At 68.3% G+C, this 55,882-nt stretch carries 51 protein-coding genes and 8 pseudogenes; 32 read left to right on the forward strand and 27 right to left on the reverse strand.

Annotated features, from left to right (window positions below; genetic code table 11):
* On the reverse strand, nt 1-195 hold a 195-nt coding region (locus DI272_RS44865; protein WP_219933831.1), incomplete at its 3' end, for a cellulose-binding domain-containing protein.
* Nucleotides 196-611: 416 nt separating this feature from the next.
* Here DI272_RS44865 and DI272_RS44320 point away from each other — a divergent pair.
* Both DI272_RS44320 and DI272_RS00010 read left to right on the forward strand, forming a co-directional pair.
* Complete coding sequence (locus DI272_RS44320; RefSeq protein ID WP_181387030.1) at nt 612-752, forward strand: hypothetical protein; 141 nt, start codon at nt 612-614, stop codon at nt 750-752.
* Between the two features lie 262 nt (nt 753-1,014).
* Nucleotides 1,015-2,757 (forward strand): glycoside hydrolase family 6 protein, encoded by a 1,743-nt coding sequence (locus tag DI272_RS00010; protein WP_109493087.1) that lies wholly within the window; start codon nt 1,015-1,017, stop codon nt 2,755-2,757.
* 215 nt (nt 2,758-2,972) lie between these two features.
* Here the strand turns inward: DI272_RS00010 and DI272_RS00015 are convergent, their stop codons facing one another.
* Nucleotides 2,973-3,356, reverse strand: a complete 384-nt coding sequence (locus DI272_RS00015; protein ID WP_258314395.1) for a VOC family protein — start codon at nt 3,354-3,356, stop codon at nt 2,973-2,975.
* A gap of 123 nt (nt 3,357-3,479) precedes the next feature.
* On the opposite strand from DI272_RS00015, the gene DI272_RS00020 reads away from it, so the two are divergent.
* Nucleotides 3,480-3,746 carry a hypothetical protein gene (locus tag DI272_RS00020; RefSeq protein ID WP_109493089.1) on the forward strand — a complete coding sequence of 89 codons (267 nt, stop codon included), beginning with the start codon at nt 3,480-3,482 and terminating at the stop codon, nt 3,744-3,746.
* Between the two features lie 48 nt (nt 3,747-3,794).
* Nucleotides 3,795-4,247 (forward strand): annotated as a pseudogene (locus DI272_RS45920) (transposase); the annotation flags it as partial.
* Here DI272_RS45920 and DI272_RS44995 read toward each other — a convergent pair.
* From DI272_RS44995 to DI272_RS00065, 8 genes and pseudogenes are all read right to left on the reverse strand, one after another.
* Nucleotides 4,245-4,508 (reverse strand): annotated as a pseudogene (locus DI272_RS44995) (sugar phosphate isomerase/epimerase); the annotation flags it as partial. The pseudogenes DI272_RS45920 and DI272_RS44995 overlap by 3 nt on opposite strands.
* Before the next feature lie 434 nt (nt 4,509-4,942).
* Nucleotides 4,943-5,329, reverse strand: a complete 387-nt coding sequence (locus DI272_RS45000) for a UbiA family prenyltransferase (RefSeq protein ID WP_258314396.1) — start codon at nt 5,327-5,329, stop codon at nt 4,943-4,945.
* Nucleotides 5,330-5,551: 222 nt separating this feature from the next.
* The gene (locus DI272_RS00040; protein WP_109493090.1) at nt 5,552-5,947 is read right to left on the reverse strand and encodes a hypothetical protein; all 396 of its coding nucleotides are present in this window, start codon (nt 5,945-5,947) and stop codon (nt 5,552-5,554) included.
* Nucleotides 5,948-6,101: 154 nt separating this feature from the next.
* Nucleotides 6,102-7,427 carry an amidohydrolase family protein gene (locus DI272_RS00045; protein WP_109493091.1) on the reverse strand — a complete coding sequence of 442 codons (1,326 nt, stop codon included), beginning with the start codon at nt 7,425-7,427 and terminating at the stop codon, nt 6,102-6,104.
* A gap of 58 nt (nt 7,428-7,485) precedes the next feature.
* Nucleotides 7,486-9,033: an FAD-dependent oxidoreductase gene (locus DI272_RS00050; protein WP_109493092.1), complete on the reverse strand. Its 1,548-nt coding sequence runs from the start codon at nt 9,031-9,033 to the stop codon at nt 7,486-7,488.
* On the reverse strand, nt 9,030-9,935 hold the full coding sequence (locus tag DI272_RS00055; RefSeq protein ID WP_109493093.1) for an alpha/beta fold hydrolase: 906 nt from the start codon (nt 9,933-9,935) through the stop codon (nt 9,030-9,032). The genes DI272_RS00050 and DI272_RS00055 overlap by 4 nt, the downstream gene beginning before the upstream one ends.
* 18 nt (nt 9,936-9,953) lie before the next feature.
* Nucleotides 9,954-10,787 carry an alpha/beta fold hydrolase gene (locus tag DI272_RS00060; RefSeq protein WP_109493094.1) on the reverse strand — a complete coding sequence of 278 codons (834 nt, stop codon included), beginning with the start codon at nt 10,785-10,787 and terminating at the stop codon, nt 9,954-9,956.
* 351 nt (nt 10,788-11,138) lie between these two features.
* Nucleotides 11,139-11,819, reverse strand: a complete 681-nt coding sequence (locus DI272_RS00065; protein WP_109493095.1) for a TetR/AcrR family transcriptional regulator — start codon at nt 11,817-11,819, stop codon at nt 11,139-11,141.
* A 135-nt stretch (nt 11,820-11,954) separates the two neighbouring features.
* Between DI272_RS00065 and DI272_RS00070 the strand changes: the two are divergent.
* The 7 genes and pseudogenes from DI272_RS00070 to DI272_RS00100 all read left to right on the forward strand — a co-directional run.
* A pseudogene (locus DI272_RS00070) lies at nt 11,955-12,269 on the forward strand (2,3-dihydroxybiphenyl 1,2-dioxygenase); the annotation flags it as partial.
* A gap of 209 nt (nt 12,270-12,478) precedes the next feature.
* Nucleotides 12,479-12,703, forward strand: coding sequence for a hypothetical protein (locus tag DI272_RS00075; protein ID WP_109493096.1), 225 nt, complete (start codon nt 12,479-12,481; stop codon nt 12,701-12,703).
* Nucleotides 12,700-14,667: an acetoacetate--CoA ligase gene (locus DI272_RS00080; RefSeq protein ID WP_109493097.1), complete on the forward strand. Its 1,968-nt coding sequence runs from the start codon at nt 12,700-12,702 to the stop codon at nt 14,665-14,667. Before DI272_RS00075 ends, DI272_RS00080 begins: the two co-directional genes overlap by 4 nt.
* A complete protein-coding gene (locus tag DI272_RS00085; protein ID WP_109493098.1) occupies nt 14,664-15,017 on the forward strand; it encodes a DoxX family protein in 354 nt (117 codons plus the stop codon). The genes DI272_RS00080 and DI272_RS00085 overlap by 4 nt, the downstream gene beginning before the upstream one ends.
* A 307-nt stretch (nt 15,018-15,324) precedes the next feature.
* A complete protein-coding gene (locus DI272_RS00090; protein ID WP_109493099.1) occupies nt 15,325-16,509 on the forward strand; it encodes a cytochrome P450 in 1,185 nt (394 codons plus the stop codon).
* Nucleotides 16,510-16,551: 42 nt separating this feature from the next.
* Nucleotides 16,552-16,749 (forward strand): ferredoxin, encoded by a 198-nt coding sequence (locus tag DI272_RS00095; protein ID WP_109493100.1) that lies wholly within the window; start codon nt 16,552-16,554, stop codon nt 16,747-16,749.
* Nucleotides 16,750-16,763: 14 nt separating this feature from the next.
* A pseudogene (locus tag DI272_RS00100) lies at nt 16,764-17,902 on the forward strand (NAD(P)/FAD-dependent oxidoreductase).
* 302 nt (nt 17,903-18,204) lie between these two features.
* Here DI272_RS00100 and DI272_RS00105 read toward each other — a convergent pair.
* The 4 genes from DI272_RS00105 to DI272_RS00125 form a co-directional block, all read right to left on the reverse strand.
* The gene (locus DI272_RS00105; protein ID WP_109493101.1) at nt 18,205-18,954 is read right to left on the reverse strand and encodes a bifunctional 2-polyprenyl-6-hydroxyphenol methylase/3-demethylubiquinol 3-O-methyltransferase UbiG; all 750 of its coding nucleotides are present in this window, start codon (nt 18,952-18,954) and stop codon (nt 18,205-18,207) included.
* Nucleotides 18,955-19,138: 184 nt separating this feature from the next.
* A protein-coding gene (locus DI272_RS00110) for an IS3 family transposase (protein WP_109500591.1) occupies nt 19,139-20,424 on the reverse strand; the annotation gives its coding sequence in 2 pieces (ribosomal slippage) (nt 19,139-20,145 and nt 20,145-20,424; 1,287 coding nt in all).
* A 330-nt stretch (nt 20,425-20,754) separates the two neighbouring features.
* On the reverse strand, nt 20,755-21,294 hold the full coding sequence (locus tag DI272_RS00115; RefSeq protein WP_181387031.1) for a PIG-L family deacetylase: 540 nt from the start codon (nt 21,292-21,294) through the stop codon (nt 20,755-20,757).
* A gap of 439 nt (nt 21,295-21,733) precedes the next feature.
* Nucleotides 21,734-22,711 carry a LysR family transcriptional regulator gene (locus tag DI272_RS00125; protein WP_109493103.1) on the reverse strand — a complete coding sequence of 326 codons (978 nt, stop codon included), beginning with the start codon at nt 22,709-22,711 and terminating at the stop codon, nt 21,734-21,736.
* Between the two features lie 223 nt (nt 22,712-22,934).
* Here DI272_RS00125 and DI272_RS00130 point away from each other — a divergent pair, with 223 nt between their 5' ends.
* From DI272_RS00130 to DI272_RS00145, 4 genes are all read left to right on the forward strand, one after another.
* Nucleotides 22,935-23,609: a CatB-related O-acetyltransferase gene (locus DI272_RS00130; protein WP_109493104.1), complete on the forward strand. Its 675-nt coding sequence runs from the start codon at nt 22,935-22,937 to the stop codon at nt 23,607-23,609.
* Nucleotides 23,606-24,547 carry a virginiamycin B lyase gene (locus tag DI272_RS00135; protein WP_109493105.1) on the forward strand — a complete coding sequence of 314 codons (942 nt, stop codon included), beginning with the start codon at nt 23,606-23,608 and terminating at the stop codon, nt 24,545-24,547. Before DI272_RS00130 ends, DI272_RS00135 begins: the two co-directional genes overlap by 4 nt.
* A complete protein-coding gene (locus DI272_RS00140; RefSeq protein ID WP_109493106.1) occupies nt 24,544-24,891 on the forward strand; it encodes a YciI family protein in 348 nt (115 codons plus the stop codon). Before DI272_RS00135 ends, DI272_RS00140 begins: the two co-directional genes overlap by 4 nt.
* 155 nt (nt 24,892-25,046) lie before the next feature.
* On the forward strand, nt 25,047-25,436 hold the full coding sequence (locus DI272_RS00145) for a VOC family protein (protein WP_109493107.1): 390 nt from the start codon (nt 25,047-25,049) through the stop codon (nt 25,434-25,436).
* Nucleotides 25,437-25,934: 498 nt separating this feature from the next.
* Here DI272_RS00145 and DI272_RS44325 read toward each other — a convergent pair whose 3' ends face one another.
* Nucleotides 25,935-26,234, reverse strand: a complete 300-nt coding sequence (locus DI272_RS44325) for a hypothetical protein (RefSeq protein WP_181387032.1) — start codon at nt 26,232-26,234, stop codon at nt 25,935-25,937.
* A complete protein-coding gene (locus DI272_RS44330) occupies nt 26,197-26,358 on the reverse strand; it encodes a hypothetical protein (RefSeq protein ID WP_181387033.1) in 162 nt (53 codons plus the stop codon). The genes DI272_RS44325 and DI272_RS44330 overlap by 38 nt, the downstream gene beginning before the upstream one ends.
* A gap of 160 nt (nt 26,359-26,518) precedes the next feature.
* Between DI272_RS44330 and DI272_RS00155 the strand changes: the two genes are divergently transcribed.
* Complete coding sequence (locus tag DI272_RS00155) at nt 26,519-27,172, forward strand: hypothetical protein (protein ID WP_109493108.1); 654 nt, start codon at nt 26,519-26,521, stop codon at nt 27,170-27,172.
* 27 nt (nt 27,173-27,199) lie between these two features.
* Here the strand turns inward: DI272_RS00155 and DI272_RS00160 are convergent, their stop codons facing one another.
* Together DI272_RS00160 and DI272_RS00165 are read right to left on the reverse strand one after the other, a co-directional pair.
* A complete protein-coding gene (locus DI272_RS00160; RefSeq protein WP_109493109.1) occupies nt 27,200-28,348 on the reverse strand; it encodes a serine hydrolase in 1,149 nt (382 codons plus the stop codon).
* 283 nt (nt 28,349-28,631) lie between these two features.
* Nucleotides 28,632-29,191: pseudogene (locus tag DI272_RS00165) on the reverse strand (hypothetical protein); the annotation flags it as partial.
* 874 nt (nt 29,192-30,065) lie between these two features.
* On the opposite strand from DI272_RS00165, the gene DI272_RS00170 reads away from it, so the two are divergent.
* The 4 genes from DI272_RS00170 to DI272_RS00180 all read left to right on the forward strand — a co-directional run bounded on the left by DI272_RS00170 (nt 30,066) and on the right by DI272_RS00180 (nt 31,761).
* Nucleotides 30,066-30,626, forward strand: a complete 561-nt coding sequence (locus DI272_RS00170; RefSeq protein ID WP_109493110.1) for an NIPSNAP family protein — start codon at nt 30,066-30,068, stop codon at nt 30,624-30,626.
* Between the two features lie 123 nt (nt 30,627-30,749).
* The gene (locus DI272_RS45925) at nt 30,750-31,013 is read left to right on the forward strand and encodes a helix-turn-helix domain-containing protein (RefSeq protein ID WP_375138101.1); all 264 of its coding nucleotides are present in this window, start codon (nt 30,750-30,752) and stop codon (nt 31,011-31,013) included.
* A complete protein-coding gene (locus tag DI272_RS45930) occupies nt 30,932-31,312 on the forward strand; it encodes a winged helix-turn-helix domain-containing protein (protein WP_309221645.1) in 381 nt (126 codons plus the stop codon). The genes DI272_RS45925 and DI272_RS45930 overlap by 82 nt, the downstream gene beginning before the upstream one ends.
* Complete coding sequence (locus DI272_RS00180) at nt 31,276-31,761, forward strand: transposase (RefSeq protein WP_181387493.1); 486 nt, start codon at nt 31,276-31,278, stop codon at nt 31,759-31,761. The genes DI272_RS45930 and DI272_RS00180 overlap by 37 nt, the downstream gene beginning before the upstream one ends.
* On the opposite strand, the gene DI272_RS00185 is transcribed toward DI272_RS00180, so the two are convergent.
* Nucleotides 31,756-32,685, reverse strand: coding sequence for an alpha/beta fold hydrolase (locus tag DI272_RS00185; RefSeq protein ID WP_109493112.1), 930 nt, complete (start codon nt 32,683-32,685; stop codon nt 31,756-31,758). The genes DI272_RS00180 and DI272_RS00185 overlap by 6 nt on opposite strands.
* Before the next feature lie 85 nt (nt 32,686-32,770).
* Between DI272_RS00185 and DI272_RS00190 the strand changes: the two genes are divergently transcribed.
* Together DI272_RS00190 and DI272_RS00195 are read left to right on the forward strand one after the other, a co-directional pair.
* Nucleotides 32,771-33,361 (forward strand): TetR/AcrR family transcriptional regulator, encoded by a 591-nt coding sequence (locus DI272_RS00190; RefSeq protein WP_109493113.1) that lies wholly within the window; start codon nt 32,771-32,773, stop codon nt 33,359-33,361.
* A 273-nt stretch (nt 33,362-33,634) separates the two neighbouring features.
* Entirely contained in the window at nt 33,635-34,213 is a 579-nt protein-coding gene (locus DI272_RS00195) for a hypothetical protein (RefSeq protein ID WP_109493114.1), read from the forward strand.
* Between the two features lie 256 nt (nt 34,214-34,469).
* Here DI272_RS00195 and DI272_RS00200 read toward each other — a convergent pair whose 3' ends face one another.
* On the reverse strand, nt 34,470-34,970 hold the full coding sequence (locus tag DI272_RS00200; RefSeq protein ID WP_109493115.1) for an N-acetyltransferase: 501 nt from the start codon (nt 34,968-34,970) through the stop codon (nt 34,470-34,472).
* Nucleotides 34,971-35,765: 795 nt separating this feature from the next.
* Between DI272_RS00200 and DI272_RS44335 the strand changes: the two genes are divergently transcribed.
* Complete coding sequence (locus DI272_RS44335; RefSeq protein ID WP_181387581.1) at nt 35,766-35,939, forward strand: hypothetical protein; 174 nt, start codon at nt 35,766-35,768, stop codon at nt 35,937-35,939.
* Nucleotides 35,940-36,380: 441 nt separating this feature from the next.
* Here the strand turns inward: DI272_RS44335 and DI272_RS00215 are convergent, their stop codons facing one another.
* Nucleotides 36,381-37,253, reverse strand: coding sequence for a trypsin-like serine protease (locus tag DI272_RS00215; protein WP_109493118.1), 873 nt, complete (start codon nt 37,251-37,253; stop codon nt 36,381-36,383).
* 217 nt (nt 37,254-37,470) lie between these two features.
* Here DI272_RS00215 and DI272_RS00220 point away from each other — a divergent pair, with 217 nt between their 5' ends.
* Together DI272_RS00220 and DI272_RS45005 are read left to right on the forward strand one after the other, a co-directional pair.
* Entirely contained in the window at nt 37,471-37,674 is a 204-nt protein-coding gene (locus tag DI272_RS00220) for a hypothetical protein (RefSeq protein WP_258314397.1), read from the forward strand.
* Between the two features lie 519 nt (nt 37,675-38,193).
* A pseudogene (locus tag DI272_RS45005) lies at nt 38,194-38,636 on the forward strand (IS110 family transposase); the annotation flags it as partial.
* Nucleotides 38,637-38,648: 12 nt separating this feature from the next.
* Here DI272_RS45005 and DI272_RS00230 read toward each other — a convergent pair.
* Entirely contained in the window at nt 38,649-39,227 is a 579-nt protein-coding gene (locus DI272_RS00230; protein WP_109493119.1) for an SMI1/KNR4 family protein, read from the reverse strand.
* A gap of 1,215 nt (nt 39,228-40,442) precedes the next feature.
* On the opposite strand from DI272_RS00230, the gene DI272_RS00235 reads away from it, so the two are divergent.
* Both DI272_RS00235 and DI272_RS00240 read left to right on the forward strand, forming a co-directional pair.
* Nucleotides 40,443-40,952, forward strand: a complete 510-nt coding sequence (locus DI272_RS00235; protein WP_109493120.1) for a helix-turn-helix domain-containing protein — start codon at nt 40,443-40,445, stop codon at nt 40,950-40,952.
* A gap of 216 nt (nt 40,953-41,168) precedes the next feature.
* Nucleotides 41,169-42,104, forward strand: a complete 936-nt coding sequence (locus tag DI272_RS00240; RefSeq protein WP_109493121.1) for a GNAT family N-acetyltransferase — start codon at nt 41,169-41,171, stop codon at nt 42,102-42,104.
* Here DI272_RS00240 and DI272_RS46115 read toward each other — a convergent pair.
* Nucleotides 42,080-42,244, reverse strand: a complete 165-nt coding sequence (locus DI272_RS46115) for a helix-turn-helix domain-containing protein (RefSeq protein WP_219933832.1) — start codon at nt 42,242-42,244, stop codon at nt 42,080-42,082. The genes DI272_RS00240 and DI272_RS46115 overlap by 25 nt on opposite strands.
* 455 nt (nt 42,245-42,699) lie before the next feature.
* On the opposite strand from DI272_RS46115, the gene DI272_RS00250 reads away from it, so the two are divergent.
* The 3 genes from DI272_RS00250 (at nt 42,700) to DI272_RS00265 (ending at nt 45,039) form a co-directional block, all read left to right on the forward strand.
* Nucleotides 42,700-43,143 carry a DUF6234 family protein gene (locus DI272_RS00250; protein WP_109493122.1) on the forward strand — a complete coding sequence of 148 codons (444 nt, stop codon included), beginning with the start codon at nt 42,700-42,702 and terminating at the stop codon, nt 43,141-43,143.
* 853 nt (nt 43,144-43,996) lie between these two features.
* On the forward strand, nt 43,997-44,521 hold the full coding sequence (locus DI272_RS00260) for a GNAT family N-acetyltransferase (RefSeq protein ID WP_109493123.1): 525 nt from the start codon (nt 43,997-43,999) through the stop codon (nt 44,519-44,521).
* Between the two features lie 122 nt (nt 44,522-44,643).
* Nucleotides 44,644-45,039, forward strand: coding sequence for a hypothetical protein (locus DI272_RS00265; protein WP_258314398.1), 396 nt, complete (start codon nt 44,644-44,646; stop codon nt 45,037-45,039).
* Here the strand turns inward: DI272_RS00265 and DI272_RS00270 are convergent.
* Together DI272_RS00270 and DI272_RS00275 are read right to left on the reverse strand one after the other, a co-directional pair.
* A pseudogene (locus DI272_RS00270) lies at nt 44,996-45,701 on the reverse strand (IS5 family transposase). The gene DI272_RS00265 and the pseudogene DI272_RS00270 overlap by 44 nt on opposite strands.
* 446 nt (nt 45,702-46,147) lie before the next feature.
* Nucleotides 46,148-46,375 (reverse strand): annotated as a pseudogene (locus tag DI272_RS00275) (alpha/beta fold hydrolase); the annotation flags it as partial.
* 289 nt (nt 46,376-46,664) lie between these two features.
* On the opposite strand from DI272_RS00275, the gene DI272_RS00280 reads away from it, so the two are divergent.
* Nucleotides 46,665-47,102, forward strand: coding sequence for an alpha-amylase (locus DI272_RS00280; protein ID WP_258314399.1), 438 nt, complete (start codon nt 46,665-46,667; stop codon nt 47,100-47,102).
* 1,177 nt (nt 47,103-48,279) lie between these two features.
* Here the strand turns inward: DI272_RS00280 and DI272_RS00285 are convergent.
* Entirely contained in the window at nt 48,280-49,140 is an 861-nt protein-coding gene (locus tag DI272_RS00285; protein WP_109493125.1) for a ribosome-inactivating family protein, read from the reverse strand.
* A gap of 864 nt (nt 49,141-50,004) precedes the next feature.
* Between DI272_RS00285 and DI272_RS00290 the strand changes: the two genes are divergently transcribed.
* Nucleotides 50,005-52,479 carry a helix-turn-helix domain-containing protein gene (locus DI272_RS00290; RefSeq protein ID WP_109493126.1) on the forward strand — a complete coding sequence of 825 codons (2,475 nt, stop codon included), beginning with the start codon at nt 50,005-50,007 and terminating at the stop codon, nt 52,477-52,479.
* A gap of 1,600 nt (nt 52,480-54,079) precedes the next feature.
* Here the strand turns inward: DI272_RS00290 and DI272_RS00300 are convergent.
* Complete coding sequence (locus DI272_RS00300; RefSeq protein ID WP_181387034.1) at nt 54,080-55,357, reverse strand: MFS transporter; 1,278 nt, start codon at nt 55,355-55,357, stop codon at nt 54,080-54,082.
* Nucleotides 55,358-55,882: the final 525 nt, after the last annotated feature.

Here is a 55,882-nt window from a genome sequence, read left to right on the forward strand (position 1 = left end):
ACCACGGTTGGTGATCGTCACGTCCGTGGTGAAGCCGGAGCCCCAGTCGTTCGTCTTGTAGTCCACGCTGCACTGAACGCCCGCTGCACGCGCGGTCGTCGCACCTGTGGCCAGCATCGACAGGGGCAGGGCCAGGGCGGCTGTCGTGGCGGTTAACGCCCGCCGAACAGTTCTGCGTTTACGTCCGGGATCCATGAACTGGTTCCTCCAAGCGGCTCAAAGCACGGGGAAGCACAAGTCTTGGCCAGTGGGAGCGCTCCCATCATGGGGATGGGGGCGGCAGCGGTCAAGGAGCTTGAAGACTCGAACACGCGAAAGGGTTGAGTTCAAAGGAAGTTCAGCCGTACCTCTGGGCAACCGCGCCACTTGGCGCTACTTTCCTTCGCACCAGTGGGAGCGGTTCCCATCAGTCGACGCGCCGGACACGGCGCGCCACACTGCGAGGAGTCGCTCATGCGACACCCCCCACGTTCATTTCTCCTCGTCAACCGCACGCGTCGGCATGCTCGTCTCCACCGCGGCGGTAACTTGATCCGGCTTCCGGGAGCAACGCGCCGCCGCAGGGCGGGCGCGCCGTGGCCGATCAGCGGGACCTCGGCTTCCGAGGATCAGTGTCGAACAGCAATGCCCTGCTCGCGTCCGGCAGTCGGCGACTGGCCACCGGCTTTCTCCGGCAGTGCGCCACGAACGACAGCTGGTCGGGCTTCGTCCTGACCGACGCGAGCGTCGGCTCAGACACTCCGGCCGCCTGAGTGGATGCCTTCGACGCTCCGACAATGCTCGAACTCGGGGACGCCGGCGGCTCCACCCGTTGAACCCCGAGTGGGGAGCGCTCCCAAAGTGAGTTCTCCTGTGTGTCCCGTGGCCGGGGCGCCGGCCGTCAGTGAACTGCTGCTCGGAGTCTTCCCTGCCCTTCGCCACGAGGCCACGTCGCCCCGTTCGCATCAACGTGCGCGATCACCTGCGCGTACTCAATCAGCGGAGAACCCCTCCAACCAGAAGGAACCCGTCATCATGAGTCGCACCAAACCCTCATTGCTCGCTGCGCTCGCGCTGCTCAGCGGGACCTCAGCGGCCGCATTCGTCTCGGCGCCGGCCGGCGCCGCGGCCGCACCCTGCACGGTGGACTACAAGGTGCAGAACCAGTGGGACACCGGCTTCACCGCCGCCGTCACGGTCACCAACAACGGCGCGGCCAAGTCGAGTTGGTCGCTGAAGTGGTCGTACGCCGGAAACCAGAGCATCAGCAATGGCTGGAACGCGAAGGTCAGCCAGAGCGGCACCTCCGTGACGGCCGCCAACGAGAGCTACAACGGCACGCTCGCCACCGGCGGTTCGGTCGGTTTCGGTTTCCAGGCGTCCTACAGCGGAACCAACGCGATTCCTGCCACGTTCACCCTCGACGGCGTGGCCTGCAACGTGGACGGCGGTGGACCGACCGACCCCGGGCCGACCGACCCCGGGCCGACCGACCCGGGGCCCACCGATCCGGGTCCGGGCGGGCCGAAGGCCGCCAACCCCTACGTCGGCGCGAAGGTCTACGTGAACCCGGAGTGGTCCGCGAAGGCGGCCGCCGAGCCGGGCGGCAGCCGCATCTCCAACCAGCCCACCGCCGTGTGGCTGGACCGGATCGCCGCCATCAACGGCGTGAACGGCGGCATGAGCCTGCGCGACCACCTCGACGAGGCGCTGAAGCAGAAGGGCAGCGGAGAACTCGTCGTCCAGCTGGTGATCTACGATCTGCCGGGCCGTGACTGCGCCGCCCTCGCATCCAACGGCGAACTGGGACCGAACGACCTCGACAAGTACAAGAGCCAGTACATCGACCCGATCACCTCGATCCTCTCCGATGCGAAGTACGCGGGCCTGCGGATCGCCACCGTCATAGAGCCCGACTCGCTGCCCAACCTGGTCACCAACGCCGGTGGCACCAACACCACCACCGACGCCTGCGTGACCATGAAGAGCAACGGCAACTACGAGAAGGGCGTCTCCTACGCTCTCGACAAGCTCGGTGCCCTAGCGAACGTGTACAACTACATCGATGCCGGCCACCACGGCTGGCTGGGCTGGGACAGCAACCTCGGTCCGTCCGTGCAGGAGTTCGCCAAGGTCGCCACGACCAACGGCGCGAGCGTGAGCGACGTCGCCGGTTTCATCGTCAACACCGCGAACACCAGCCCCACCAAGGAGCCGTATTACAAGGTCACGGACATGGTGAACGGCCAGACCGTGCGCCAGTCGAAGTGGGTGGACTGGAACCAGTACGTGGACGAGCAGTCCTTCGCCCAAGCGCTGCGGGACAAGCTGGTCGCGGCCGGGTTCGACTCGGGTCTCGGCATGCTGATCGACACCTCCCGCAACGGCTGGGGCGGCACCGCCCGGCCCACCAAGGCCGGCCCGACGACTTCGGTCGACGACTACGTCAACGGCAGCCGCATCGACCGGCGCATCCACGCCGGCAACTGGTGCAACCAGACCGGCGCAGGGATCGGCGAACGGCCCACCGCGGCCCCGGCCACCGGGATCGACGCCTACGTGTGGGTCAAGCCGCCGGGGGAGTCCGACGGCTCCAGCTCCGCCGTGCCCAACGACGAGGGCAAGGGCTTCGACCGCATGTGCGACCCCACTTACGGCGGCAACGCCCGCAACGGCAACAACCCCACCGGCGCCCTGCCGAACGCGCCGGTGGCCGGCCACTGGTTCTCCGCCCAGTTCCAGCAGTTGATGCAGAACGCCTACCCGCCACTGCCGTAACCGCGCGGCCGCCGCGGTGAGTCCTCACCGAAGGGAGCACCCCGGCGGACCGCGTCCCCTGTCAGATGTCTTGCCGGGGCTCAGCGCATGGGCCCCGGCAAGACGGCCGAACCAGGGCTGCGATGGCATCTCGGCACGGGCCGGGCACCTTGGAGCAGAACGACTAGCGCGAAATGGTCAAGAGTTGTGGATCGCGTGAAGGGTGGGTGCGCCGGTCATCCCTCGTCGAGACAGAGGCAAAAGGGGTGGCCGGCGGGGTCGAGGAGCACTCGGACGTTCTCCTGCGGTTGGTCCTCGGCCATTGTGGCGCCCAGGGCGACCGCCTCGGCGACCGCCGAGTCCAGATCGCCGACCTGGAAGTCGAAGTGCATCATCGGACGCTGTTCGCCATCGACCGGTGGCCAGACCGGAGCCCGGTAGCCCTCGGCCTGTTGGAATACGAAGAATGGCCCTTGTGGTGAGGCAGCGGCGATGGCGGTTCCGGGTTCCTCGTGTCCGAGGTGCCAGCCGAGGAGTTCAGCGTAGAACCTCGCCAAGCCGCTGGGGTCGGGCGCCTCGATCGCCGTTCCCCACCACATACCATCAGTTCGAGATTTCATCCCGGCAGCTTGCCTCATGATCCCGCGCTTGTCTCGGGTGAGGAGCGGTCAGGCAGCGGTGACTTCCTTGCGCTCGACTAGTGCCGCATCAAGCAACGTTTGCCCTGCCTGTACGGTCAAGGCATGGATGCCAGCGGCCAGCCCACTCTTGATGAGATCGAAGACTGCTTCGTTGAGCTTGTGGCGGGTCGGCTGTCCAGGGACGAGGCCGATCGCTGGGCGGCGAGGTGGGTGATGGAGGACGTGATCGTCTGGGACGACCTCTCCTGGTGGGCGCTGAACCGCCTCTACGGAATCGATCTCCCTGCGGGCGAGAGCGGCGGCTACCTGCACGACGACGAACAGGTACGGGCATGGCTTGCTGAACTGAGGAAACGCCGGGCGATGTGAAGCGGCCGCAGCTCCGTCCCAAGTCCCGGTCGCTGCCGCGATGTGCGCGTGGCCGAACGGGTGCGGGTACGGGAGATCGATGACGGCGAGGGCCGAAGACTGCTGCGGATCATCCGCAAGGGCACGGGATCGGTGGTGAACTGGCGGCGAGCCCAGGTGGTGTTGCCGTCCGCGCAGGACATGCCCGTGGCGAAGATCGCCGACGTGACGTTCATCAGTGCGGACCGGGTCAGGGACGTGGTCCACAACTTCAACGCCGACGGCTTCGAGGCGCTCTACCCGAAGTACAAGGGCGGCCGGCCAAGGACCTTCACCCTCCCGGCGCGTCGGGAGATCAAGCAGATCGCCAAGTCCAAGCCGGCCGAGCATGGCCTGCCGTTGTCGACCTGGAGCTTGGCCGAGCTCGCCGACTCCCTGGTAGCCGAGGGGGTGGTCGCCGACATCAGCTACGAGGGCCTACGGATCCTGCTCTGCGAGGAGGGCGTGTCCTTTCAACGCATGGTGCTTGCCCCAGGGGTCGAGAAGGTAGGGCGCGCCGGTCTCCACGGTGACGTCCAGCCCGTGCCGGGCCAGGTCCCGGGCGATCGCTGCCACCCGCCGGGGCAGATCGTCCGCGTACGGGTCGAGGTGGCCGTGGTCGAGAGTGAGCGCGACGCCGTCATAGCCGAGGTCGGCGAGGACCGCGAGGACGTCGCGCAGTCGGTGGTCGGTGAAGCCATTGGTGCCGTTGCAGAATCTGAGCGGTGTGGGGGGCGGGGTCATTCCGGCTTTTTTCCTGCGGAGGCTCGTGCTGTGCAGGTGGGGGAGATGCGCCGGGCGAGCCGCCGGCGAGCGGGTGTACGACACCGAGGGCCGCCGCCTCCGCCGTGGCCCCGCTCCGTGCGGTCAACGCTGCCTGAAGCGGCATCAGGCCGAGGATCCCGGCCCGGACGGCGCCGTACGTTCTCGCCCGACGGTTCCCGCACGGCACGGGCCTGAGCGGTTCCGTAGCTGCCGAGGTAGGCGAGGGCGCCCGCAGTCACGACGACGGCCCGGGCGATGGCGCCGGTGCGCCCCTGAAGTCGTCCGGCACGCAAGGCGACGGCCGTGCGGGCGGCCGGGAGTGCCGCGGCGAGGGCGGTGGTCGTGGCGGCGGCGCAGGTCGCGACCGGCAGCCGGGCGGGGGGCGCCCGAGATCTCGTGGCGGCTGAGGGCGGTCACGGTGTAGGTGTGGGCGCCGACCAGAGCGGCGGGGACGGCGCCGCGCAGCAGGGCGGCACCGGTCCCGGTCGTGGGGTGCGGTCCGCGCCCGGCGGCCAGCGCACCCGCGAGGACGTCGAGGGTCCGCGCGGCGTTTCCATGGCGGCCGGGCCGGCCGGGGTCGACTTCAGCTTGAGGTCGTACGCCCACCCGGCCGCGGCCGGTGCCCAAGCTCCCATGAGGCTCCGGCAGCCCCCCGAGGCGGCGGCGAGCGTGAGGGCTCCGGCGGTCAGGATGCCCGCGATGGCGAGGGCGGTACGGCGCCGGATCCGGCCGGACGGGACCGGGCGCTCGGGGCGCTCAACCGCGTCGACCGTGGCGTCGGCGTAGTCGTTGAGGGCCATGCCGGCTCAGTAGAGGCAGACGGACGACCCGATCACGCCGGTCGTCCGCACGCTCAGTGGGTGGCCCGTGGCGGCGGCCCCGGACTCGCAAACGTCGCGGAACTGGTCCGCGCCCCGGCTGCGTTGAGCGTGCCGGGCGACGTGCTCGCGGAGTTGTGAAGACAGTCGTCGATTTGTGATGTCGTCCGGAATGTCACGCGGCGATGGAGGACGGTGCCGGCTTCATCGCGGGCCTCTTGCGTGGTCCACGGCCGTGGCCCGGGCTTCGACACAGCCGAGAATCGACTCCAGCCCGAAGGACACATACGGATCATGAGCACCTGCGAGGGCGGAGCCGATCGCGAACGTGACGACGATCTGGGCGGCTTGCTCGGCATCCTGCCCGGTGAGGCCGGATGCCTCGCAGAGCGCGCGCAGGTGTTCGGCCATGGTCAGGAGGGCCGGCCGCCATTCGCGGTCGTCGAGAACCGGAAGAGGTGTCTCCCGCCAGACGGTGTCTGCGGCCAGCATGAGCAGACCGTGTCTGCTCTTGATGTACCAGTAGAGTGCCGCCGCGGTGATGGCGAGGCGACTGCCGGACCTGCGCATGCTCAGGTTCTGGATGCCTTCCTCGTCCATACACAGCAGAAGGTGATGTTGAACAGGACCATGACGACGACGGCACAGGGGTAGGGCGCCGATTCGAGAGGCGGGCCCGAGTACCGTCGCGCCGAGGGGGCGGTGTGCCGTATCCGTCGGCGCGGCGGTCCCTGCCGCGAGGCCGGCGCGTGTGTCAGTCCTCTGGACCTGCGGGTCCGATGCTGCGCAGCAGTCGTTCCCCGGACTCGCGGAGCTGGTCCTTGACCTCGTCGAGTCCGGACGTGAGCAGGGTGTGATCGCGTTTGCGCCAGGTGCCCGCGACCATCACCGCTTCGATGTTGGCGATGTCGGCGTGCAGGACTGTTGCGACCGGGTCGTGCGCCGGCCACAGGTTGAGGGCCCGGGCGTCGACGGCGACCAGGTCGGCTTGCATGCCCGCCTCGATCCGGCCCACCTGGTCGGCCAGGCCCAGTGCCTTCGCCCCTTCGACCGTGGCCCAGGCCAGTGCCTGTTTGGCGGTGACCGAAGCGGTATTGGCGTGCATGCCGGTCCGCTGCCGGTGCTCAGCGTGGTCCAGGCCGCGCTGATGGGCCAGGGCGATACGGGCCGCGGTGAGGAGCTTGCCGGGTACGGCGGTGTCGATGTCGGTCCCCAGGGAGGGCGCCGCGTCCAGACGCAGCAGAGACCCGGTGATGGGCGTGCCGTGTCCCTGGCCCAGTTCGTTCTCCGGGGTGGTGGTGAAGGTGACGCCCGCTTCGAGGAGCGTCTTGAGCCAGTCGTCCGGCAGGTCGGTCCCGTGCACGATGTTGGTCAGCGGGCTGAACAGCCCGGCGGCACGCACGGCTTCCCACCCGGGCGCCGGTGCTCCGCCGCTCTGGTGCATCGAAACGACGAGACCGCGTTCGGAGCCGGCCCGGAAGTCGACCACGGCCGCCTCGGGCGAGGAGTACTGCGGTCCCTGGAGTGCCATGCCCAGGGTGAGGAGGGCATGCTCGCGGACGGGGCCGTCGAGCAGCCGGTCGATCTCGGCGAGCGGGTGAGGGACGTCCGGCGCACGGTAGGGCGTGCCGTGCAGGAAGACGGCGCGGATACCGGCCTGGACCAGTCCCTCGACGGCCGCGTCGGCATGTTCGGGCGACAGGACGTTGTGACACCAGTCGCCGAGGGTGGTCGTACCGCAGTTGAGCTGGTTCAGCGCGCCGGCCAGATTGCTGATGTGCATGTCGGCCGGGGTGTAGTGCCCGACGCACGCACCGTGGAGGTGGGTGAGGTACTCCATCAGCGTCCAGTCGGCGCCCACCGAGCGCAGCGCGGTCTGCCAGGTGTGCAGGTGGGCGTTGACCAGACCGGGGATGACGATGCGGCCGGAGAAGTCGACGACTTCGGCGTGGGGTGCCTCGATGGTCGCGCCGACGGCGGCGATGCGGTCACCGTCGACGAGGATGTCAGCGTGCTCGGCGTCGGGACGGCCCGGCGCCATCGTGATGACCTGCGCTCCGCGCAGCAGTACGCGGCTCATGCGGGGACCTTCGAACCGGGGGAGGTGTGACTCTGCTGGGACATGTGCGGCTCCTTGCCTATGCCGGCGCCAATGCCTGCGGCGTCATGGCCCGCGCGGCGGATTGTGTGGTGGTGAGAAAGTCCCGGGTGGCGATGTGCCCGATGTACCCGTCGGGGCGGATCAGCAGCAACGTGTCGCCGTCCAGGCCGTAAGCCCGCTTCAGGGTGTTCTGGGGGTCGGAGAAGGCGAGGCCGTCGTCGGCGGTCGCCCCGACGGCCAGGCGTCTCAGCTGGGCGCCCGCCGCGGGCCAGGCGAGTTGTTCCAGGGCCCGGCCCGCACCGGCGCCGTAGGCGAGGGCGGTGAAGTGCGGCCCGCGGCAGACGTCGAACAGCCGGGACCCGGTCCCGTCGGCGCGCAGCAGCGCGGCGTCCGGGGCGCGGTCACCCACGTGCAGCGTCGAGGTGCGCATGCCGTCGGCGGGTGCCAGCGGACCGCCGTAGTACGTCAGGGCGAGTTGCTGCTCGTCCTTGCCCCGCTTCATGCTCGACGGGTCGAGCTTGGCGATGCCGCCCCACTTCTCCGTGGACAGGCCCAGGACCCCGGCGGCGATCGGCTGCCGCTCGGCCTCGTAGGTGTCCAGCAACGTGGCGTCCGCCCCGGCGAGGACCTGTCCGAGCTTCCAGCCGAGGTTGTAACCGTCCTGTACACCGGTGTTCAGGCCCTGTGCGCCGGCCGGGGTGTGTACATGTGCGGCGTCGCCGACGAGAAAGACACGCCCTCGGCCGTAGTGCTTGGCCAGGCGGATGTTGGGCCGGAACACCGACGTCCAGTGGATGTCGTGCAGTTGAATGCGCTTGTTGTGGGTGTGCGCGTGGATCCGCCGGAGGATGTCGTCCCTCTTCGCGGGCGGCTCCTCGTCCGGCCTGAGACGGATCATCCACTGGAACATGTCGCTGTGCGGGAGCGGGCAGGCGCCGATGAACTTGCCGCCCCGGCCCGGCCACATGTGCCACCGGTTGCGGGCCAGACCGCTCACCGAGGCGTCGACGAGCAGCATCCGGTCGCTCTCGTCCGTCGTCCCGGCGAACCCGATGCCGAGCTGTCTGCGCACCACACTGGAACCGCCGTCTGCGCCGACGACATACCGGGCGACGATCTCCTCCGCGCCGTCCGCGCCCGCCACCTCGGCGACCACCCTGTCCTCGTCCTGCGTCAGCTCGGTCAACTCCCTGCCGAACTCCACCTCATGGCCGAGTTCGCCGAGCCGGGCGTGCAGTGCGCGGTCCGTGCGGAACTGCGGGATCAGCCAGGTGTTCGGGTGCGGAACGTCCGGGGTCGCCTCCCGGTGCGTGAACATCCTCCAGGGCACGGTGAAGGGGCCCGCATGAATCCCGAGCTTGGGGTAGACGCTGCCGCCGGCCAGCACGTCGTTGAGGGCACCGAGGTCTTCCAGCACTTCGAGGCTGCGGGGCTGGATGCCCTTGGCGCGGGAACCGTCGAAGGCGTGCGACGACCTGTCGATGATCCGTACGTCGAGTCCCCGGCGTACGAGGTCGATCGCCACGGCGGAGCCGGAAGGGCCTGCACCGACGACCAGTACGTCGATGACCTGCGGGTTGTTCACGAGTCGAGCCTTTCGCTGCGTGCGACCACGAACGGGGCGATCTGATCGGCGACGTCCAGGGGCCGCTCGAACGGGGCCATGTGCCCACATTCCGGGATCACGTGATGGTGCTGGGGCTTCAGCAGGGCGCGAGCAGTGTCGAAGTGCCTCAGCGGCGTGACCTGGTCCTCGTCGCCCCACAGCAGCAGCGTCGGGATGTCCAGCGTTCCGGTCTTCCTGAAGAGGTCGTCCCTGCCGGAGACCGGCAGATGCTGCAGCGTGTCGAAGACGGCGTACAGCGAACCCTCGAAGCGGAAGGCGTCGAGGACCATGTCCGCGAGTTTCACGCCGAGTTCGGGGTCGCGGACGTTGTGCCCGAGGTGGCCCTGGAGTATCTGGCGGCCACGCCGCCGGGCGACGAAGCCGGCCAGCAGATCGCTGCGCAGCAGCCGGTGGGGGGAGGTCAGTTGCGGTTTCGCGAGGCCGGCGGGTCCGACGATGGTGAGGGTGGAGAGCGAAGCGGGGGACTGGGCGGCGTAGGTCATGGCGACGAGCGCGCCCATGGAGGTGCCGACGAAGTGCAGCAGCCGGGTCGTCAGGCCCAGCCGGTCCGTCAGCTCGGCCAGTTGCCGCGCGAACAGCCTCTCGTCGTACCGCGCTTGCACTCGGTCCGAGTAGCCGCGGCCGTACGCGCTGAAGGTCAGCGTCCGCAGTCCGCGGGCGTGTAGCTCGGTGACGAGGCCGTCCCAGTAGAACAACGGGATGGTCAGCCCGCCCGCCATAACGACCACCTCCCCGTGCTCGGGGCCGGTCAGTTCGTAGTGCGTGACACCGTCGGACAGCTCTATGAAGCTGCCGCGCAGGGCATGCCGCGAGTCGGCGGTGAGCCGGCGGTCCTCGGCCGCTGCGACGAAGTACTTCATGTGACGGGCCTCCTGGCCTCAGTTCGTGGGGGCGTCGGCCGCTGAGCCGAGGAACTTGGTGATCGCGTCCGCGACCCACTGCGGTTCCTCTTCCGGCAGCAGGTGACCGCCGTCGGGGTGCACCAGCTCCCTGGCGCCCGGAATATCGCGGGTGAAGTGCTGGCCGTCGATGTTCGCGCTGCGCAGCACGAGTGTGGGCACTGCGATGCCGGGAATCTGTGCGCTGCGGTCCGGTTGGTCGGTGTTGCAGAAGTCGACGAAGGCTGAGCGGTTTCCGGGGCGGCTCATGAGCTGATGGGCCCGGTCCACCATGGCGTCGTCCACGATCGTCGACCGCGGGCCGACGGCCGAGCGCAGGTTGCGCTCGATGGCGCCGCGCGGCATCACCCGCCGCAGCAGCGGGCGCAGCAGCGGAGTGCGGGCCAGGCGCATGCCTGCCGGCAACTCCTTCTCCGGGTACCCGGTGGCATTGACCAGCGCCAGCCCGGTCAGCCGCTCCGGGTGATCCAGTGCGAGGTTCCAGGCGATGTTGCCGCCCAGTGAATTGCCGCCCACCGCGTAGCGCGGCACGGCCAGCGCCTCCAGGAAGCGCGCCACCGTCGCGGCGTAGGTCGGGATGCGGTAGTCGCGGTCTTTGCGAGGGCCGGTCAGGCCGAACCCCGGCAGGTCGGGGCGGATGACATCGAACGACTCCGACAGCAGGTCCGCCGCTCGGTCGAAGTGCTGAAGCGACGACGCGCTGCCGTGCAGCAGTACGAGTGCCGGACCGCGGCCAGCGCGTTTGTAGTGGATCCGCAGACTGTCCACCACGACGAACCGGGAATCGGGCTGCGGCTCAGACCAGGTGCTCATAACGGATACAGTGTTATCGAAAAGTGGTGGTGTCAAGTGCCGGCCTCTGAGCGTCACGACCAGGTTGATCTTTTGTGAGGAACGAATCGTTGGTGACCGCGCTGCCGTTCAACGTGTCGCGGTGACGTCTCGCAGGGCGTCATCCGGAGCCGAATCGCCGCTTCTCGGGAGCCGGGCCCGTGCGGAACGTCGATCCGTCCGCTTTCGTGGCACATGGCGCGGTGGCTGCTGCTCACGAGGGCGTCTTTGCTGCGGCTGGGCGCGGCCTATCGCGTTCCGAGGGGCTGCGCCTGTGCGCCGTCACGCCCCCGCTGGGGGACGCGATCGGCACCGGCTTCGCCGGCTGCTCCCTCACTCTCCCGCCGGGTTCCTCGCTGTCCGCGTAGGAGCGGCTGGTGAGGCGGGCTCGGGGAGGGGGCGCCGGGCGACCTCGTGGGCGTCGTCCGGTGGGAGGCCCAGCATGCGCAGAACCATTTCGGCAAGGTTGACGGCGGCCTCGTCGCCGTCCAGGTCGGGGTGGGCGAACCTCAGCTCCACCAGGGGGAGCAGGGTTCCGCCGAGTGCGGTCAGGGCGACCGCCGGGTCGACAGCGGTGAAGCGGCCGGAGGCGACGCCGACCTCGAGGTCACGCAGGGCCCGTCGGGCCAGGCCGTTGGCCGAGTGGATGTGTCCGAGGCCGCGGTGGCGCAGTACCTGCATCAGTTCGGGGTGGGAGCCGGCCATGCGGGCGCTGAGCCGGAAGCCCGCCGCGACGAGCTCGGCCGGGTCGTCGATGCCTGCCAGGCGTTCATCGATGCTTTGGCCGTATTCCTCGAGAGCGTCCACCACTGCCGCGTCGAACAGCTCGGTCTTCGAAGGGAAGTGGTTGTAGAAGGAGCCGAAGCCGACGTCGGCGCGCTCGGCGATCGCCTGGATGCTGGCACCGGCCTCCCCGGTCTCGGCGAGTATCTGGCGGGCGGCACGAAGGAGAGCACGACGGGTCTCGGCGCGGCGCCGCTCGAACCGCTTGTCGGGCGGAGCTGGCGTAGACATGCGCGGAGTCTACCCATCGAGGCGATGAAAACAGCATCTCTGATGAGTTCATCATTGTTTTGCGCGATCACCTTGACGACGAGACCGTCAAACCTGATGATTCCCTCATTGTGGCGATGTTGCTCGGAGGGCACCATGTCTGAAATCCGCGTCGACGGGCCGATGTCATCACGTCCCATCAGGACCCCCGCAGCGAGCAGGGCACCCTGGGCGGGGAGCGTCCCGGCCGCCCCCGGAATCCCCCCGCCCGCTCGCCGTGCATGGCAATCCGGCGTGGTCGAACGTCCCGTCTCATCGGCCCGGCGTTCCGCGCGGCGGAGCTCGCTGATCTCGACCGGCTGGTGCGGGCGACCGGGGCCGAGGCGGGACGCGGACTTTCCGGGCGGCGGCAAGGCCGTCGACCTGCTCGACCCGTCCGGCTTCCTGGTGCAGGTCGTGTACTGCGGCGAGCTGGCCGGCCACGGCCTCAGCCCGCCCCTGACCGCCGGGCCGCTGGTGCGGCGCGGCCCGGCGGGGGCACATTCCCCCCAGCTGTGGGGGAGCGCAGACGGCCGGGGCACCCGGCTCGACGGCCTGCTCAGCGGCTATTTCACCATCCTGACTGCCGCCGAACCCGGCCCACGCTGAATGGCCGCGCTCAGGCGCTCGGCATCTCCGCGATGCCCGTGAGCGCCCTGGACGACGACGGCACGCTCGCCGCCTGGCTGCACGCCGGACGCGCGGACGCCGCGCTGCCGGGCCCCGACCCCGTCGTCCTGGACGTCGTTCCGGCCGGGGCGGGACTTCACCGGCACCGCCACCTGGACGTCCCTCCTGCAACCGCAGCCCCCCACCCACCCCGGCGGACCGCCGACAACAGCCTGCTGAGGAGCACCACACGATGACCAGGCCGGACCCCTTCATGACGCCTGATCCGCAGGTCGTCTCCGAGAGCTGCATCATGGACTTCGCCCGCCATGTCGGGATGGCGGACTCCGACTACGCCGCCCTGTACCGCTGGTCGGTCACCGACCTGGAGGGCTTCTGGGCCGCGGTGTGGGAGTACTTCGACATCGACGCGGAGACGCCGTACGAGCGGGTGCTGGCGGAGGAGCGGATGCCCGGCGCGCTTTGGTTCCCCGGCGCCACTCTCAACTACGCCCATCACGCCCTGCGCAACCTCGCCGACGACGCCGTGGCGGTCGTCGCCCTCGACGAGACGGGCTCCTGCTACGAGATGACCGCGGGCCGTCTGCGCGCCCAGGTCGCCTCCGTCGCCGCCACTCTGCGCGACCTGGGCGTGGGGAAGGGCGACCGCGTCGTGGGCTACCTGCCCAATACCCCGCACGCGATCGTCGCGTTCCTGGCCGTCGCGAGCCTGGGCGCGGTGTGGTCGGTGTGCGGACAGGACTACGCCCCCAAGGCCGCCGCGGATCGCTTCGCCCAGCTCGAACCCACCGTCCTGATCAGCGCCGATGGCTACCTGTTCAACGGCACCGCCCACGACCGCCGTGACGCCGTCCTCGAACTCGCCGAGGCGCTGCCGACGTTGAAGGCGACGCTGCTGGTGGAGCATGTGGGACTGCCGTGGCCGTCACGACCGTATCCCTCGCTGGTTGTTCCTTGGGAGGACGCCGCCACCCGCACGGAACAACTGACCTGTACTCCCGTGCCCTTCGACCACCCCCTGTGGGTCGTGTTCTCCTCCGGCACCACCGGTCTGCCCAAAGGGATCGTGCACGGCCACGGCGGTGTGCTGCTGGAACACCTCAAGACCCTGGGCCTGCACTCCGACCTCGGCCCCGGCGACCGCCTCCTGTGGTACACCACCACCCACTGGATGATGTGGACCCTGGTCGTCTCGACGCTGCTGACCGGCGCCACCGCCTGCACCTACGACGGCAGCCCGGCGCCCCTCTCCGAGCCTGACACTCTGTGGAAGCTGGCTGCCCGCCACCGGGTGACCGTTTTCGGCACCAGCCCCCAGTACCTGTTGGGCATGGCCAAGTTCGGCATCGACCCCTCGCTGCACGATCTGTCGTCGATCCGGGTGGTGGGCTGCACCGGCTCCGCCCTGCCCGCCTCCGCCTACCCCTGGGTGCGCGAGCACGTCGGCGAGCACGTCCTGCTGGCCTCCGTCAGCGGCGGCACGGACGTCGTTTCCGGCTTTGCGGGCAGCGCACCCAACACCCCCGTCTGGGCAGGGGAGTTGTCCGCTCCTCATCTGGGCGTGGCACTGGCCGCCTATGACGCGCAGGGCTTCCCGGTCGTGGACCGGGTCGGCGAGCTGGTCGTCACCCGCCCCATGCCGTCGATGCCGCTGTCCTTCTGGAACGACCCCGACGGCAGCCGCTACCGCGACGCCTACTTCTCGTTCTACCCCGGCGTCTGGCGGCACGGTGACTGGATCACGGTCACCGGCCACGGGTCGGTCATCGTCCACGGCCGCTCCGACAGCACTTTGAACCGCAACGGCGTACGCCTGGGCAGCGCCGATATCCACGACGTCGTCGAACGTCTCCCCGAGATCGCGGAAGCCCTCGTCATCGGAGCGGAGGAGCCCGACGGCGGCTACTGGATGCCGCTGTTCGTGGTCCTCACCGCCGGAACCGAACTCGACGCCACTCTCCGCGACCGCATCCGAGAGGCCATCCGCAACGAAGCCTCACCCCGCCACGTGCCCGACGACATCCTCGAAGTACCGGGCATCCCGCATACGCGCACCGGCAAGAAACTCGAAGTCCCTGTCAAACGCCTCCTCCAGGGAGCCCCGGTCGAGCAGGTCGTCAACCTGGCCACCGTGGATGCCCCCGACCTCATCGACCATTACGCCCGCTTGGGCGCTGCACGCAGGGGCCGATCGGCATGACGACCGCGCACACCACCCTCGCCGTCGTGCTGTCCCTGGTCTTCCTCCCCCTGGGGCTGGCGAAGATGGCCGTCGTGCCGTTCATGCGCCAGGCAGCCGAGCATCTCGGCATGTCGCCGGGCCGGTACCGTGTCATCGGCACGCTGGAAGTGGCGGGAGCCGCCGGGCTGCTGCTCGGCCTGGCTTCGGCCCCGCTCGGGGTGGCCGCCGCTGCCGGGCTGGCTCTGCTCATGGTGGCTGCCGCAGCGGTTCACCTGCGCCACGGTGACCCGCCCGGCCGGGCCCTGCCCGCCGCAGTACTGGCTCTGACGGCGCTGGCGTGCGCCGGGGCGGCGATCGCCGCCGGCTGACGGCCCGGGTGCGCGGCGCTTCGAGCGGAAGCAGGTCGGCGGTCGACGGCTCACGACCCTCCACCCGCCTGCACCTCATCCGTGACCAGCGCCTCCTACGCGCGGTGTCCGACGCTGGCAGCACCACCCGCCGCTTGCTCCGACGCGCGAAGGGAAACTTCCACAGTTCTGATGATTTCATCGTTTCCCTTCTCGTAACCCTTGACGCAGCATTCCATCAAGATTGACCATTTCGTCATTATGGCGCTGTTGCGCACCCCCGTCATGCCCCCGCTGCCTCACCGTCCCTTCAGGAGGGGCTGTTCTCATGCCCACACGTACGCAGATTCCCGTCTACCACCCCGACCTGTACTCGGCATCGGCCATCCGCGACACGTATCCGCACTACGCCGCGCTGCGTGAACTCGGTCCCGTGGTCTGGCTGAGCAAGCACAAGGTCCACGCCCTGCCGCGGTACGCCGAGTGCAAGCAGGTGCTGCTGGACGACGAGACCTTCGTCTCCTCGGGCGGCGTCGCCCTGAACCCCGTCGCCAACCGCGTGGGCCAGGGCACCACCCTGTTCAGTGACGGCGACGACCACGCCCGCCGCCGCTCCCTCCTCGCGCACCGCCTCACCCCCAGGGCGCTGCGCACCATGAACGACATGGTCGACCAGCAGGCGGTCACCGTGGTTGAGGCCGCTGTCGCCCGGCGCACCATCGATGCGGTGGAGGTCGCCATGGCCCTGCCGATGTCCGTCGTCCCCGACCTGGTGGGCTGGCCCCAGCAGGGCCGCGAGCACCTGCTGCGCTGGGCAGGCGCCACCTTCGACGCCCTTGGCCCGCTCAACTGCCAGGCGGTGCGCACCCTCCCCGCCTCCCTCGGCATGCTGCGCTACGCGCGCGGTGTCGTCCGTGACCGGTCCGTGCTGGACAGCAGCCTGGGCGACGACCTGCTGCGTGCCGCCGACGAGGGCCGGATCATGCCCGCCGAGTGCGCCACCATGATGATCGACTACCTGGCACCCTCCCTGGACACCACCATCAGCGCCATCTCCAGTGCCCTGTACCTGTTCGCCACCCACCCCGAACAGTGGCGCCTGCTGAAGGCGGATCCCGACCTCCTGTCGAATGCGGTCAACGAGGTGGTCCGGTACGAGTCCCCGATCCGTGGCTTCTCCCGGACCGTGGCCCATGACACGGAATTGGCGGGCATCCCTCTGTCCAAGGGCTCCCGGGTGCTGGTCCTCTACGGCTCCGCCAATCGCGACCCGCTGGAGTGGGACGACCCGGACACCTTCGACATCCGGCGCGACGTCGCCCGCCAACTCGGCTTCGGGCAGGGCACCCACGGCTGCGCCGGCCAGGGCCTGGCCCGCATGGAGACCTCAGCGATGCTCCGCGCCCTGGTCGAACGCGTCGACCGCATCGAGGTGGCCGGAACACCCGAGTGGGCCCTGAACAACGTCATCCACCGCCTCGAGCGCCTGCCGCTCGAACTCATCCCCGCCTGAACCCCACCGCATGCCCGTTCAAGGAGAGCTGAGGACAGCACCATGAAGATCTCCGTCGACCATCCACGCTGCGAAGGCCACGGCCTGTGCGCCGACCAGGCCCCCGACGTCTTCAGCCTGGACGACGACGCCGAACTCACCCACCACTTCGAGGGCACCGACGTCCCCGACGAGCACCAGCCCGCCGCCCGCGCGGCCGTCAACGCCTGCCCCGTCGCCGCCCTGCGAGTCCTGTCGTGACCGCACCGCGCTCGGTGCTCATCGTCGGCGAGTCACTCGCCGGCACCACCGCAGCCCGCCACCTGCGCACCCTCGGCCACACCGGACCCCTCACGATCATCGGCGCCGAGGAGTACGGCGCGTACTCCCGCCCGCCCCTGTCCAAGGCGGTCCTGAAGGACCCGGCCGCGGACCAGACCCTGGGCCCGGCCCTCGACGGGATCGACGTCGACGTCATCCGCTCGGCCGCCGTCGCGGCCGACACCCGGCGCCGCACCGTCACGACCGCCGACGGCCGCCAGGTCGGCTACGACGCGCTGATCGTCGCCACCGGCGCGGACGCCCGCAGGCTGGCCGCCCCCGGGCAGCGGGGCGAACTCAGCCTGCGCACCTTGGACGACGCCCGCCGGCTCCGCGCCCGCCTGGCGGACGCCGGCTCGGCGATCGTGGTCGGTGCCGGCTTCCTCGGCATGGAGGTGGCCAGCGCCTGCGCCGCCCGCGGCATCCCGGTCACCGTCGTGGACGCCGACCGGCCGCTGGAACGCATCCTCGGCGACCACCTGTCCGCCGAGATCACCGCACGTGCCGCAACACACGGCATCCGCTTCATACAGGCCACCGGCTTCGCCACCCTGACCGGCGACCCCGTGAGCGGCGTGGCGCTGCCCGACGGAAGCGAGCTCCCGCGGACCTGGTGGTCACCTGCGCCGGAGAAGTACCCAGCACCGGCTGGCTGGCGGGGACCGGCCTCGCCGACCGCCTCGGCGTCGGCATCGACGATGCCTGCGCCACCACCGTGCCCGGCGTGTTCGCCGCCGGCGACGTCACCTACCTCCGCGGCGACGGCACCCGGCCCGGCCGGCGAGCGCCCTTCTGGTCCAACGCCGTCGCCCAGGGCAGGGCCGCGGCGGCCTCCGCTCTCGGCCTCCCACCGCAGGGACCAGTTCAGGACGACTACTTCTGGACCGAGATCGCCGGTCTCACCGTCAAGATCGTCGGCCGCCTGCCGCTCCTCGGAGAACCGACCACGGTGCAGGGCAGCGTGGCCGACGGACGCGCGCTGCTGACCTGGAGCCATGCGGACGGAACATCGACGGCGGTCGCCTACGGACTGCGCAGACCGGTCGCCGCGCTGCGCGCCTTGGCCGCCGCGTCTTTGCCGCCGTCACCGTGACGGCGGCACATGTGCGTTGCGACGCAGGGAAGCTACGGGCGCGGGTATGGCCGGGGTGCCGTTTCGCGGCGCGCTCGGGCTGAACCGCCCGGTTCCGGCAGCACGGTCGGCCACACCGCGCACGGGCCGGGCGAGTTTCGGGCTGTCTCGGCCGGCCTCACGAGAAGACCGACAGTCACGCTGCGTAGGTGACCACACGAAGTGGAGCAGAGCCCCAAAGAAGTGACACAGCCAGCGGACGTTCCGCGCGCGTAACGGATGGTCCGGTCACAGCCTGCTGATGCTCGGGGCTTCTGCGCAGGTCAGCCACGCCCCGAACTATCTGGTTCGGGCACGTCCCCCTTTACGGCGACCACCGTGTAGTTCTCTGCGTCCAGGTCGAAGGTGTTGGACTCCACCCCGAGTCCGACCGCATGCAGCTGCGAGACCAGCTCCTCCTGCCGGAACGGCCAGCACGACAGCCTCTCGGCACACGTCAGTACCGAACCGTCCGACGCCACCTGCGCCACAGCAATCTCCAGATGGTGCTCTTCGTCCCAGCGCTGCTCGATCTGCCAGTTGTAGACGACGACCGCGTCGCGTCCTTGACGGCGGACGAGTCGTTGACCCACGTCCAGACGAGACCCACGCGCTCGTACGAGCTCCCAGGTGCGGGATGTGAGGACGAGGCGTCCGCCGCGGCCCAAGAGCCGCGACATGGCGGTGAGCGCATCGAACCGGGCAGAGGCACCCTCGGCATGGGCGAGCGAGTTGCCCACGCAGAAGACCACATCGAAGGGCGGGGACCCATCGAGACAATCGGACAGCTCGTCCCAGCTGACGCGCAACGTGCGCAGCGGGACACCATGTTGCTCCGCGAGTTGCTGGGTCCGGCGCACCATCGCAGCGCTCGCGTCTGTCGCCGTCACATCCAGGCCGAGCGCAGCAAGACCCACCGCGAGTTGTCCGGTGCCACACGCGCAGTCGAGAACGCGCGCTTCCGGGGGAAGCCGTTTGACCAGGTCACCGAACGCAGCGACAGAGCCTGCGGGCGTCAGCTTCTCTTCTGGCATCAGCCACTCATAAACATCCGAGAGGGCCCCGTAACCGGCCACAGCCATACACCCCAACCAAGCTCGACAACGTCCCAGGCGCAGGTGCTCGCCCCAGAGAATCACTCCAACCCTGCGACACACCACAGGTTTAGAGGTCCCTGAACCATTCCGGCTTTCCTGCCGGTGTTTTGCTGGCCGGTAGTCAGTCGGCCGGGGATTCTGTGTCAGCGTAGTGTGCTGCCTCGAACTCGGTGGGGCTGATCATGCCCAAACTCGAGTGCAAGCGGCGGTTGTTGTACCACTCCACCCAGGCGGCGGTGGCGTACTCGACGTCGGCCACGGTCCGGTAGGGGCCGTCATGGAAAACCTTGGTGCGGATGCACTCGGCTTTGTAGAGGCCGTTGATCGTCTCCATCAGCGCGTTGTCATAGGCGTCTCCGACGCTGCCGATCGAGGGCCTGATGCCTTCGATGTGAAGGTGCTCGGTGAATCGCACGCTGGTGTATTGCGACCCCGCATCGCTGTGGTGGATCAACTGGCCACGCTCGATGGGGGTTCCTTCGTGGCTGCGGCGCCACAGTGCCATCCGCAGAGGCACGTCAACCAGCTCCACATCCCGTTTGACCGACGCGTGCCAGCTGACGATCTTCTGGGAGAAGCAGTCGACGATGAACGCGACGTAGGTGAAGCACTGGTAGGTGCGGACATAGGTGAAGTCGGTGATCCATTTTCGGTCCGGAGCCGGGGCTGTGAAGTCGCGGTCCAACAGGTCCGCCGCCCGCGCGTCGGCCGGGTTCGGGATCGTTGTTCGGGGTCTTCGCCCGCGCACGACGCCGCTCAGCCCGAGCGAGTGCATCGCGCGGTCGACGGCTCCGAACCCGGCATCGGGCAGGAGAGTGCGGCGGATGAGAGCCAGCATCTTGCGCCGGCCATAGAGTCCTTCTGGAGCCAGCACACGCGCGCCGGCCGCGTTGGTGGTGAACGCCAGCTGGCGGATGGCGTCCTCGACCAGGGCGTCGCTCACGGTTCGGGCCGCAGGCCGGTTGCCAGGACCCGTTGGGGCACACCAGGCCCGCAAGGTTCGTGCCGCGATCTTCAGTCCTGCCTGGTTCAGGGCTATGAGGATCGACTCGACGGCGTGACCGACGGCCCGCATCTGATCGACAAACGCCACGATCAGCGGTTTCGGGGGTCGAGCTCCCCCGCGAGGAAAATCGTCGCGGACTTCAGTACCTCGTTGACCTCACGCAGCCGCTTGTTCTCCGCCCGCAGCCTGCGCAGTTCCTCGCGTTCGTCCGTGCTGACGCCCGCGGCCTGGCCGTTGTCGATCTCGTGTTGCATCACCCAGCGCCGCACAGATTCCCGGGAGACTCCGAGCGACTCGGCGACTTGGATGTGCACGGCACGTTCGGAGGAGTACTCCGCACGATGCTGTGTCACCAGCCGCACAGCTTGGCCACGAAGGGCTTCGTCAATCTTCTTGGGCACGGGACCCATCCTCTCTCCTAGCTCACAACGGAGCGGCAGAGAAGTCGGAACGGTTCACCCTGCATTGAGGCCAGTCTCTTTGGCCAGCTTCTGGTTCAAACATGCGCGCTCGTCCTTCTTCTGGCCGTGGTGCGATGACGTCCGTCTGCGCTCTGGCTCCGAAGACCGCAGCACCGCCGCCGGCCTCCGAAGATCCATTGCGTGGCTGAGCGCGCCCTGGATCAAGTCATCGGGCACGTATAGCGCTCGGTCTGCAATCCGATGGCATCCAGAACCGCACGGAGCAGAAGCGAGTCGCCGCGGCCTGTCATGCGTCCTGATCCGACGCTTTCACCAGGAAGGGATCGTGGCCAGGAGATCACGGCCCTGTGTGATGTCGGCCGGGAGGAGGTATGAGCCGAAGACCGGGTCATCGCATGATGCTGCCGCGCCGGCCACCGCCCGGTGAATCAGGATGTGGTCAGGAAGGCCGGTGAGTCCGTCTGGCCCTACGGTGAGGACGACATCAGGAATGATCGTCTGGATCTGGTCAGCAATGACTTCGGTCAGATCTGAGACCGATGCGGTGGTCAGCGAGCCGGGCGTTGGCCGCCCTGCGGTATCCGTCCGTCGTCCTTCGGCCAGCCAGTTCCATTCGTTCACGCCGAGCCTGGTGCATGCCGCATCCAGCCGCGCGGATCGGCGTCGACGCGCCTCAGCGCTGGAAGTGACGTCATTCTCAGCGGCCTTGCCGCCCGAAGCGGTGCGCAGGACGACTCGGCTTCCCTGCCGGCTCAGCATGGCGATCGCCGCACCATGGGCGAACACCTCGTCGTCGGGATGCGCCGTCAGCACGAGGGCCGTCGATCCCCTGCCCAGATGGCTGAACAACACAGCAGGCTCCCCAGACTGACGGACCGGCAGGCTGTCGCTGTGCCGGCATGCCGAGGAGTACGGGCCCGCCTCCGGCTGTCGTGTCAATCTGGTTGATCTTGGACTCGGCGCCGTTCAGGCTGACGCGGAGTCCTTCGATCTCGCCCAGCCAGCGTTGCTGCTCCGACTCAGCAATGCGGTCGATGAGGTTGTCGCAGATCTCGACCAGACGGCCCCGCTGCGCTGGATCGGGCGGAGAAGCGAGCAGCGGACGCAGGCTTCCCTGAACTGCTGAGGATGTATCGGTGTTGTCGCCTGGGCTGACAACAGTGATCGTCGCGGTACGCCTGATGTGTGAGGTATCAGCAGGAAGGTGGGCTTACGGATGAGCGGGGAGGGACGCGAAGGCATCCGGATGCGGGCGGCCGAGATGTCCGCCGGGCACAGGGGAGTAGGGTCATCGCCCAGGAGCTTCGGGTGTGCCTCCTGCCGGCGCAGCGACGGCGCCGTGAGGGGAGCCGGCCGGGCCGAGGGGTCCGCCGCTACCGCACCATCGGGCTCCGCGTTCCGTCGCCGCCTCGGCGAGTGCGCGCACCAGTGGGGTCGCGCGGTCCGTGCGCCAGATCAGGCCCCATTGGACGGGCGGGGCATCGTGGATGGTCAGAAAAGCGATGTCGGGCTGTGGGTTGTAGCGCCGACCCTCGTCAGGGACAGTGCACACCACATCTCCTGTCGCGACGAGGGCGAGGACCTCGTAGAAGGTGGCGACGGACGGGCCGCGGCGGATCGGGCGCCCCGCCGGTGTGTAGAGCGGCAGGACGGCGCTCACCCAGTAGGCGGGAAGGGAACCGGCCAGGCTCGGCACCTTGTGGTCGCCGAGCACTTCCATGCTCACCGTCGACTGCCCGGCGAGGGGATGGTCCGCGGCCACCATCAGGCGAAGCGGTTCCTCGCGCAGCACCACGCCGACGGTGAGGTCCGGCTCGCGCACCGGCAGCCAGGCGGCCAGGGTGTCGACTTCACCGGTCCGCAGCGCTCCGAACGGGTCGCTGAAGAACACCTCTTTGAAGCGGAGTTCGACGGCGGGGTGCCGGGACCGGAAGTGGTCGAGGACCGAGCGCATCTCGTGCATCTGCGCACCCATCACCCCCACTGTCAGTGTGGCGGGAGGCCGACGGGCGATGGCCGTCACCTCGGCCATGGCCGCTTGGATGTCCTCATAGGCCGGCTTCAGCCTTCGGTGCAGCTCTTCCCCGAGGGGCGTCATGCGTACGTGCCGACTGGTCCGCTCGAAAAGCTGTGCTCCGATGCGACGTTCCTGCTTCTTGATCGCCTGGCTGACCCGGGCCGGGGAGACCTTCAGACGGTCGGCGCTACGGCCGAAATGGAGCTCCTCGGCGAGCGTCAGAAAGATCTCGATGTCCCGCAGTTCCATCCCACCCCTCCCCTCCGCGCGGCTGCGGATCCCGACGTCATCGCGCCGTCGGACGGTCCCTGATCATAAATCTCCGGGTTAACGACCGTAACAAGATCGGCCGTTGTTCCCGGGCTCGGTGCTCCGCATGCTGAAACGGAGCCAGTTCAGGCGCCTCGGGGCTGCCCCTCCCTGCGCTGGCCGACTGCCCTTCAGGAACCCCACAGGGAGAGAGTCCCGCGTGATGTCCGACCGCGATTCTGTGCGCATCCCCGATCCGAACACGCTCCATCCCTTGCCGGAGCACGAAAGAGTCGTCTTCCTCAAACCCCTGGCCGCCGGGACCCATGTCGTGGCGGGCGACTTCACGTACTACGACGACCCCGACGGCGCGACGGACTTCGTGCGGCGCAATGTGCTGTACGCCTATGGTCCGGAGCGCTTGATCATCGGCAAGTACTGTGCGATCGCCACCGCCACGAGGTTTCTGATGGCGGGCGCCGCCCATCCGTCGATGGGGACGTCCACCTTCCCTTTCACCCTGTTCGGAGGCCGGTGGGCCGAGGAGACCCTCGACATCGTCACCGGCATGCCGAGCCGCGGCGACACGGTGGTCGGCAACGACGTGTGGTTGGGCTACGGGGCCATGGTGATGCCGGGCGTACGGATCGGCGACGGTGCCGTGATCGCAGCGGGATCGGTCGTCACCGCCGATGTGCCGCCGTACACCATCGTGGGCGGGAACCCGGCCAGAGCGATCAGGCAGCGCTTCGACGACCAGACCGTCGAGCAGCTCCTGCGCGCCGCCTGGTGGGACTGGCCCGTCGACGTGGTGAGCGCCAACGCCCGCATCATCATGGCCGGTTCCCCGCAGGACATCGCCCGCATCGCCGCCACCGAAGGTCTGGGGCGACAGTGACGGAACGGACCTTCGAGGAGTACGTGGTGTCCGATCCCGCGGGTGGCCCGTACGCGATCACCACAGGTCCGGACGGCGCACTGTGGTTCACCTTGGTGCACAGTGGCCGGATCGGACGATTCGTGCCGGGGCAGGAGCCGATCCATCATCAACTGGACCCGGACAGCGGTCCGACCGTCATCTGCACCGGTCCGGACGGCGCCTTGTGGTTCACCCAGTACCGCGCGCACCGGATCGGCCGGATCACCACCGCCGGCGAGGTCACCGAGTTCCCTCTGCCCACCGCGCGGTGCGGTCCCTTCGGTATCGCCGTCGGGTCGGACGGCGCACTGTGGTTCACCGAAACCGCCGCCGACCGCATCGGCCGGATCACCACGCAGGGTTCGGTCACCGAACACCCGCTGCCGCGCACCGGCGCTTTCCCCTCCGGGCTCGCCGCTGCCCAGGACGCGATGTGGTTCACGATGAACCAGGCCAACGCCATCGGCCGCATCACCATGGACGGCCGCATCACGGTCCACGAGCTGCCAACCGAAGGGGCCGCACCAGTAGGTATCACCGTCGCCGAGGACGGCACTGTCTGGTTCACCGAGATCACGGCCGGCCAGATCGGCTGCAGAACACCCGATGGCCGGATCACCGAGTACCCACTGCCCGACCGGTCGGCCCGGCCGCACGCCATCACCACCGACGCGCAGGGCACCGCGTGGTTCACCGAGTGGGGCGCGAACCGGATCGGCTCCGTCACCTGCGACGGCATCGTCACCGTCCACGGCCTGCCCACTCCGGCCTCCGAACCACACGGCATCACCGTGGGCCCGGACGGCGCGCTGTGGACCGCGCTGGAGACAGGTGCACTGGCACGCCTCGCCCCGACCGCCGCCATTGCGGAAACCACCGGCTCTGCCGTACCCACGGAGAAGAGGAACCTGCCATGAAGTACGCCCTCGTCATCTTCGAGACCGACGCGTCACGCGCCCGGATCAAGGCCGACCGCGATGCACACCGTGCGGCCTACGAGGCATGGATAGGCAAGCTGGCTGCCGCGGGCAAACTGGCGGGCGGCGATGCCCTCGACACCGAGCAGCAGGGGCCTGTCACCGTGCGTACGGCGGAGGACGGAACCGTCTCTGTGACCGACGGGCCCGTGCACGGCGGCGAGGAAACCCTCGGCGGCTGGTTCCTGTTGGAGGTGACTGATCACGCCGAGGCCATCGAGCTGGCCCGCAGCTTCCCCACCCCCGAGACACTCGAACTCCGGCCGGTCCTCGAATCGGCCTGATCAGCGTCGCCCCGCCCACGGGTTGGGACACGGTTCACCAGTGCATGTACCGAGTGCGCTGGTCACAGCCACCCGTCGCGAGGGCCGCTGCCACGGACGCAAGGCCGAGAACTTCCTTGTCTCCCCATCAACTACCGTGCCTATGGAGGCATGTCTTGTCAGTCGAGTTGAACCACACGATCGTCCACGCCCAGAACAACCGGGAGTCCGCAGAATTCTTCGCGAACCTGCTCAACCTTGAGATCACCGCCGAGTGGGGCCCGTTCATCGCGGTCGGCCTGGGCAACGGCGTCACGCTGGACTTCGCCACCGTTCCCGCGGACACCATCACCCCCCAGCACTACGCCTTCTTGATCTCCGAGGAGGAGTTCGACGCGGCGTACACGCAGATCAGACAACGCAGCATCGAGCACTACGCCGACCCCGATCGCAAGCAGCCCGGCGTGATCAACCACAACGACGGCGGCCGAGGCGTGTACTTCATGGACCCGGCGGGCCACGCCATGGAGCTCATCACCGTGCCGTACGGCGGCTGGAGCTCCTGACGACATGCACCGAGGGCCGCACTCCTGGCGCAGAGTGCGGCCCTCAGCCGCTGCTAGTCGGCCCGGCGATGGCGCCGTGACCGGCAGACCAGCCGGGGGCCGTTCCCCACCCCCTGCGGCCACCTCACGCATCGGGCATACCGCGACGATCACTTGTGTCAGCCCAGGCGACAACACCGCTGCTACCTCAGTAACCGAGCGGGTTCGTCGCGGCGCTGAAGTGAGGTGCGATCCGGCTGAACGTGGGCATCCCCAGATCGATGACTCGGCGCCGACTGGCCTGCTCCTCGTCGAGCTGCGCAACCTTCTGCTCAGCGCTGCTGAGACTGACCTGAAGTCCCTCGATCTCGCCGAGCCACCTTTCTCGCTCGCCCTCGGTGATACGGGCGTTCAGGTTGTCGCGGATCTCGATCAGTCGGTGGAGCTGTGCGGGATCGGGGCGGAGCGTCGAGCAATGGATGCAGGCTTGTGTGAACTTGCGCTGGTGAGGTGATCGATTCAGGAATGCCCGTGTTCGCGGCTGAGTTCGGGGCAGCCGCGGAAGTCGCAGAAACGCAGGCCGTCGATCACCGCTCCAGACAGAATCTCCGGCAGGGACCATGGGTGGGTGGTGTAGTCGTCCGTTGCGACGCCTCCATGCTCCAGCAGCAGAGCGGTCACGCGGTGAACCTCTCCGGTGCCGTCGATCCGCCCGGAGATGTCTATCTGCACCGCCCAAGCGGGGTGATGTCCGATGGCCGCTTCGAGGGGCGCCACATCCTCAGGATCCCAGTCGGAAAACAGGTAGCCGGTGTTCATCGTCGATGTCGATGTAGAGGTTGCCGTCCAAAGTCCACGGATCGCTCTGCTCGGGCAGATGCCGATCCAGCGAGGCGACGATCTCAGCTCGCTCACCTGCGGGAAACACGAAGACGGTTCGCATGCGTTGCAGCGTAGGCATTTGAGCTTCGTAGCGAGGATCGGCCGGTTGCTTCGGCATCGAGCTGGTCCAGCTTGCCCTGCGCGCCGGCGAGGCTGACCTGGAGGCTTCCCTCTCGCGCGGTCGTACTTTCACGCGAACCGCAGGTGAAGGGGGCCGGTGCATGGGCGGTGAGGGGACGGTCCGGGCGATCGGGCAGCATATGCCTGCGATGGAAAAGTGGGACGTCGACGTCATCAAGGTCTGCCGGTTCCGCGCCCTTCGGGCGCTGGAGGGGCGCATTGCACTTCGAGGTAACAGCGAGACCCACAAGACGAGAGGACAGCTGATGAGGCGTGCGGCGCCGCGGATGAACTGGAACAGGAACGCCAAGCAGGCTGCCGCGCTTGTAGCGACCTTCGGGTTTCTTGCACTGTCGGTGTGGCTCGGTGATGAGGTGTGGAGTCTGGCCGAGTACTGGCCAGCGTCCGGGACGGGCTTCGGCGTCACCGTCGGCGCGCTGCTCCCGATCACGTTCACCGCGGCCGAGCGCGCTTTTGGGCGGGTCTTCTCTGACGGGAGCGCGTGCCGGCGCCGCTGGGCTGCGGCTGGCATCGTGTACGGGACAGTAGCCCTGGTCAGTGCGTTGGCCGCAGCCCGTGCGATCCCCGGAAAGGGCTCCTCGGCCACGTGTCGCAGTGAGTGGCAGCCATGCTGGGTGAATCACCTCTACCCGGGTGCCTTCCTTGCGACCCTGGGCAGCCTTCTTGTGACGGTGGCAGTCATGCACTGGCTGCCGAACCGGATGCCCCATCTGCTTGCCCGGTACCGCCGATAGCCGCCGAATTCGGTGGACGGGCGTGTGTCAGGCGTTCGCCGCATACCGCCAGAACTCTCTGATCACTGGTGCCGGCACGGGACCCATCGCTGCCACCTGAGTCAGCAGGATGGTGACCGCGCCCGTGGCCGGGACGACGTGCGCCGCGGTGCCCGTGCCGCCGACCCAGCCGTAACGGCCGGGCACATTCCATGGGTTGGTCCGGTCGATGTCGACCGAGCCGCCGAAGCCCCAGCCCTGGCCTTCCAAGAACAGCTGGCCGATGTCGCGCTGCGCCGGATTCGTATGGTCGGTGGTCATCATGCGTACGGAGTGGGCCGACAGCACCCGGCGTCCGTCGGCTGCCACCCCGTCGGCCAGCAGCATCCGGCAGAAGGCCAGCCAGTCGTCGGCGGTCGAGGCCAGCCCGCCATTGCCGAGCGGAAGCGCGGGCAAGCGACTCCACTCGCCGTCCGGGGCGTCGGCGAGTTCCAGGCTGCCGTCGTCGCCTGGCCTGTAGTAGCTGGTAAACCGGTCCCGCTTGGCGGCCGGTACCTCGAAACCGGTGTCCACCATGCCCAGCGGCCCGAAGAGCCGCTCCGTCAGGAACTCCGGCAGCGGCTGTCCGGTGACCCGTGAAATCAATACCCCCTGCAAGACGGAGCAGGTGTCGTACAGCCAGGCAGCGCCCGGTTGGTACAGCAGCGGGATGCGGCCGAGCGCCGCCATCCACTCGTCGGCCGGCGGGAAGTTGCTCGGCACCCGGCCGTCCTTTTGTACCGTGAACAACTCCTGCACTGCCGGCAGTGTGAAGTCGGAGGGGAATCCGTACCCGGCCTGGGAGGCCAGCACGTCGAATACGGTAATGGGCCGGTCGGCCGGCACCACGTCGTCCACTGGGCTCGCCGGCGTGCGTACGACCACCGGCTTTCCCAGCTCCGGCAGCCACATCCCGATCGGGTCGTCCAGTGCGATCCTGCCCTCATCCACGAGGATCAGCAGTGCGGCGGCGGTGACGGACTTGGTGATCGAGGCGATCCGGAAGATGGAGTCCCTCGCCATCGGGGCGCCGTCGCCGGCATCCTGCGTGCCGACGGCCACCACCTCGACCTCCTCACCCCGGGCCACGAGGCCAACGGCTCCCGGCAGCGTACCGGCACCGACGTGGGCTTCGAGCAAGTCGTGCAGGGTCGTCATGAGGCCGCCTCCCAGAAGATTGCTGTCGAGAGACAGACTTCAGCACGGGCCGATAATCATCGGCGTCGACGGGGTTGGGGGCCGAAGCCTCGTCACGGAACCTCTCAAAAGGACCAGATCAACGGGTCGCACCGGTCCGTATCCGAGAAGTGCCAGAACTCGGTCCCAAGCTCCCGGGCAGCGGCCGTCATGGCCCCGGAAGCTCCTCAGAAGCCGCCGGGCGTTCCCTCGTCTGCCGTCCCTGGTGTCGGTCTAGGCGAGCTTCCTGGCGCTCGTGAGGACACTAGATGTATTGACCCGCAGGGTTGTTGACACAGGTGATGGGTGGTTGGCCGCCGAGTGGGGTGTGGCAGCGGTGGTGGTTGCAGGTGTGCAGGAAGTCTGCGCAGGTGGCGGCCTTCTCGTCGCAGTGGACCTCGTGTAGGCCAGGCCGCTGTGGTCGTCGACGGCGGGATGGATGTAGTCGAAGCTCACGCCGCTGCGGCGGGCACGGCCGGCCTGGCGGCCCAGGACCTTGTGGCCGCCGCCGTCGGGGATGCGGCCCAGCTTCTTGACGTCGACGTGCAGGAGTTCGCCGGGCCGGTCGCGCTCGTAGCGGCGGATGACCTGGCCGGTGAGTTGGTCCAGGTGGGCCAGGCGGTCCAGACCGCGGCGGACCAGGATGAGGTGCACGGTGGAGGCGGGCAGGCCGAGGATCAGGCCGATGCGGGCCGGGCCGAGTTTGCGGACCTGCCGCAGGCAGCACACCCGGGCTTCCAACGGTGCCTGGGCGCGGTGCGGCGTCGTGCGGGGCCGACTGGACCGGTCCTACAGCAGGCGCTCGCCCTCCGCCCGCCAGCGGCGGGACACCAAGACCTCCGTGCGGTGAAGTTTCGACACCTCCACCACACACGGAAGTCTTCGCCATACTCAAGACCCGTTAGTGTCAACAACCCTGCGGGTCAATACAGCTAGAGGCAGCCAGGGTGAGGTGCTTCGTCTCCTTGGCCGGGGGCTCCGGACCGACGCGGGATGGGAACTCACCGAGGTGATTGAAACCCGTCACGAGATGCTGGGCCTGTGCCCGCTTGATGGCCCGTTCCGCGAGGTCTAGAGGCTGTTACTGGATCCGGGTCCTGCACTCCTCCGGATCGCTCTGTCGGGCTTCGACCGCTGTCCTCGTGGAAGAGCGGTCGAAGTCCAGTCCGAGGCGCTAAGCCCGGCTCGTGATGGTGCCGACGGACCAACCCGTCTGACAGGCGATCTCTCTGGCTGATGCCGTCAGCTTGGAGCTGACGGAGACGGTGCTCGTCCTCTGAGGAGCAAGTTCGGCCCACACCCGGCTCACACCCTCAGGTGTGTGTGGTGACACGTGACTGGTCATGAAGCCAACCTCGCGCTTTCACGAGCGTGGCTGTCCGACGTGATCACCGGACGATGACTGCCCCGACCCGGCACGATGGGACTGGTTCAGAGTCTTGGCGGGATCAGGAACGCTGCACTCCTCCAGCGAAGAGGCATATCGGGTCCTGTCCGCGCGCGGCTGTCTGGTGCGTCCGCCGACTACCGGGCCGTCATCCGGCCCCGGTTCCGGCGCAGCACAAGCAGGGTGACCAGCCGGCTCGCACGCATGCCACTCAGTATCCACTGACAGTAGGTGTCAGCAGACTGGCGCTAGCCTGCGGCGCATGGACGAGAACTGGACCATGAACCTCACACGCATCGGGCGGGCCGCCGCATGAGCATCGTCGAACTCCGGCAGTACACCCTGCATCCCGGCGCCCGGGAGACGCTGATCGAGCTGTTCGAGCGCGAGTTCGTGACCGGTCAGCGGGCGGTCGGCATCACCGTCGGCGGCCGGTTCCGCGACCTGGACGACCCGGACCGCTTCGTCTGGCTGCGCGCGTTCCCCGACATGGCGCACCGCCGGCGCGCGCTGGAGGCGTTCTACACCGGCCCGGTCTGGCGGGAGCACCGCGACACCGCCAACGCCACCATGATCGACAGTGACGACGTCCTGCTGCTGCGCGGCCCGGGCTTCACGCCGCAGCCGGGCACGAGCGAGGTGTTCGCGACCGTCTGCCACCCCACCGACGCGGCCGACTTCGACGCGTACGCCTCCCGGTACCTGGGCCCGGGCCACGCGCTGCACCGTACCGAGCACGCCGAGAACGACTTTCCCCGCTTGCCTGTCCGGACTGGGGAAGACGTCCGGGTCTGGTTCGGCCAGGCCGAGCCGGCACCCTGGCTGACCCGACGGCTGCGATTGGAGCCCGTGAAGCCTCGGAACTCCTACTGAGCTTGCACTCGGTTTGTCGTAGCGGCTGGCAGCGCTTGATTCCCGCGGTACGCCGTTGTCATGAGGTATGCGCAGGGCGGCGGTCTGCCGGATGAGCGCCGGCGGTTCCGTGAGGGCATCCGGATGAAGGCAGCCGAGGGGTTCGCCTCTGGCGAGCCGCACTCAGTGATCGCCAAGGAGTTACGGGTGAGCGTCCGGTTCGTGCCGCGGTGGCGGCGGGCCTGGGACAGGGGTGGGCCGCGGGCTTTACGGTCGGCCGGTTCGGCCTCGCCACCCAGGCTGAGCAAGGTCCCCAGTTCGCCCAGATGGAAGCGGAGTTGGCGAAGGGGCCAGTCGCGCACGGCTGGGCGGATCAGCGGTGGACGCTCTCCAGGGTCAATACCGTGATCGGCCGCCGCTTCCACAAGAGCTACATCCTGCAAGGAGTGCGCAAGTTGCCGATCCGGCACGGCTTTTTCCTGCCAGATCCTGACAAGACGTGCTGTCGAACGCGACGAGGACCAGGTCACCGGCTGGGTGAAGGAGACCTGGCCGCAGATGGAAGCACCGCGGCGGCGCTCGATGCCTGGATCGTCTTCGAGGACGAGTCCGGCTTCTCGATGAGCCGCCCATCGCCCGCAGCTGGGCCCGCCGCGGACAGACACCCGTCATCCGGGTCCGCGGACGCTCCTGCCGCCGGATCTTGATCGCCGACCTGACCTGCCACAAGCCAGGCCAACGATCCCGGCTGATCTACCGGCCCCGCCGCGACGACGGCCGACGCGACGGCCGCAAGAGCTTCGCCCGGACCGACTACCGCGACCCGCTCATCACCGCCCTCACCCAGCTCGGCGGGCCGATCGTGGTCGTCTGGGACAGCCTCAACGTCCGTCTTGCCCACGGCATGCGGCAGTTCATCGCCCGGCAGGACTGGCTGCCCGTCTACCAACTGCCCTCCTACGCACCCGACCTCAAGCCGGTCGAGGGCATCTGGTCGCTGCTGGGGCGCGGCCGGATGTCCAACACCGCCTTCAACACACCCGAGCACCTCATCCAGACCATCCGCCACGGCACGAGGACGATCCAATACCGGCCCCACCTCATCGACGGATGCTTCGCCGCAACCGGGCTGTCCCTCACCCCTACGACGTCATGAGCTCAAGCTCAGGTAACGGCTGCTGAAGAAGTCGGTGAGGGCGGCGGCGACGGCCTCGGGCTGCTCCTCGGGGATGTAGTGTCCGGCGTCGGGCACGATGAAGCCGGTCACGTTCTCGGCCCACGGGCTGAGGGAGGCGGCCATGTCCGGGATCGAGCCGTGGCTGCTGGAGATTCCGAGGACGGGGGCGGTCAGCCGCCGTTGTTCGAGTGCCGCGCGGTTCTTGCGTGCGGACTCGGCGGCGTCGCGATAGTAGGCGAGGCCGGCGCGCAGGCCGCCATCGACGGTGAGGGCCGCGCCGTAGTGGTCGAGCTCTGCTTCCTCGAACGCGTCGGGCGCGAGGGACTTGGTCTTCAGGAACCAGCTGACGTATTCCCGCTCACGGCCGGCTATCAGCGTCTCGGGAAGATCGGGCACCACGTGGAACGCGAAGTGCCAGGTCCTGAACGCCAGAGTCGGGTCGAGAGGGATCGCCTCCGGCATGGTGATACCGGGAATTCCGGCGTCGAGCAGCGCGACCCCGTGCAGTCGGCTCTCGTAGTTCAGGGCGAGGGAGAAGGCGACCCAGGCGCCTATGTCGTGCCCGGCGAGCCAGTAGTCCCGCACGCCGAGAGCGTTCACGGCGGCCTGGATGTGCGCGGCGACCGTGTGTGTGTCGTAGCTGAGCTCCGGATGCTCGGAATTGCCTTGGCCCGGCCGGTCGATCGCTATGACCCGGAACCGATCGGCGAGAGCAGGCATGACCTTTCGCCAGGCCCACCACGTCTGCGGGAACCCGGTGAGCAGGACGACGGCCGGTCCGTCCGTCCGACCGCCTTCGACGGCGTGCAGGCGGACGCCGTCGGCGTCGACCCAGCGGTGGGTGAATCCGGCCAGGTCATGCAGGGGCAGGGGCAGGGGCAGGGCGGGGACGGTGTTGGTCATGGCAATCCTCCATCGAGGCGGGTGGACCGTGCTTCGACGTTAGCACGTCTTGAACTGATCAGTTCAAGATGGGAGGATGGGTCGCATGGCAGGCAAGAAGCAGTTCGACATGGACACGGTCCTCGACGCCGCGATGATCCAGTTCTGGCGCTCCGGCTACGCCGACACCTCGCTCGACGACCTGTCCCGGGCGACCGGCTTGAACCGCAGCTCGATCTACTCCTCGCTCGGCGACAAGGACGCGCTCTTCCTTCGCTGCCTGGATCGCTACGCCACGCGCTACGGCGACAAGTTCGACGCCGCCCTCTCGTGCGCGGCCGAGGACCCCGTCGCCGCCGTCCGTGCGTTCTTCGACGTCACCCTGCGGCGCATCGCCGACCCCGCCGTGCCCGACGGATGCCTGATGGCCCAGTCGGTCATGGTGAGTCCGGCGCTGAGCCCGAGCGTCGCGGAGCATGTCAAAGAGTTGTTCGGCCTGCAGCGCCCGCGCCTGCGCAACGCGCTGAAGGCCGGCGGAATGTCCGACGAGAACGCCGAGGACTTCGCCGTACACGTAGCGGCTGTGAACCAGTCTCTCGCGGTGATGGGTAGGGCCGGGGCGAGCCCGGAGCAGCTCCGGGCGATCGTCGGGGTGACCGTCGACGCGCTCGCGCGGGCGCTGCGGCCGGTCCGATAGCTGGCGCAGCAAATTTCTGTCTGAGACTCATATCTGAGAGTCATAAGCGCTTCTCAATGTTCGGAGGGGCAAGACAGATGACTGATGCAGCCGGCGTCAACCTTGGCGGCTTGGAGGATTCGTCCCTCTGAGAGTGACGGAAATACGCATCATGGAGCCCTGCTATCCCCTGGGCCGCGGGGACGGCATCCTCTCCATCACCTGATTCCGCTGCGCCGGCCACGCCGCTCTCTCTGATCGAGCACCGATTGCCCCAGGCGCCTGCGCCCTGCTGTGCAGCCGGAAGTCCGCAACCGCAGCGACGAAGCCGCCTACGCCATGGTGATCCGCCCGCCCTTGGAACGCGTCTCCCGCCTGCTGCCCCACCTCGCCGACACCGTCGGCATCCCCGACCCGGGCACGGCCCAGCACCTCGTCATCACCGACCCCGGTCAAAAGGACATCGCCGCGGCCCTACGACTCTCCGTCCTCACCACCGAGATCGCGCTGTGCACCCTGCGCCACCGATATCAGGCGGATTTCTCCGCGGGCAGCCTGCGCGATGTCGAACGATTCATGACAGAGCACAGCAACACGGGCGTGGCAGTGGAGGACGGCCTCTTGGCCGCTGATCTCGGGGCCCGTCTGTTCGGCGTGGGCTGCTATGCCGGCGAGACCATCCGGCTCAGTCTCGGCGGTGTCTGGGAGGCGGACGACGCGGACCCGGCAGGCGAGCTGAATGTCAGGCTCCGGCTCGCCAGTGGATCAGTGATCTGGCCGGTCCAGCGTGTGGTCAAGCGGTTCCAGAACGGCCCTGAGGACAGCCTCACTGCCTATGCGGTCCTCCTCGGTCTGGACGTGCCTGTCGACTGAGAAGACAGCCAGTCCTCCAGAGTCGCCGTTTCCTCGGCCATCTGGAGGTGGCGCCAGAAGTTGCGCTCCCGCGGCGGCCGACCGCCGCACTTCGCCCCGGTCCACCACCGCGAGCGTCATGCGGTCGAGTGCGGTGTGCGTGTATCAATCGCCTCAAGAAACACCGACCGAGCTGTCGCCGCTCGATACGACAAGCTCGCGGTCCGCTACAGGGCGTTCATCCTTGTCGCGGACATCGATGAATGGCTGTGACCCCTCAGAGCGAGCGCTGCATGCACACCAGCTGCTGCCGCTCGTCCCACGACTGGGTGACAGTGAAGCCGAGCCGTTCGTACAGAGCAATGGCTCCAGTTCGCCACTCCCAAACAGACAGCCGGACTGTGTGTACCCCTTGCTCCGCGGCGTGAGTGAGTGCAGCGCCGAGCAAAGCGGAGGCAACGCCACGGCCACGGGAGTCCGGGGCGGTCCAGAGCCTCTTGATCTCCGACTGCCCGTTGTTCGGGGAGGTCACCACCAGGCACCCCACAACGGCGTCGTTCAGGAGAGCGACCAGTACGACATCACTGGCGAATGCAGTCCGGGGGTCGGTGATCTCTGCTCGGTAGCGCTGCGGCAGCCTGTCTACGTCGGCTACCGGTTCGCCCTTCTCGTTTTCCGTCTGAAGATGGTAGGCGGCCAGCAGGGCGGCCAGGCCGTCCTCGACCGGAGGGGTTTGGCCTGGCCAGCGGACGATAGCAACTTCGCCGTGATCATTCATGACGTCAGCATCACACGGGATGCACCGGACTCCACGTGGGCACTTTCGGTACACGACCCAACTCGACTCTGTCGGGGATCTCGGGGGCGCCGAGGTCAACTGCCCAAGGTTCGCCAGGACTTCAGGGGGAGGAGTCTCCCGTCGGTCGAGGTACGTCCGGAAGGAAGTCGGCTGACGGGGCGTAGGGGCCTCCACGGCTGGTGGCAGTCCGCTGAGGCGTTCGATGTTGACGGCGATGGCTGTCGGGACGTACTGGACGCGAGCTCTTCTCTGTCCTCGGTAGCGGTAGCGCCGTATGCCATATGCCGTATGCCGTGTCCGTGTGCAAACTCGTTGACCTTGCCCTCGACTCCGGAGCGGATCGCGTAGCGGGCCTTCCACTCGGGCGTCTGTTCGCGGGCGGCCTGCTTCAGGTGGGACTGGGAGGCGTAGCCGGCGTCGACCAAGTGCTTGGCGGGCAGCAGGCCGTATCGGGCGAGGCGGGTGTTGATGCCGGGCAGGACCTGGTTGTCGTGGGTGGTGGCCACGGTGGTGGCGACGTCCGTGATCACGTTGGGCAGTCGGCAGCACAGGTCTCGGTCAGGTGAGCTGCGAACCCCTTCCAGCTGATGATGTGTCCGTGTCGTGCGTAGTGGGCCGGGGTGTCGTAGGGCGAGACGATCGCCCTCTACGAAGGCGGCAGCCCAGGTCCGCCTTCCTTTGCGGCGGTGCACCAGCGCCGATGTCCTGCGACAGCACGGTGAAGGGAATGCGAACTGGCTCACGGCCAACCAGTCGCCCATCTACGCACCAGACTTGAACTTGCAGGACGGCATCTGGTCGATGGTCAAGCGGGACATCGGCAACCTGGCCGCAGCCGACCTCAGCCAGATCACCCGTGCCGTGAACCGCAGACTAAAGATGCTGCGGTACCGACCGGAGGCCGTCAATGGCTGCCTCACTGGCGCTGGCCTGGTGCTGGAAGCGTGATCACGCCGACTGGCCGATCGGCATAGGGCTTGCACGGTCGGAGCCTGACGGCGCTGGTCAGATACGGTGACGAGAAGCCGCGCGTCACTGGTTGCAGCCACGCTCTCGATCCCGAACGATCAGCGCCCAACGGGCTCTGCGACACCGCCGACATCACGACTGCCAGTCCTGTCAGTGACGCAAGGCACTGCGGGCTGCAAGGCCCCCACGCCTCGCGCCCTGGTCAAGGGGCGGCCTGTCTGTCTCCGCTCCATCGCTGCCGGCTGGGTCAACTCGACGCGGCAGACAGCAAAACGGCGCTCGCAGCCCAGCCCGCCGAAGTGCTCCGTCACCGTCCGAGAGCAGCCCGCCGTCGACCACGGCTCGTCCGAGCCGTGGTCGACGGCGGGCCCGGCAGCGCGGTAAGGCGCTACGGAGGTGGCGGGCTCTGCCCGGCAGGGGCTACGTCAGCTTCACGAACGGCGCCAGGAAGGCGCGGGCGCCCGGGGTGTCCAGGCGGTACGACACGTTCGTCGCGTAGCACGGGCCGTCGCCGGTGATCGTGGTGGCCGCGAGCACGTTACGGCCGCCGATCACGGCGAAGTTGGGGCCGCCGGAGTCGCCGTAGCAGGCGCCGCCGTTGCCCTGGGGTTCGGTCATCGCCAGGCGGACCCATGCGTCGTTGAGGGCGTCGAAGGTGACAGGCGCCTTCATCCGCACACCGCCGCCGGGGTGGGTCTGGCCGCCGGGGCCGCGCTGGGCCTCCTGGGTGCCGTATCCGGCGACGAACCAGTCGGTGGAGTTCAGCGACTGTGGGCCGAGCGCGCCGAGCTGGTTGGCGGTGGGCAACGTGGCCGGGGTGAAGGTCCAGCGGGCCTTGACCTTGGTCGTGGGCAGCTCGATCACCGAGATGTCGTGCGGGTCGGACGCGGGCCCGGGGTAGTCGGGGTGGCTGTGCGCGGTGCCCTGCACGGCGACGGTGCCTGCCTGGGCGGCTGGATCGCCGGGGTACTTCTTCGCGGCGGCGTCGAGGCCGGCCTGCACGTCCTGGTCCAGGGACACGTAGAACTTCACGTTGTCGGGCCAGTCGGTGGTGCAGTGCGCGGCGGTCAGGAACGTGTCCGCGTCGATCATGGTGCCGGAGCAGACCCAGTCGACCCGGTCGGGTGTCGTGGGGTCGCCGTCGTTGTCCCAGGTCGCGACGAGCGCGCCGACCTCGGTGCGCTCGGGTGCGGGTGTCGCGTTGTACGAGTTGATGGCCGAGGACGGCAGCGCGGTGGCGAGCACGGCGGCACAGGCCGCGGCGGTGACGGCGGAGGCGCGTAGGGCGGTCAAGAGAAACCCTTCTACTGACGGGACGGGTGTTCTCCTGTGGGGGTGCAGCAACGCCAGTGAAGCGTCCTGGAGGCGGCAGCGACAAGAGCACGCTCGCCTTTCCAGGGTTTTCCCTATGCACAAGCTACGGGGGCAGCTCGCCGCGCGATGCGGCCGAACACCCCGAGGGTAAACCGACTTCAACCTGCCACGCAGCAGCAGTGTGCCGTCTCTCCTCATGCCACGGCGGCACTTCGACCAGGGGGGCCGCCGACGGGATTCTGACGGCCAGGCAGGCGGAGTCCTCGACTATGGCCGGCAGATCCGCAACGGCATGGCGCACGGCCAGACCACCCACGCGGTGATGCCGTCGGCCGTGGCGGTGCCGATGGTGACGACCTCGTTCGCGATCGTCTCCGAGCTCTGCGCCGCTGTCCTCTGACATCAAAGATGGATCAATTGCCATTCAGGAGGGAGGGACGGACTGGATCCTGTGCGCTATCTCCTGCGCGCCCTCGTAACCAAGAACGCCCCTCCGACGATGACGATCAAAACGATGACGATGATCCAGAAGGGCGGAGAGCCCTGCCCCGCGCCTTTGGCCAAGAGCTGCACGTGCGACATGTCTTCCCCACCCCATCCATAGCGGCTGCCTGTAGCAGTCAGCCGAGTACTGGATGCACGCGTACCCGGTGAAGCGTCACACCGCCAGCTTTCGCCACACCGCTACCGGGTTTCGAGGGATTCCATGGGCCCCCGCGCCACCTGCGTGAGGAGCTTCGTCATGGATGAACACCAGCAGCGCCCGGCAGCCCGAGCCCGAGCCCGAGCCGAAGCCGCGCCCGACCTGTTCAAGGGGGTGCTGAGGCGGCCTCCGGGCGACCCGGAATCCAGTGCCGTCAACGATTCCAACGTCGTTCCCATCACCGCAGCTCACCACGCCCGCCACGGGGTCTCTGGGTACGCCGACACCTCTAATTCGACAGCAATTGGAGGTTCTGGATCTCCGGCGATCCCGGCGGACGGTGTCTGCCTCCTGGCGGAGATCGGCGACGATGGCACCCGACTCACCACTGCTGGCGGACTGAAGGCATACGCGTGAGCAGCACCGATCACCTGGGCCTCGGGCAAACGCAATTACGTCGGATGGCGCTTCGTGAAGAACAACCGGCTCAACCACGCCAACCATCTATCTATATGCCTTCGCCACCCTCACCCGCTCGAAGGGCGCCAACGCCCACTTCCGGCGACGACGTGAGGCAGGCGACTGGCATGCCCAAGCTCTTGCGACAGCTGTTCAACCGCATGCTCGGGCAGCTCCACCACTGCGTCCAGACCCGAACCCACTTCGACGAATCCATCGCCTTCCCGTCACTCTGGGCAGGGGAAGTGACGAGCAGCTGACCCAGGGACCGGCTACCAGTGCAACGTAATGCTGCCGTCGGCGTTGATCTCCTCGCGCACCGTCTCGACGTGGCGCTTCCAGGCCGGTATCTCTGCTTCGGCAGTCGCGCGGAGCCAGTCGGTGAAGGACGCGTAACTGTAGACGGGAACGTCTGCGTGCTCGCCTTCGGAGTATGACCAGACCTCGGGATCAGGTCCGGTGCCTCGCATGAACTCGAACTGATAGCCCTGGTGCATGAAGAAGACGCGGTCGGTGGGCTCGAAGTGGAAGGGCGATTCGTTCTCTTCGAGCAACTCGCGGGCGGCCGTCCCCAGGCCAAGGACGCGGGGATGGTAAACGTCCTCTCCCTGCATGAACCGCCCGGCGCCACCGCCGATCAGGGAAAGGAACTCTCGGTACGCATCTGTCATCGGAGCTTGTTGGTCACGCTCGACAACCAGGATGGCCTCGGCTGGCAGGCCCTGAAGCTGATCGGGGCGGGCTGTGGTGCCGTCGGTGATCGCGTCGACTACAGCCCGGACCCGCTGCTTCGGCGTCAGCAGGCCGGGTTCATTCCATCCCGCCGGCCACCGCTCTGTCGGCGATGGCATCCTTGAGCTCTCGTCTTGGCGTCGTTTCCACCACATCTGGCACCCCCACCCCCTCTGTGATCGAAAGCTTACGTGTGCTCCGGTCCGACCCCGATTCCTAGAACGTCCACTGGCGCGGGTCTCCGCCTTTGACACGATCTGCTTGACGCCTTAACCGCATGAGGTGTCTCTCCCTTCTCCTCCTGAGACGTCAGCGAAGGGGAAGGAGTCCACTCCGGCCATGAGGTGCGTGCCGATGCGCTGCGCATGCTGGGGTGCGTGTGGATAGCCACGGTCCGCCTGCGAGTGAAGAAGGCGGTAGTGGCCGCCAGTGGTGTCTCCGATCCAGCGAAGCGCAGCCAGGCTGCCAACGCCGCATGGACGAGCGCACCCGAAGCCGTGATGCCCGCTCAGCGGGTCGAAGGGAATCGCGAGCGCCGGCCGTCCGGCCGGCGCTGGGATCCGGTGGATGCGGCACTGGAGCTGCTGGACGCGGCGCGGCGGCAGTCGAGAACGCCACGGAGGACAAGGCCGCACGTAAGGCTCGCGGTGGTAAGGATGGCCAGAAGCAGCAAAACGCCATCCGTCGCATCGGGCGCAGCCTCGGTACGGTGAAGGTCGATGCCTATGCAGATGCCGCTCCGACGAGGACGGCACCTTGGATGCCGAGCTCGTTGAGGGCTGATCCTCGCCGTTGAGTGGCGCTTCCCCAACTGGGGAAGCCCCGCGACCTTCTGGGGACCGGCTCTGAGGCCGCGCAGGCTTCCTCAGCCGCTCGCCGCGACCCGTTCTTCGAATCCTCTGGACCGTGTCCGCGCCGCTCTCGCCTACGCAGCCCTCGGCGACGGCCGCACCCCATGCGATCCCTCGGCTCCGCCCAGGACACCTTCAGCAAGGGCCCCGGACCAAGAGCGCCGCCTCTTGCCAAGGTCCCCACAGTCTTCAGGCGCAACAGGACACTCGCCTCAGCAGCCCAGCTCGCCCTCGCGTAACTGCAGCAGGCGATGCCGAACACGCCACGATGACCGCCGCAGACGTCTTCACCGTCATGGACGGCGACGCGTTGCCGGGCCGCATGCGCACCCTGATCGGCGACTTCCACCACGGCCTGTTCGCCCCCGCCTGAGCCGCGGTGCGTGTGCATCGCCACGATCGTTCCGTTTACAGAACGTTCTGTTTATGGAACGCTAGTCGCGTCACGACAGTCCATCACCAGCGCGGGAGAGGCGGAAAGCTATGGACCTGGCCCAGGAGGTGGGCGAGCGGCTGCGCCGTCTGCGCCAGGACGGCGGTCTGTCGCTGTCGGAACTGGCCCGCCGCTCCGGCGTCGGCAAGGGCACGCTCTCGGAACTGGAGGCCGGCCGGCGCAATCCGACCCTGGAGACGCTGTACGCACTAACCACGGCCCTCGAGGCGCCGCTGAGCACGGTCGTCGGCCCCGCCCCGGTGCAGGGCGCGGCGGTGCACGCGGTGCTGACGGACCGCGTGCAGGACGCGGCTGCAGTGTCGGAGGTGTATCGCATTCGCATTCAGAGCGGCGCGGTGCAGCGCTCGGCCGCTCATGTGCCGGGCACGGAGGAGCACTTGCTGGTCCTCAGCGGCACGGCGCGGGTTGGTCTCACTTCCGCCCCGTTCGAGGTAGGCCCGGGCGGTCACGCCCGGTGGGCAGCGGATGTACCGCATCAGTACGAGGCGGTGGAAAGGGATGTGGAGGGGGTGTTGGTGGTGCGCTACCCGGTGGGATGAGACGCCTATGCCGCACCGCCCTGCGCCAGGCCACGATCACCGCCGATCGGTCGGGGGATCCACCGCCGCGGCAGGAGGCCGACACTATCCAGTCCGTAGGCCCGGGACTGATGGTCGGTCCGACAAGGGCAGCAACAGTCAGACCTGCCGGCGCCGCTGAGTGGCGATTTCATGCAAAGCCAGCTATGTCATCGACAGACAGGATGATCCCCGTACATGCCCATACGCATAGCGCGCCCAGACGAACTACCTGCCCTCGTCCAGCGCTCCGCCCAGCCCGAGCGCAATGCCGGGACGGCCGCCTACCTCACCGACCTACTTGCCAAGAAGTGCACCCGGCCGGAGTGGTGCCTGGTCGCGCAGGACGAGGCCGGTCGGCTCACCGCGGCCACCGCGCTGTGGACCCTCCCCGGGAACGACGTCCCGATGGCCCTGGTGCTCCTTGAGGCACCGTGGGACGAACCCGGCCTGGTCACCGGCCAGGCGCTGCTGGCCGAGGCCGTCGCCTTGGCCGACTCGCTCGGCGCCACGGAGCTGGAGCACGTCATCGACTCGCCGACGCAGCCGCCGCAGTACCAGGTGGATCCGGAACGGCGCACTGAGCTTCTCCGTCTGGCAGGCTTCGAGCAGGCCCGTGACGGGCGCCGCTTCCGCCGCCGCTCCGGGGTGGAACTCACGTCGCACGATGACCGATTGACCTGGCGTGCCCTGCCCAGTCTGGGCCGTGAACCGTTCATCGCTGTCCTCGCCGAGGCGCTGCCGACCAGCGCCGACGCCCAACTCGCCGCCAGGGTCGCCCGGCATGGCGCCCGGCGTGCCGCGGAGAGCCTCTTCGCGGACATGGAGGAGTTCTCGTACGAGCCCTCGTGGTGGGAACTCGGCTACGCTCCGGACGGCACGCCGGCCGCCCTCAGCCTCCCCGCGCGAAACCCTTCGACTGCGGTGATCGGCCTGGTGGCTGTGTCGCCCGCCTGCCGCGGCAACGGCTACGCGACGGCGGTGGTGGCCCGTGGCACGCGGCTGTTGGTCGAAGCGGGAGCCGAGGAGATCCGCGGCGACTGCGATGCGGCCAACACCGCCATGATCATGGCTTTCGAACGGGCAGGCTACGAGAACTTCGCCGACCGTCAGGAGTTCACCCGCCGGTTGTGAGTGGGGGCAGCTCCCGCGCCGTAACAAATGCTGAGCGGGCCCCTTCCTGCCTCGGTTGGTAAGGCTGGAGCAGTAGATCTCCATTTCCACAGCGTCATCGGATGGACGCCGAAGTCCTTGGCCACCTGCTCGACCGTCACCCCAGGGCCGCGTTGCCTCGCGACCGCACGACATCCTCGCGGAACTCTTCGGGATAGGGCCTGGGTACAGCGACATCCTTCCCACCTGCCCAACCGGGCAGGCCAGTTCAGATGTCACCCGATCGTGCAGCAGACCCCAGTGCCGTCGGCTGTATCGCCTGCCGCTTGTGGCACTTGGAAGCGTGACGCCACCGCGAACGGCTCCCGGTCGGCATCGTGATGCAGCAGACTCATTCCCTCACGGCCTTCGTACTGGTCAAGTGCTTCTTCGAGCGGAGCACAGGATCAGAGGGAGGCCGTGTTTCAAGTCCCCGAAACCTTCGTACGAGCGAGTGTGTTCACTTTGCAGTTCCAGGGCGGGGGAGGTGTGCCGGGGTGTTTAGCTCGGCCACGAGTTTGGTCTCGGCCTGGTGAACCGTGACACAGTGCACAGCGTCCCGCGCAAAGGTGTAGCCATGTCCTTCGAGCCGAGTTCGCGTATACCGCGCTTGCCGGGGAACGCTTCCCGCCCCGGCAAGCCTTCAGACTCGCGCGGCGACGGGTTCGCGGGTGGCTGTATAAGCCTGATCGTGTTGCTCATCGAAGTCCCGGTCGCCTTTCTGCTGGGGCTGACGTCGGTCATCCGCGGATGGGGCCGTGTGGACGAGCAAACCGCGGCACCCCCGATGGACTGGGTTCCGGTCCTCTGGCTCGGCGGATTCACATTGGGCGTGCTCGTGATCGCCATGCTCTTCCTGTACTCAGCACATCCGTTCGCAGGTGCGGTCCAACTGCTCGTGGCAGCCATCGCACTGTGTTTCACGATCGCTGTTTGGCAACACCAGTACGAGCGTGCTCATCCACGACCGCTACCAACGAGGGCTGGGATCTCGCCTTCGGGCCACGTGACCGACCGGTAAGACCCACAACGGCGAATGCCGAAGAAACCTTGTGAGTCTGGATGCGTAAGGGGGTTCGCCCGGCCCCGGGCGGAGCTGGCGCCCGACAGGGCCCGTCACGCGGCAGCCTCGGAGTGGTCGGAAACCGCTGCGAGCCGTTCGATCCGAGGCTTCCCGAACTGGTTGGGCAGGCCGGCGAGAAGGCAGTGCAGATCGCTGGCCCCGAGGTGGTTGGCGCGGGCCAGGCGTCGGACGTAGGACTCGGTGCTCTGCTCTCGCCGAGGTTGGGGCGGACGTCGACGAAAGCGCGGCGATGTGTGCGGTGGAAGCCCCGGTCACCGCCTGGTCACCGCCGCCTTGGCCGGGGACGAAGCCGCCTGAGCGGAGTGATCCAGAGGTTTCGCCGCGAGGGACTTCTCAGTGATCTTCTCGGTGCCGGTGAGGTTCATGTCCATCGCAGCCCCGTGGATCGCGTGGGACAGGGGCGCCGATCATGCCGCCGGTCCGGTCGTGCAGGTAGCGGTCGAGAACGACCAGAGTGCCGTGCGCGGTCTCCTCAAGCGTCGCGACCAGGCTCTCCCATTCCGCGCCGAAGGGGAGGGCGTAGGTGCGGATGAGCGTGCACCGGCCGGCGTTCTGAGCGCCACGGGCCCCGAAGGGAGGAGGGCAAAACTAACGGCGGATCCGACGATCGTGGGAGAGATGTCAAACGGTGGACACTGAACTGGAGTTGGAGGCCGTGGAGCCTGTCAAGAGCTCCCGGACCAGAGCGAGAGGGCAGTGCCGCTTATTGGGTTGAGCGTGAAGATCAGCTCGTGCTAGTTCTGACGGATTCGTGAATGCTGATCATCAAGCACCCGGAGGGCTGGCTGGCATGGTGCTCGGAAACCTGGTGAAGCTGCGGCCGATGGAGCCGCTGGACGCTGAGGCGCTGTGGCGCTGGAACCACGACCCCGACGTGATGCGCTGGATGGACGATGGCTATGCCCAGCCGCTGGCCCAGGTCAGGAAGCGGATGGAGGAACGCCCACGCAACACCTACAGCGACGTACTCCTTGGTATTGAGGTGCTCACTGACGCACAGCTCATCGGCCTGGTCCGATTGCGCGACGCCGAGCCGGAGACCGGATGCGCTGAGCTCGACATCTATCTCGGCGAGAAGGAGTACTGGGGGCGCGGCTACGCCACCGACGCCATGCGGACGATCTGCCGCTACGGCTTCGAGAAGATGCGCCTACACAAGATCACGCTGACCGTCGTCACCGAGAACCACGCTGCTCATCACGTCTACCAGAAGGTCGGTTTCGTCGACGAGGGCAGGCTGCGCCAGGTTTTCCGCCGCGACGGCCGGTGGTACGACATGTTCACGATGGGTCTGCTGGAAGGTGAACTCCGCTGATGCATTTCCCTGTGCGGATTGCCTTGCGGTCAGGGTGGCATCGTCCTGCTAGAGCCTGTCCGATGGGTCGTATGAGCTGATCAGGAACGTGGCCTACTGTTCGCTGGAACGAAGGAGGCCGCATGGCACGCGATACAGCTGAAGCAGAGCTGGGGATGAACGGGATCACGTTTCCTGCCTGGCGCGGAAAGCACTATGTAACGCTGGCTGAGCTCCTGGTTCGCCTCGGCAGCTTCGGCCTGGACCTGACCTGGCGCATCGAGTTCGACGAGATCGTCGACCCTCGGTGTGTCGAGATGAAGAGACGGTACGCCGACGTCGGCATGGACACGATGACCTTGTTGTCCCTGACGACGCCCTTCCTCCAGTTGATCGACGCCGAAGCACGGGGGTTTGCAGGGGACGAGCTGGTGCTCGTCCTGACCGAATTCGACAGCTCCTCCTGGGACGTCAGGGCTGTCGACGAGCGCGTGCTCAGCGAACTTCGCCACCACTTTCCGGGTGCCGAGGATCTCTGAACGAGGCACTTCCCTGCGGACGCGGCCATAGGCGGATTGCCACCACGGTGACCGTCCCGTGGAAGACATACGCCCGCTTGTCGAAGCGTGTGGCGACGGCGCGGAAGTTCTTGAGCCGGTTGATGGCCCGCTCAACTTCGTTCCGGCGGCGGCAGATCGCCTTGTCGAACCCTGTGGGCCGACCGCCTCGACTGCCGCGGCGCCGACGCTTGGCCCGCTGGTCTCTCGGCTCGGGGATCGTGTGCTTGATCTGACGTCTGCGCAGGTGACGCCGGATACGTCGTGACGAGTACGCCTTATCGCCCCCGATATGGTCGGGCCCGGTACGCGGTCGTCCACCAGCCTGCCGGGGCACGCGGATCTCTTCCAGGACGGGAATCATCTGCGATGCGTCCCCCCCCCGGCCGGGTGTGACGACAAACCCGAGTGGGCGACATCCGCCTTCCCCGGCAAGGTGGATCTTGCTTTTGAGTCCCTCTCGCGAGCGTCCCAGCGCCTCAACGGAACGATGACGTGCCGGGCTCCTGTGCCGACCCGGGATTCTGGGGGCCTTGGTGGAGGTCCCGCCAGGGGAGGCCGGTCCGCTGCCGGAACAGGATGCCGTTGATCACCCGACGGTGCGACAGCGACGACAGACAGAAACGACGAAACCCGCAGCGCAGATTCGACCGGGGCGCACCATGCCCCCACCGCCCCCACCACCCCCGCCCGCAGAGCCGTCGTCGCCTTCCTCGCCTTCCTCGCCGCCGCGGTCCTGGGAGCGGCGTAGCTCATGGGCTGGAGATGGAGGGCAGCTCGGTGAGTGTGGGCGCATGCTGGAGCACGGTCTCCCAGGGGCGCCGTGCTCGGCCGTGACCCGGCAGGACTCTTGTGCTGCGGTTGCAGGGGTCGTGAGTTGAACCTGCCCGCGAGCCGCTGCCTCGGCTCAGGGCGGCGATGAACCACCTCCTCGGCCTGGTCGTCGCAGGTGTTGATCGTGCCTGCTGAGCCTCGGTGGGTGCCGCTCCCAGCCGCCGCGCAGCATGCTCGGCGCCCAGCCCGGCCTGGTTTGCCTGGCCTCGGAGTAGGTGGCCAGGGGGACACGAGCCGGGCGCCGGGTACGCAGGTGTCAGCCTGCCGGTGCGAACGCGGTGATGGCGTCGGCGAGGGCGGCGGGGGCTTCGAGCGGGATCAAGTGACCGGTGTGGGGGATGACCACGAGGTCGGTCTGGGGGAGGTAGGGAACCAGGTTGTCGCGGAGCACCTCGGCGGGCTCCACCTGGTCGTGTTCTCCGGCGATGACCAGGGCGGGCACGTTGACCCTGCCGGTGTGCTCGGTGATGTCCTGCACGATGCCGTGATTCCGACGGCAGTGAACATGTGGCGGCCGGTTGGGGTGCAGCCGACCGCGCCTGCGATGTGTATGAGGCTGCTGAGCGGCCGCTGGAACCGGTCGGCGTCTGGGCGGATGCTGACCTTGGCCTCGGGCGGGTCCTGCTCTCAGATACGTGTGTTGAGTGCGTTCAGGTCGGGGAGGGGCGAGATCCGCCGACGGCGGCCCCGGACGATCATTACGTCACGCGGGAGGGGGTGGATCCCGGCTGCGGTGCAACCCGAGCCCACTGCAGTCTCTTTCAATACTCAACATGCCCTATGAACTGGACATTCGCTCACGCGATGAGTTTTGGCTGAAATTGCTTGCAACGATTTGCATCGTGTTTTCAACGCGTCTGAGAATGCGTGACATGACGACACACATCGCACGGATAACACGTCATGCAGCTCTCGCCGTCGTGGCCACAGCGGGTCTCTTGCTGAGCACGGCCCGCCCTGCGGGGGCGGCCACCGAAGTACTGGCTCCGCAGTGCGTGGAGTATCACCAGAGCTGGCGTTACACCGATGTCCACAACGGCTGTCAGGACACCGTCGCCGTCACGGTTGAGTACACGAACGACCAGTGGGCCCCTTGCCGTGTCATAGAAGCCGGCGGCTGGGTGACGTTCTCCGGATACGGCCCCAACGGCAACTACGTGACGGGGCTGTGGACGTGCGTCCCGGATCGTGCAAGTGCAGACAACCTCTGACCTTCGCCCCAACAGCACCCAGGCAGTTCTCTTTTCGATCAGTTAGTCGTTGATCAGCAGCGGGGCCACCTGGGCTGCGAAGGTGGACAGCCGACAGCACGTCCGTGCGGGGGTGGTCGTGTTGATGAGGACGTGTTGAGCCAGGTGTCATTTCAGTCGGTGTGATCCTGCGGTGGCAGTCTGGGGTGATGACTGCTGCGCGGTGGGCGCTCGCATGCTGTTCGTGGCCGCGCCGACGATCGCCTCCGTGGTGGCCGCGCCTTGTGCTTGGTCCACCCGCGGCCGCCCTGCACGTACCGATTGGCCAGAGGCCGCAACGCCAGGCCCTCGATCCCGACGACAGGGTAGTCGGCCAGTCAGCGGTACGCATGGACTGGGGCGGTCGTGGTCGGGCACAGCGACCAGGCGCCGCCAGAGCGTGCTTGAGGAACACTCTCTCCAGGGGGCGCGGCGTTCGCGGCAGGATTGGACGGTCAGGTAGGTCCTGGCCGTGCTCGCGGAACAGGCCGAACGCGACCAGGCGCGCAGAACCCCGCGGCCGCGCGCTGGCTGCGGTTGCGCCGCGGCGGTCCATGCGCCGCTGGAGACCCTCGAAGGCGAGCCGGCCCTGCTTCCGCACAACGAACTCGCAGTCGACCACGGTATCGTCCGGCGGCCGGCGGACCGGCTGTTCGGTCTCCGGGAACGCCCAGGTCGGTCGGGGCTGTTGGGGCTGCCATCAGGCGTACCTTGGAGCGAGCGGTGCGCCCCTGCCTGGTCGGCTCCCGCACGCCCCGCCTCGCGCCCCGCAGTGCTGGTGGTGCTGGCCCGCGCTGTCGGGGTGAGCCGGCCGACCTGTGCATCGTCGAACACGAGCCGTTGCGTCAGCTGGGCACCTTCACCGGGCTCAGCAGGGTGCAGATGGGGCGGGGGCTGGCGATGTCGGAGGTCACTTACCGGGAGCCGGAGACGCCGGGGCTCGTGGCACCGGGTCGGGGAGTGGTGGAGCCGGGGAGTCGGGGCGCGGTCCCTCGATGTGGCTGCGAAGTACCCCCCGAAATCGGCGCCGGCCGAACCCGGGGATCCGTGGTGGATCTTCGGGCTCGGCCATGTGACTCAGGGAGGTAGGCGTGCCAGCCGCTTCACGCACCCCTATTCGTGGCGGCTGCTCACCCGCCTGGGGCAGGGACAGCCGGGGTCAACGGCTGCCGTGCAGGGCGAGGATGGGGCTGATGCCCGGCCTGCCCGCGTTGATGCCCAGGATGTCATTGATGTTCCGATAGGTGCGGTTGTCGATGGTGACCGTGGCGTTGCGGACGGAGCCGTCCAGGTCGCGATGGGCCAGCCTGGACAGATCGGACCAGCGCAGTTCCAGCTGCCGGCCGAACTCTCCCAGGTGTGCCGGGTTGTGGTTCTGCGGGTCCGAAGCGTCTCCGCCGTTGCCGATGGCGGCGCTGACTCGTCGCTGGATCCAGCCGAACCGCGTGGCTTCCGAAGTCGCACCGATCAGGAAGGCCAGGTCCCGGCGCAGAGCGTTCGGGAGCAGAGGCGCGGTGTCAATCAGGGAGTTGACCGCGCCCATGATCTGGTAGGACCGGTATTCCCGGTTCACCCGGGCGTTGCCCGGGTCCAGGGACGGGTAGTTGCCGCGGTAGCCGAGGTTCTGGAAGAGCGGGGCGGTGCGCAGGCCGTTGGCCTGCCGGTACAGCTCGCTCAGGTTCGTGCGCAGAACGGGGTCGCTGACACCCTGCCCCGGGCTGCTGTCGCTGAACTGGTAGTGGCGGTTGCGGGAGCTGAACCCCACGAGGTAGAGGTTGGCGGCGTTGAAGTACAACGCCAGATGGCTTTCGGACGGTCCGGCAAGGTTGGTCCAGACGTGGACCTGGATGATGCGGTCCCGCGTACCGCTCTGCTGGGTGTCGTACAGCTGGCCGAGCGTGCTTTGGCCGCCGATCAGCGTACCGGCCTGGGTGCGGAGGTCTTGGATGAACCGGTTGTAGGCATGCGCGCGGCTGTAAGCAGCCGAAGTTCCCACTTCGTCGCTCTGGAAGTTCTCCATGTGCCAATCGAGCGTGGTCCAGCAAGGGTTTTGCGCGGGCTGTGCCTGTGCCCGTGTGGCGCCCGTGGAGACGAGGGTGCAGATGGCGAGCAGAGCCAGGAGCAGTGTGCCCAGCGTTCTGCCCGCGCGACGGAGGGCGGTGGTCGGGTGTGTCAAGGTGTTCCCCCATGACTTGATCCGCGCAGGTATGCGCACGGTGATGTTTCACGCGTCATGCCCGTCCGGGGGTCAGACCGGAAGGGGATGTCGCGAGACCGGACAGCAAGGCGAGGCCACTACGTCCCACCCCACCCGGCCCTGCAGGAGCGGGAGAGGCATACCCCGGTGAGGGTGGTGGCGGCTTCTTCCTCTGGCTTCAGCCAACCCGCTGCGCGGCACACGGACCAGGAAATTCCACCCGCAAGAATGCGCAGCACCTACTTCTGCGGGTCGCAGTGATCGTGTGGACGTGCGCCAGCGTCCTGACGATCAGGCAAACCGAACCAGAAGGCGGGTCAGGGTAGGGCTTCGCCGGTCGCCTGAGCGCGGCCGGGCGGCAAGAACCATCCGATGGTCGACGGGCACGGCAAGCCTTTCGTCCTCACCCTGTACCGCGGTGCTCAGCCCGGGGCAGTCGCACTGTCACTCGGGAAACGGAGAGCGGTTGACCTTACTGTCGGCAGGTCGGCGGCAGTCGGACGTAACCGCCGGTGAGCGCTCGTGCGGTCCTCCGCACGTTTCTCGGCCGGTTGACGTATGAGGTACGCGCAGGCGGTTCGCGATGGCATCGACCCGCGTGTTTCGCCTGCAAAAGTAGTTCGTGCATACTTTTGCAGGCGGAGTACAGCAGTCCGGCTGGGCCGCATGACCGGGGGATATACGGATATGGACAGCGCTCCCGCCACGGGAGGCTTCGGGACGTTTCTGCGCCGTCTGCGGACGGAGGCCGGTCTGAGCCAGGAGGAACTGGCACATGCTGCGGGGGTGAGCGTGCGGGCGCTGGCGTACATGGAGCGCGGACACTCCCGCGGGCCGCAACGTCGCACTGTGCAGGCTCTGGCTGCCGCGCTGAAGCTCGACGCTACCGGTGCCCGGGACTTGGAACGGGCCGCGAGCCTGGGCCGCCCCCGTCCCCGTACTCGACCTGCACCGCAATCCGGACCCGCCACCGAGCAAGCCACCGAAGGCACCCAGGGGCAGACCACCGGGGCCGGTAAACAGCCGGCTTCCGGGCGGAGTACCGGGTATGCCGCCGGAACGAATACGGGGCCGATCGCGGAACCGGTCGTACCGAACGCCCTCGCACTGCCCCGCGATCTGCGCGACTTCACCGCCCGAGGCCCAGCCCTGACGCGGCTGCGGGAGCTGGCGGTGGACCTCGATCCGGCCCATCCGCCGGTCGCGGTGATCTGCGGGCAGCCGGGACTGGGCAAGACCGCTTTCGCCGTGCACGCCGCCCACGCCCTGACCCCCCACTTCCCCGACGGGCAGTTCGCCGTCGACCTGCGCGGTATGGACGCCAGACCGACTCAGCCGCGTGACGCCCTCGCCCGGCTGCTGCGGGCGCTGGGGATGGCCGAGGGGACCATACCCACCGACACCGAGGACCGCTGCGGTCTGCTGCGGTCCGCGCTGCGCGACCGACGGGTGCTGCTTCTGCTGGACAACGCTGCCGACGAGGAGCAGGTACGTCCGCTGCTGCCCGCCCAGGGCCCCTCGCTCACCCTGGTCACCAGCCGGCACGCTCTGGCCGGTCTGGAAGCGGTCCATCGCACCGAACTCGCCCTGCTGCGCCGTGAGGAAGCGGTCGAGTTGCTCACCCGCATCGTCGGCCCCGAGCGCGTACATCGGGAAAGCCAGGCCGCCCGTGACCTCGCGGACCTGTGTGGGAACCTTCCTCTGGCGGTCCGTATCGCGGGGCAGCGTCTGGCCTGCCGACCCGGCGAGAGCATCGCCAAACTCGTCACCCAACTCGCCGCTCACGAACGCCGTCTGGACACCCTGCGCGCCGGCTCCCTCCAGGTGAGGACCGCCTTCGACCTGTCCTACCGGCAGCTCAGCCCGGCCACCCGTACCGTCTTTCGCCGTGCCTCCCTCGCCGCAGGGCCCGACTTCAGTCCCGAGACCCTGGCGCTGCTGGCCGACCTGCCCCTGCCTCAGGCCGCCCACTGCGCGCAGGACCTCACCGATGCCGGGCTGTTGCAGCCCCACCCCATAGCCGACCGCTACCGTTTCCACGATCTGCTCGCCCTGTTCGCCGGTGAGCAGGTGACCGAGGAGGACGAGCCGGCGCAGATCGAGGCCGCCCGAGAGCGGACCGACCGGTGGACGTTGCGCCGGGCCACCGCCGCCGCGCTGCTTTTCGACGCCGAACACCGCCACGACGCCGGCAACTCGGATCCCGACCCGTTCACCGCGCCCGGCGACCGTGAAGAGGCCCACACCTGGTTGGAAGCGGAGCGGGCCCAGTGGCTCGCGGCCCTGACCCGGGCCCAGGCAGACGGCCGGCACCGGGAGGTCGTCGAGGCGGCGGAGGCCATGCACTGGTTCTCCGACCGCACCCTGCACTGGGAACTGTGGGCGGAGGTGTTCCGGCGATCCGTCGACTCTGCCCGCGCGTTGCGCAGCAAGCGGGACGAGGCCGTCCACCTCAACTATCTGGCCTGGGCCTACAACGTCTGCCTCTACGACCATGTCTCGGCGCTGACCACGGCCGAAGCCGCCTTGGACGTGGCCCGCGAGATCGACGACCGCCTGCAGGTCGGCTGGGCGCTGAACTACGCGGCCGAAGCGCTCCACCGGCTCGGGCGGGTCGAGGAGTCCATCACCCGGCTCCAGGAAGCGGCCGACCAACTCGGCCGGCACGACGACGCACGAAGTCGCCTCGCCGAGCTCTCCACTCTCAACAGTCTGGGCCGCCATCTGCGTCAGGGCGGCCGCGCCGAGGAGGCCCTGACCATCCACCGGCGCAGCGAGGCCATCTGCAGCGCCGGCGTACCCGACAAGTCCCCCGACCTGATCGGCCTCTATCTTGCGTCGGCCCGGCAGCACATCGGCAACGACCTCGCGGCGCTGAACCGCTGGGCCGAGGCCGAGGCCCCGCTGCGATTCGCGGTAGCCCGCTTCGATACGGGGCGGATGCCGGCCTGGTGCGAACCGGCCCGCCTCGACCTCGGCCGTGTCCTGCGCCGGCTCGACCGTCACCAGGAGGCTCAGGAAACCCTGACGGCTGCCCACGAGGCTCTCACCAGGCTGAATCACCCCCGCCAAATCGAAGCCGCCGCCGAACTGGCCAAACTGCGGACGCCGGCAGAACGCACCGAGGGCACGGGGCCGACGAGATCCGTACGAGGCCGGTGAAGACCAGGGCCCGGTAGGGGTCTCGACCTCAACGCCGAACTCCAGGACAGGGGTGTGGTGTCGGGGGAGTGAGAGGGGCACGGGTGCGGGGGCGTGTGACGGCGTATCGGAGCGGCGGTGGTTCATCGGTCATGCGGGTGCGGGTGCGGGTGCGGGTGCGGGTGCGGATCGGGCGTGGGTGGAACGGGTGGCCTGGCAGCTGATCGATGCCGGCCCTGAGGTGGAGCTGGCGTGCGGGGACTGGGAGGTGGGGGACAGCCTCCTCGCGAACGTGAGCGCAGCTCTCGCACGGGGCGGGACCCTGACCTTGTGCTCCCCGGCCTACTTCGACTCCGGGCCGCTCACAATGTCTGGAGTGGTACGTGATGCTGGCCCTGGGGAGAGGTTCGTCGGGGTGTGAATCGCGGAGACGGCGCCGCCCGTGCTGCGCCCGTTGATCGCGGTGGATCTGTTCGGTCTGGATGAGCAGGCGGCGCGTGCGGTGTTGCTGCGTGCGGTGAACGGCCCGTTCCGCCCCGGCCGCCCGTTCAGGGACTGCACGGGCGGGGGTGGGCAAGACCCAACTGGCGATCGAGTATGCGTACCGGTTCGCGGGTGAGTACAAGCTGGTGTGGTGGGTGCATGGGAGAACCCCGCCCCAATTCCCGACCAACTCGCCGCCCTGTCTCTGCACAGGCACCGCCCCCGCAGACACACGGTCCGGCGAGGCAGTCTCTGCGCTGCTCGCTGAGCCGCGGACCCGCTCACGCAGGCTCCTTGTCGTCGACAACGCGAAGACCCCGACACCCTGACCCCGTTCCTGCCGGGCGGCTCCGGGCATGTGCTGATCACCACGCGCAAACCGAGCCGGTTGCCTTGCTGCGCGCTCAGGGTGCTGTCCTCATCGACGCGACGCCGACTTGATCGCCGCCACCCTGGACGATCGACCTGCTGCTCGCCCTCGCACAGGGGGCCGCGTTCCTTCGTGGTCGGTTGTCGGCGACAGATCTGCGGGAGGAGCTGGCTGCGAGCCTGGTTGAGGTGATGGCCCAAGCCCCCCTCCCGGTGATCCGACTGCCCTGGCCCCGCAGGTACGCCTGACCCGCACCCGCCTGCAGACAGACCATCCTGGCGCTGGCGCGGTGATGGATGCGCTGGCCCTGCCGGCACCCGAACCCTTCCCCTTCACCTCCTGCGCCAGCCGTCTCCCCGACCAGGCTTCGGCATTACTGCGAGCGGCGGCGGGTTCGCGGCTGCGGGGGCGGGCGCGGCAGAGGCGGTGGCCCGGTACGGCCTGGCTCGCGACCAGGAAAGTCCCCATCAACTGCATCGTTGCTCCTCTCGGCACTGACGGCCAGCAGTCAGAGCAAGAGGCAACCGAGCCCATGGGTCGAGGCCCTGAGGGCCACGCTCCCACCGCCACCGAGGCCTGTCAGCAGCTTCACCACGGCAGTCCGGATAGACGTCAGGGATCAGGCGCAAGGGAGGGCTTCTCCGCACGTTCCCAGGATGTCGCTGGCGTCAACGGAGCAGCAGGCCGGAGGTGTGGCCCACAGTCACCGCTGAGCCGTCAGTGCCTTCCTGCCCCCCTGACGATCAACGATCGCCGCAGCGATGGTCGCTAGCCAGTCATGTCGGCGGTTTCGGCCGCGCTGGGGGTCTGCTGTTGTGGCAGCACGCCCGCTGGCGGTGCCTGCCGCACGGCCCGGTTGGCGGTGATGAGCAGGGCCAGGACGAGCAGCCATGCTCCGCAGAGCCAGACCAGTGGCGTGGCACCGAGTGTGGTGATCAGTGCGCCGCCTGCGAGCGTGCCCACCGACAGGGCTCCCGTGGTGAGCGTGGAGACCGCGCTCGTCGCCCGGCCCCGCAGCTCATCGGGGGTGATGGCCAGCTGGTGGGTGGTCATGGCCACCGCATAGATCGGAGCCACCAACGACTCGGCGGCCGCGACCGCTGCCAGTACCAGCAGGTTGGGCGCGAGGGCGTACAGCGGGAACATCAACGCCTCCAACCACAGCATCACCACGGCGATCCGGCCCAGCGGAAAGCGGCGCGTGGCCTTGTCCGAGACCAGCGCTCCCGCCATGGCGCCGACGGCCGCGCCGCTGAAGATGACACCGATCCACAGGGGCGATGCACCCATCTGCCGGGCGAGGGTGATGATCAACAGGTAGCCGGCGCCGTAACGCACCTTGTCAGCGGCCGAGACCAGAGTCAGGAAGCGGATGACCGGCTGGCGCCAGAGCCAGCCGAGCCCCTCTCGGATCTCCGTGGTGAGCCGGGACGTTGACCGCGCGTCCTGCCGGTCCACTTGGAACGGGGCCCGCATCAGACGCAGCGACGCAGCGGACACTGCGAAGGAAACCGCGTTGACGGCAAACGGTACGGTCCTGCCGACGGCATAGAGCGCACCGGCGAGTGGGGCCCCGAAGATGCCCACCGCGCCGGCGGCGGACTGCGAGTAGCCGAGCGCGGCGGACAGCTGTCGCGGACCGACCACATTGGGCAGCGCCGCTGTGTTCGCCACCTGGAAGAGAGTGGTCAGGAGCCCGGCGAGCACCGCTGTCGCATACAGCTGGGGCATGGTCAGCTTGTTCAGCCACAGCGCGACAGCGACGCCGGCGGTGAGCAGGGCTCGGCCGAGCTCACACCAGATCATGGTGGCCTTACGGTCCCACCGGTCGACGAGGGCGCCGGCGACCAGCCCGAACGCCAAGAAGGAAAGGGTGCCCAGGCCGAGTACGAACCCGGCTTGGGTGGGCGACCCGGTGAGAACCAGCACGATCAGCGGCAGGGCCATGAAATGAGCCTGATCACCGATAGCAGAGACCAACTGGCCGCTCAGCAGCAGCGCGAAGTCCCGGTTCCGGAACAGGCCGGGACCGCGAAGAGTATTCAAGGTGGTTACGCTCCGTAACAGCTCAAGGACACAAGGGTGACGTCGAAGCTGGTGTCCGAGCTAAGAGACACGGGGCGTAATGGACATGTGCGGACCGTACCGACGAGCGAGGGCGGACTGCAATCGCTTTTCCGGGGACAGGCGCACGGCCCAGCGGGCTCCTGGCCGCCGTTGCCCGGGGCGGGAAGGTCGGGCGCACCTAGCCGAGTTGGAGGAAAGCTGAGCCCAGCCCGAGCGGAACTGCGCGAGGCGACCGAGGAGGTCGGCAGAGCGGACCCAGCGGTGAAGGACGCCGTCCCGGCCGCCCGCAGTGCCCGCCGCAGCACGGACCGGGCGGCCCGGGACGTGGCCGCCCTCACCGACGAAGCAGACGAGACAGAGCCGGTCCCTGCGGGACGCCTTCGGTCGCGTCGACGCCGGTGATGCGGCCGGTTCCGCCGGGCCGGCTGAGGGGCAGGGGGCGCGCGGTGGGTCGGCCAGTTGGCGTGATCAGGCTGCTTCGGGGCATTCGGGAGCTACCTCAGG

Source organism: Streptomyces sp. Act143 (assembly GCF_003143935.1).
Taxonomy (GTDB): Bacteria; Actinomycetota; Actinomycetes; order Streptomycetales; family Streptomycetaceae; genus Streptomyces.

Excerpts from the sequence above, each read along its gene's own strand:
- DI272_RS00010 (WP_109493087.1), top strand. The coding sequence starts at position 1,015 with ATGAGTCGCACCAAACCCTCATTGCTCGCTGCGCTCGCGCTGCTCAGC.
- DI272_RS00015 (WP_258314395.1), bottom strand. The coding sequence starts at position 3,356 with ATGAAATCTCGAACTGATGGTATGTGGTGGGGAACGGCGATCGAGGCG.
- DI272_RS00020 (WP_109493089.1), top strand. The coding sequence starts at position 3,480 with ATGGATGCCAGCGGCCAGCCCACTCTTGATGAGATCGAAGACTGCTTC.
- DI272_RS45000 (WP_258314396.1), bottom strand. The coding sequence starts at position 5,329 with ATGGCCCTCAACGACTACGCCGACGCCACGGTCGACGCGGTTGAGCGC.
- DI272_RS00040 (WP_109493090.1), bottom strand. The coding sequence starts at position 5,947 with ATGGACGAGGAAGGCATCCAGAACCTGAGCATGCGCAGGTCCGGCAGT.
- DI272_RS00045 (WP_109493091.1), bottom strand. The coding sequence starts at position 7,427 with ATGAGCCGCGTACTGCTGCGCGGAGCGCAGGTCATCACGATGGCGCCG.
- DI272_RS00055 (WP_109493093.1), bottom strand. The coding sequence starts at position 9,935 with ATGAAGTACTTCGTCGCAGCGGCCGAGGACCGCCGGCTCACCGCCGAC.
- DI272_RS00060 (WP_109493094.1), bottom strand. The coding sequence starts at position 10,787 with ATGAGCACCTGGTCTGAGCCGCAGCCCGATTCCCGGTTCGTCGTGGTG.
- DI272_RS00065 (WP_109493095.1), bottom strand. The coding sequence starts at position 11,819 with ATGTCTACGCCAGCTCCGCCCGACAAGCGGTTCGAGCGGCGCCGCGCC.
- DI272_RS00075 (WP_109493096.1), top strand. The coding sequence starts at position 12,479 with ATGCCCGTGAGCGCCCTGGACGACGACGGCACGCTCGCCGCCTGGCTG.
- DI272_RS00080 (WP_109493097.1), top strand. The coding sequence starts at position 12,700 with ATGACCAGGCCGGACCCCTTCATGACGCCTGATCCGCAGGTCGTCTCC.
- DI272_RS00085 (WP_109493098.1), top strand. The coding sequence starts at position 14,664 with ATGACGACCGCGCACACCACCCTCGCCGTCGTGCTGTCCCTGGTCTTC.
- DI272_RS00090 (WP_109493099.1), top strand. The coding sequence starts at position 15,325 with ATGCCCACACGTACGCAGATTCCCGTCTACCACCCCGACCTGTACTCG.
- DI272_RS00095 (WP_109493100.1), top strand. The coding sequence starts at position 16,552 with ATGAAGATCTCCGTCGACCATCCACGCTGCGAAGGCCACGGCCTGTGC.
- DI272_RS00105 (WP_109493101.1), bottom strand. The coding sequence starts at position 18,954 with ATGCCAGAAGAGAAGCTGACGCCCGCAGGCTCTGTCGCTGCGTTCGGT.
- DI272_RS00125 (WP_109493103.1), bottom strand. The coding sequence starts at position 22,711 with ATGGAACTGCGGGACATCGAGATCTTTCTGACGCTCGCCGAGGAGCTC.
- DI272_RS00130 (WP_109493104.1), top strand. The coding sequence starts at position 22,935 with ATGTCCGACCGCGATTCTGTGCGCATCCCCGATCCGAACACGCTCCAT.
- DI272_RS00140 (WP_109493106.1), top strand. The coding sequence starts at position 24,544 with ATGAAGTACGCCCTCGTCATCTTCGAGACCGACGCGTCACGCGCCCGG.
- DI272_RS44325 (WP_181387032.1), bottom strand. The coding sequence starts at position 26,234 with ATGAACACCGGCTACCTGTTTTCCGACTGGGATCCTGAGGATGTGGCG.
- DI272_RS44330 (WP_181387033.1), bottom strand. The coding sequence starts at position 26,358 with ATGCGAACCGTCTTCGTGTTTCCCGCAGGTGAGCGAGCTGAGATCGTC.
- DI272_RS00155 (WP_109493108.1), top strand. The coding sequence starts at position 26,519 with ATGGGCGGTGAGGGGACGGTCCGGGCGATCGGGCAGCATATGCCTGCG.
- DI272_RS00160 (WP_109493109.1), bottom strand. The coding sequence starts at position 28,348 with ATGACGACCCTGCACGACTTGCTCGAAGCCCACGTCGGTGCCGGTACG.
- DI272_RS00170 (WP_109493110.1), top strand. The coding sequence starts at position 30,066 with ATGAGCATCGTCGAACTCCGGCAGTACACCCTGCATCCCGGCGCCCGG.
- DI272_RS45925 (WP_375138101.1), top strand. The coding sequence starts at position 30,750 with ATGAAGGCAGCCGAGGGGTTCGCCTCTGGCGAGCCGCACTCAGTGATC.
- DI272_RS45930 (WP_309221645.1), top strand. The coding sequence starts at position 30,932 with ATGGAAGCGGAGTTGGCGAAGGGGCCAGTCGCGCACGGCTGGGCGGAT.
- DI272_RS00185 (WP_109493112.1), bottom strand. The coding sequence starts at position 32,685 with ATGACCAACACCGTCCCCGCCCTGCCCCTGCCCCTGCCCCTGCATGAC.
- DI272_RS00190 (WP_109493113.1), top strand. The coding sequence starts at position 32,771 with ATGGCAGGCAAGAAGCAGTTCGACATGGACACGGTCCTCGACGCCGCG.
- DI272_RS00200 (WP_109493115.1), bottom strand. The coding sequence starts at position 34,970 with ATGAATGATCACGGCGAAGTTGCTATCGTCCGCTGGCCAGGCCAAACC.
- DI272_RS00220 (WP_258314397.1), top strand. The coding sequence starts at position 37,471 with ATGCCACGGCGGCACTTCGACCAGGGGGGCCGCCGACGGGATTCTGAC.
- DI272_RS00230 (WP_109493119.1), bottom strand. The coding sequence starts at position 39,227 with ATGCCATCGCCGACAGAGCGGTGGCCGGCGGGATGGAATGAACCCGGC.
- DI272_RS00235 (WP_109493120.1), top strand. The coding sequence starts at position 40,443 with ATGGACCTGGCCCAGGAGGTGGGCGAGCGGCTGCGCCGTCTGCGCCAG.
- DI272_RS00240 (WP_109493121.1), top strand. The coding sequence starts at position 41,169 with ATGCCCATACGCATAGCGCGCCCAGACGAACTACCTGCCCTCGTCCAG.
- DI272_RS00250 (WP_109493122.1), top strand. The coding sequence starts at position 42,700 with ATGTCCTTCGAGCCGAGTTCGCGTATACCGCGCTTGCCGGGGAACGCT.
- DI272_RS00260 (WP_109493123.1), top strand. The coding sequence starts at position 43,997 with ATGGTGCTCGGAAACCTGGTGAAGCTGCGGCCGATGGAGCCGCTGGAC.
- DI272_RS00265 (WP_258314398.1), top strand. The coding sequence starts at position 44,644 with ATGGCACGCGATACAGCTGAAGCAGAGCTGGGGATGAACGGGATCACG.
- DI272_RS00280 (WP_258314399.1), top strand. The coding sequence starts at position 46,665 with ATGCCCTATGAACTGGACATTCGCTCACGCGATGAGTTTTGGCTGAAA.
- DI272_RS00285 (WP_109493125.1), bottom strand. The coding sequence starts at position 49,140 with ATGGAGAACTTCCAGAGCGACGAAGTGGGAACTTCGGCTGCTTACAGC.
- DI272_RS00290 (WP_109493126.1), top strand. The coding sequence starts at position 50,005 with ATGGACAGCGCTCCCGCCACGGGAGGCTTCGGGACGTTTCTGCGCCGT.